Here is a 56444-nt window from a genome sequence, read left to right as displayed (position 1 = left end):
CAGGGAATGCGCCCGGCCGAGCGCGGAGATGCGGTCGCGCATGTCGGAGGCGAAGACGCCGATATCCTTATGGGTGCGCGAGCCCGCCGAGATCATCCCGCCGATGATGGCGAAGAGGTTCTTCACCCGGTGGTTCATCTCCCGCAGCATCAGGTCGCGGGTTTCGGCGAGCGCGTATTCGGGCGACACGTCGATGCATACGCCGACCACGCGCTTGCGGTCGCCGCTGCGGGTCAGGCGGCCATAGCTGCGGATGTGCCGGGAGGCGTGCTTGCCCGCCCGGACGCGCAACCGTGCCTCGAACTCGTCGAGCCCATGAGCAACCTCGCCCAGGGCCGTCTCGAGGGCCTCGCGATCCTCGGGAAAGACGCGGGAGACCAGAAGCTCGGTCGGGTGCGGCGTGTCGGCTGCGAGGCTGAACATCGCGCCCGCCGTGCTGTCGAACACCATGGTCGCGGAGTCGGGATTGTACTCCCACACGCCGATGCCGCCCGCCTTCACCGCGAGGTCGAGGCGTTCGCGCTCGGAGGCGAGCTGGCGCTCCAGGGCCAGGGCCTCGGTGATGTCGGTCAGCACCAGGGTGGCGCCGTCGATGCTGCCGTTCTGCAACCGGTACGGCAGGACGCGCAGCGACAGGGTCCGCCCGCCATCGCGGGTGAGGATGCGGCGCTGGATCACCGTCCCGCCCGCGCACACCTCCTCCGCGTCGTGCAGGTAATCCTGCCCCACGAGGCGACTCGACACGTCGGCGAGGGGACGCCCCCGGTCGCTCGGTTGGAGAGGAAAGATCGTTGTCGCCGCCGTGGTGAAGCTGCGCACGCGCAAGGCGCGGTCGAGGACGATGACGGCGAGGTCGGTGGATTCGAAGAAGTTGCGCAGGTCGGCATTGGCCGTGGTCAGCTGCTCGACCTTGGTCTTCAACTCGTCGTTGACCGTGGAGAGCTCCTCGTTCGTCGATTGAAGCTCCTCGTTCATCGACATCATTTCTTCGTTGGAGCTCTTCAGCTCCTCGTTCGTCGTCTCCAGTTCCTCGACGGTCGAGCGCAGCTTGTAGCGGGTGCGCAGCAACTCCTCTTCCAATGCCTCGACGTGGTCGCCGCCCGCATCCATCTCCATCAGGTCGAGGTCGTCGGACGGCCGGAAGGCGCCGACGTCGCGCAGGATGATCAGCATCGAGCCGTCGGGCAGCGGATCGCAGACCGCCTCGATCCTCTGGACGCCGTATTCCGACTGGACGTCGATGTTGCGCACGACGACGCGCTTGCGGGCGTCGCGGGTCTGCCGGAGAAGCGGGCCGAGCACGTCGCGCAGGCCCGGTCGGGCCAGGGTGATAGCGCTGGTGCCACCCGCCCGGCTCACGGGGAAGTCGAAGTAGCGGCTCAGGCGTCCGTAGGCAGCGATGATGCCGCCATCCTCGTTCAGCACCATGCTCGGCGGGGCGTAGCGCTCCACCACGCGCCGCACGGCGACGGTCTCATCAGCGATGGAGGCCTCGCCCCGCCGCTCGGGGCGCTCGCCGCGCGGGCTCTCGCCGCGACGGGCACCGCCGGGCAGGTCGATCGGGTATTTCGGGGCGCCGGGGGGGCGCTCGAACAGGCGGGCATGCTGGTCGATCGCCGGGAACAGCTGCTCGAAGCGGCTCACGCTCTCGGAAGGCCCGAGGAACAGGTAGCCGCCCGGCCGCACCGCGTAATGGAACAGCGGCACCACCGATTGCTGCAGGCGATCATCGAAATAGATCAGCAGGTTGCGGCAGGACAGGAGATCCACCCGCGAGAAGGGCGGATCCTTCACGAGGCTATGGCTGGAAAAGCGGATCAGGTCGCGGATCTCGGGCGCGATCGTGAACCGCTCGGCATGGGGCACCACGTAACGCTCGCGCAGATGCGCGGGGATGTCCGCGAGCGCGGCGGCCGGATAGGTCGCATCGCGGGCGATCTGAAGCATCCGCTCGTCGATGTCGGTGGCGAAGATCTGGACCGCCAGCGGCAGTTCGAAACGCCGGGCGGCGTCGGCGAACAGCATGGCGATGCTGTAGGCCTCCTCACCGCTGGAGCAGCCGGGAATCCAGACGCGGATATCCTCGTCGGGATTGCGGGTGCGCAGCAGCGGCTCGATCGCCCGCTCGCGCAGCACCTCGAACATCTCCGCGTCGCGGAAGAAGCGGGTGACGTTGATGAGGAGGTCGCGGAACAGCGCCTCGCACTCGTCCTTGTCGGCCCGGACGCGGGCGAGATAGGCCCGGCCGGAATCGAGGCCGAGCACATGCATCCGGCGCTCGACCCGGCGCACCAGGGTCGTCCGCTTGTAGCCCGCGAAATCGTGGCCGACCGCGTTGCGGATCACCCGGCAGAGGTCGTCCACGTGGTCGGCGACGAGGTCGGCGTGCCCGCTCGCGCCGTCGCTGGTGCGGCGGCGGAAGAAGGCGGCGAGGCAATCCACGATTTCGCCCGGCGGCTGGACGAAATCCACGAGTCCCGTGCCCACCGCCGAGAGCGGCATGCCGTCGTAACGGGCGGATTCCGGCTGCTGCACCACGCAGACGCCGCCATGCTCCTTGATGGCGCGCAGGCCCGTCGTTCCGTCCGCTCCGGTGCCGGAGAGGATCACGCAGGCGGCGTTTGCCTGCTGATCGACGGCGAGCGACAGGAAGAAGTCGTCGATCGGGCGGCGCAGGCCGCGCGGCTGTACGAATTGGGTGAGTTCGAGAACGCCGTTCTGGATGGCGAGACCCCGCCCCGGCGGGATGATGTAGACCTTGTCACCCGCGATGCGCTCGCCGCCCTCGCACTGGAGCACTTCGAGCTCCGTGTGCCGGTCGAGCAATTGAGCCAGCATGCTCTCGTGGTTCGGGTCCAGGTGCTGGACGATGACGAAGGCCATGCCCGTGGGGAAGCGGGCACGGGCAAGCATCTCGCGCAATGCCTCGAGGCCGCCCGCCGAAGCGCCGATCCCGACCACGGGCCCGGTGAACGGCGCGGGCGCGTCCTTCACCGGGCCGCCCAGGATTTCGGAGGCGCGCCCCCCGGCGTCGTCAAGGAAATCCTGGTGCATCGAGATCCGCGAGGGTGAGCTTCGCCTGCGCGACGGTGGCGACGGTGTTGGCGATGGTCATCAGAGAGCCTTCGATGACCATGCCGCTTTCGGCCAGCGTCGGGCCGAGCTTGGCAAGGGTCCGTCCCAATTCGGCATCGTACGCGGAAAGCAGTTCAGGTTGCGAGCGGCTGACGTCGAATTGGGATGCGAAAAGAAAGCGCACCTCTCCCGATAGGGACTTCAGCTTGGACATATAGAGCAGGTTGACGAAGGGCTTCCCGTCCTTGCGGAAATTGACGATCGACGTCCGCACCGAAGCCTGCCGCCCGCCTTCGAGGAAGCCGCGGATCTTGGCGCGGGGCTGCCGGTTTTCGGCATCGCGCTGGAGCAGGCGGCAATTACGGCCGATCACCTCTTCGTCCGTGTAGCCCGTCAGGGTGCGGAACGGCTCGTTGACCAGCAGGAGGGGGTTGTCCTCGGTCACGTCCGCCAGGGCGAGCGCGATATGCGAGTCCTGGAAATATTTGAGGAGTTCGCCCGGAATCTCTTGGCTGTGCACGGCCGCTCCTTCATCGCCTCCGCTCAAAGGCACTCCAGGCGTTCGGTTCCCATCTCCTCAAGGCGATGGTTGACCGGCTGGCCTTACAACCGGAACGTGCAGCTTGATGCCGGGAGCGTCATGCGGGCCATGGGGAGATATGGCAAGCACCGGCCGATCCGCCAGCCTCGCACGGTGATGCCGCGGCCCGATGGCTCAGGCCGAGAGGCGAAGGGGCGCCAGATCGGTCTGCCGCTTTGGGGGTGGGTCCTGGGCGAGCCATGCGAGGAGGTCGCGGAGCGGCATCGGCCGTCCGATGAGGTAACCCTGGATATAGCGGCAGCCCTGCCTTTGGACGGCCTCGCGTTGCGCGGCGGTCTCGACGCCCTCCACGATGCCGTCGAGGCCAAGGGTGCGGCACAGGCTGACGATCGTGGAAATCAGGCGGCCGCCGACCTCGGTGTCGAGGCCCGCCATGAAGCTCCGGTCGATCTTGATCTTGTCGAGGGGCAACCGGTGGACGTAGCTGAGGCTCGAATAGCCCGTGCCGAAATCGTCCAGGGCGATCGTGATGCCGAGCGCCCGGAGGGATGTGATCCCGGCCTTGGCCTGATCGAAGTCGCGCATCAACGCGGTCTCGGTGAGTTCGAGGGTGAGGCGGCGCGGATCGATCCCGCTCTCGCGCACCGTGGCAATGATTTCCTGCACGGCCTCGGGCGACACGAGGTCGTGGGCGGAGAGGTTGAACGACAGGCCGACCCAGTTCGGGAACTGCCTGCAATCGGTGAGCGCCTTGCTCAGGAGCAGCAGCGTGAGACCGTGCACGAGGCCGCACCGCTCGGCGGCCGCCACGAAGCGATCGGGGCCGACCTGACCGAGGACCGGGCTCGTCCACCGCGCGAGCGCCTCGACCAGGGTGATCGCGCCCGTGACGGTGTCGAGGATCGGCTGGTAGTGCAGTTCCATCTCGGCGGAGAGATCGGCCGTGCGCAGGGCGGTCTCCACCGCCCGCTCGGCGCGGATCGCATCCTCATGCTCCCGCGAGAACAGGGTCGTGGCGCCCCGGTGGTGCAGCTTCGAGTGGTAGAGCGCGTAATCGGCGCGGTCGAACAGGGCCGCCGCCTCGTGTCCGGCCCGGGGGAACTTGGCGAGTCCGCAGGAACAGCCGGTGACGACGCGGATGTCGTTCAGGCGGATCGGCTCCTGGAGCGCCGTACAGATGCGGTCGCAGAAGGCAATCGCTTCGTGGGCCGCACCGGGGTTGTGGAGGATCACGCCGAACTCGTCGCCGCCGAGCCGGGCCACCGTCACCTCGGGGCCCGCGAAGGCGGCGAGGCGGCGGCCGGTCTCGGCCAGCACCCGGTCGCCCACCGTGTGGCCGTAGGTGTCGTTGATCGGCTTGAACTGGTCGAGGTCGAAGACCGCTAGGCCAAAGCGCTTCTGCTCAGCCTCGCAGATGCGGGCCGTCTCCTCCAGGCAGGACAGGAAGTAGCGGCGGCTCGGCAGCCCGGTCAGGCTATCGGTCTGAGCGAGGCGGGCATTCTCGTCGGACAGGCGGCTCGCTTCGGCCTTCGAGGCCACCAGTTCCGCGAAGGACCGGTAATTGTTGACGAGGTTGCGCACCATCATCGCCGTGACGAAGGCCGTGTTCACGGTGATCGCCAGGAAGACCCGGTTGCCGCTGGCCATGAAGACCGCGAGGAACACGCTGAGCACGATGCCGGCGATCAGGAAGGCCGCCACCGGAAGATGCGTCAGGCAGAAGATGCAGGCCGTCATCGTCACCGCGACGAAGATCGCCACGTGGCCCTGCTCGTAGAAGCCTCCATACTGATGGAGGGTCATGGCCCAGGCCATGACGACGATCGAGAACGAACCCGCCACGATCGTCGTCCGCATCAGGAGGTCGTCCGCCTCCTCCTCCGTGAGCGTCTTGGGCCGGAGCCGCCACCACCAGACGATCCGCAGGATGCAAAGGAACAGCGCGACGACCGGAAAACCGATCGTGAGATAGACCGGTGCAAGAGTGACATGTGTAACGGCCAATCCGCCGACATTGACGCACAGCATCAGATAAAGTGTCGGGATCTGCTTCTGGAGTTCCGCGACTTGCCTCACCGCCGGGAGACTGGCGGAGGATTGCGTCAGCAGGGCGGTCAAAGACCTATGGAATCTCAACCGTCGCAACATTTATCCGCGCCCATGCAAGACATACTAATCTTTATCCACTTTATTAAGATCGCCTTGCATCGATCCAAAATACGCAGCGCTTAGCCCAACCCGATACTGTATTTTCTGTGCATGTCACGGCGATGTGATCTCTCGCATGGGTCCACTTCAAAGCCGTGCGGCGGAGATCGGCACGCGGCACGGTTCATCGGGGTGAGTGCGCCCCGATGAACGGGCAAGACGGCGATCAGAACTTGTAGGTGAGGCCGCCACCGACAATCCAGGGGTCGATATCGACCCGGCCGCGCACGGCTCCTGCGTTGAGCTTCACCTTCGTGTCGAGGAAGAGCTTCTTGACGTCGACGTTGAGGCCCCAATGGTCGTCGAGCATGTAGTCGAAGCCGACCTGTAGGGCAGGTGCGAAGGAGTTCGTCAGCCGGAAGCTCTGGAAAGGCGCGCGCTCCTTCTCGCCGAAGAAGATCGAATAGTTCACGCCCGCGCCGACATAAGGCTTGAACGCGCCGAGCCCGTCGACATGATATTGCAGCGTGAGGGTCGGAGGCAGGATCCACGTGGATCCGATCCGTGTGCCCGCGAGCGTGCCCGCGCCGTCGACGGTGTGGCGGGTGACGCCGAGGATGAGCTCGGCGGCGATGTTGCGGGTGAAGAAGTAGGAGATGTCGAGTTCGGGGATCACGGAATCGCTGATCGACACCTTCGCGCCGTTGAGGGGCACGCCGCCCGCACTGAGGCGCGCGGCCGGATCGGGCAGGACGCCGAGCACCCTGACGCGCACCATCCAGGGCGACCACTCGGCCGGAATGGGCGCCGGGGCAGGGGCGGCGGCGAAGCTCGGCAGATCGGCCGAGAAGGCCAGGCTGGGGACGAGGCCGAGGACGGCGGTCGCGGCGAGGGCGGCGATCCTTCTGGACATGGTGTCGTTCGTTCCGGAAATCGTGGAGGGTCGGCCGGTCTCGCCGGCCTCCCCTTGAAGCCCCCCTCCCCGCCCCCGTCCTTGACCGGAATCAAATCCATCACGCCGCGCGGCTATGGAGGGCCGCCGCTCGATCGGAATAGGCGTCGAAGACGGAGGCCACCGCGCGGACGAGGACGCGCGCCTCGCCGGGCACCGCGAGGCGGTCGCCCTCGCGCCGCACGAGGCCGTCGGCCAGCAGGGCGGGCAGGCGAGGCAGCGCGGCGAGGAATGCCCCGGCCTCGACGCCGTGCGACCGGCAGACCTCACCGACATCGACGGCGAGGTGGCACATGATCGCCTCGATCAGTTCCGCGCGCAGCCGGTCTTCGGCGGTGAGGGCATGACCTCGCGACGTGGCGAGTTCACCCCGCTCGATGCGCTCGGCATAGGCGCGCAGGCCGGGCTCGTTCTGGACGTAGCCCTGGTGCAGGCGGCCGATGGACGAGGCTCCGAGGCCGATCAGGAGGTCGCACGGGTCCGTCGTATAGCCCTGGAAGTTGCGGCGCAGACGCCCTCCCCCTTGCGCGAGGGCCATCTCGTCGTCGGGACGGGCGTAATGATCGAGGCCGATACGCCGGTAGCCCGCCGACTCGAGGAGACCGGCGATGGCTTCCGCCTGGGCGCGTCGCGCGTCTCCGTCGGGCAAGGCGGCGGGATCGATGAGCCGCTGGTGCTTCTTGAAGGCGGGCACATGGGCATAGCCGAACACGGCGAGCCGGTCGGGTTCCAGGGCGAGGCAGCGCCTCACCGTGTCGAGGCAGCTCTCCACGTCCTGATGCGGCAGACCGTAGATCAGATCGAGGTTGATGGCCCTGATCCCGGCCGCGCGCAGACCCGCAACGGCCGACTCGGTGACCGCGAAATCCTGGTGGCGGTTGATCGCCTCCTGCACCTTCGGGTCGAAGCTCTGCACACCGAGGCTCGCCCGCGTGACTCCGGCCCGGCCGAGGGCTCCGATCATGGCGGAGGTGAGGGTGCGCGGGTCGATCTCGACGGCGATCTCGGCCTCGGGGGCGACGGGAAAACGCGCGCGCAGGGCGGCGACGAGTTCTCCGAACGCATCGGGGGTCATCACGGTGGGTGTGCCGCCGCCGAAATGGATGTGCCGGACAGACGGGACCTGCGGCATGAGCCGCGACACGAGGTCGATCTCGCGCCGGAGCAAGCCGACATAGGCGGCGATGGGGCCGTCATGCCGGGTGATGACGGTGTGACAGCCGCAATACCAGCACAGGGAGCGGCAGAACGGCACGTGGAGATAGAGCGAGGCGAAGGATCGTGCGGGTTGCGCCCCGAGCCACGCGGCGTAGGTCCGGTCACCCACGCGGGGCGTGAAATGCGGGCTCGGCGGATAGCTGGTGTAGCGCGGCAGACGCTCGTCGGCGTAGCGGGCCCTCACATCGTCTTGCATGGCGTCCCTTCCGGTCCCGGCCGGGTTATGGACGTTGCAGGCTCTCGCCACCTTGACTTGCATCAACGGGTCTCGCCATCCGCAGGGGCGAAAGCGGGGCTGAAGCGCCCTACATGGGCGCGAGAACGACGGGGGTTAACGATGGCGGACACGAGGCGGGCGGAGAATCATCCTTTCGTTCGCAAGATCGAGAGCGTGGCGCTGTTCGACCTGTCGGCGTCCGAGCGGGCGGCCCTGTCCGGGCTGCCCATGCAGGTGGCGGATTTCGAGACCGATCAGGACATCGTGGTGGAGCACGAGCGGCCGAAGCGTTGCTTCGCCGTGCTGAGCGGGCTCGCCGCCACCTACAAGACCACCCAGGACGGGCGGCGGCAGGTGACGGCCTATCATGTTCCCGGCGACGTGCCGGACTTCCAGAGCCTGCACTTGGAAGTGCTGGATTTCAGCATCTGCGCGGTGTCGTCGCTGCGCGTCGGCTTCGTGACGCATGAGGCCCTGCGCGCCATGTTCGCCGCCGAGCCCCGGCTCGGGGACGCCTTCTGGCGCACCACGCTGATCGAGGGCTCGCTGGCCCGCGAGTGGATGCTGAACAACGGCCGCCGGGAATCCTATCCCCGCATGGCGCACCTGTTCTGCGAACTGATGCTGCGCCTGGAGACCGTCGGCCTCGCCGTCGATCACAGCTGCCAGCTGCCCCTGACGCAGTACGAACTCGGCGACGCCCTGGGGATCACCTCTGTCCACGTGAACCGGATCCTGCGCGAACTGCGCGAGAGCGGCCTCATCACCCTGAGCGGCGGGCGCCTGACGATCCACGATTGGGACGCTCTGGCCAAGGCCGCGGAGTTCGATCCCAGCTACCTGCACCTGCGCCGCCTGGACGAGTGAGAGCTGCTTCCAGAACTCCCGAGGGTCTAAGCCTCAGACGGCGGAGACGAGACGCGCGTGCCACCCTCGCCACCGGCACGCCGTCGTCGCCAAGCGGAAGCGCAAGCATGTTGCGGCCAAACCTCCGGACGAGCCTGGCCAGCGTCCGCTTAGGATCACCCGTAATATTTGAGTGATAGCCTTTCGATCAATCAACTATAGTAAGTCCAAAAAAATGCCGGCGCATTGCCCGAATAAATTTAATCGGGCCACAACCAAGCGTCGTATACTAATTGTCAACGACAATGTCGCATTGTGTTTTCCGAATTTGTCTGCGTGGCGTTGTTTGCCGCCGCTTCCCAGCGGGCACACGTCCTGCCAGGGGCTCAGAGGATGTTCGGAATGACAGGCCCGTCCGATGACAGCGCCCAGGCGGGGCGAATCGGGACGGTCGCATCCATCGACGGCATGAAGGTGAACCTCGCCCTGGAGGCGTGGAACGGGCGGCCGAACCAGCGGGTGACGGTTGGCCGGTTCGTCCGCGTGAGGGCCGGGGGCGCGATTCTCGTCGGCATCATCACCACCCTCGCCTCGACCGGAGACGGTCGGAGCATCACGGGCGCCGTCGCGGGGCTCGACCTCCTTGGTGAGATCCTGTCCGAAGGCGGGGCCGAGCGGTTCCGTCGCGGCGTCGCGCGCTATCCGGCCATCGGCGACGAGGTCGACCTGCTGCCGCCCGCCGACGTGCGCGTGGTCCACCGGGTCTCCGGCACCGGCTCGGTCGCGGTCGGCACGCTCTATCAGGATCCCGAGACACCGGCCTGCCTGAAGATCGACGACCTCCTCTCGAAGCATTTCGCGGTGCTGGGGGCGACCGGCGTCGGCAAGTCGAGCGGCGTCGCCGTGATCCTCGACCGGGTGCTGGCCGCACAGGATTCGGTGCGGGTCTTCCTCCTCGACGTACACAACGAATATGCGTCGTGCTTCGGGGATCGGGCGAATATCGTCACCCCGCGCAACCTCAAGCTGCCGTTCTGGCTGTTCAACCTCGAAGAGATCGCCGACGTCATCTATGGCGGGCGCCCGCCGATCGATGAGGAGATCGATATCCTGGCCGAGGTGATCCCGCTGGCCAAGACCAAGTACCTCCAATACCGGGAGGCGAGCGACCGGCAGCTCGTGAAGCGTGGCCTCGGCAAGAATGCCGGCTTCACCGTCGATACGCCCGTTCCGTACACGCTCCAGGACCTGACGCTGCTCATCGACGAGCGGATGGGCCGCCTGGAGAACCGCGCGTCGCGGATGCACTACCACCGGCTGATCTCGCGGATCGAGACGATCCGCAACGATCCGCGCTACGGCTTCATGTTCGAGAACGCCAATGTCGGCGGCGACATGATGGGCGAACTCCTGGCCCACCTGTTCCGGCTGGAGCCGGACGGGCGGCCGATGACGATCATGCAACTCGCGGGATTGCCGACCGAGGTGGTCGACGCGGTGGTCTGCGTGCTCTGCCGCCTCGCCTTCGAATTCGGGATCTGGAGCGAGGGCGCCGTGCCGCTGCTCCTCGTCTGCGAGGAGGCCCACCGCTACGCGTCGGCCGACCGGTCCGTGGGGTTCACCCCCACCCGCCGCGCCCTGTCGCGGATCGCCCGGGAGGGCCGCAAGCACGGCGTGTTCCTGGGTCTCGTGACCCAGCGTCCGGCCGAGCTCGACCCGGCGATCATCTCCCAATGCAGCACGCTCTTCGCCATGCGGATGACGAACGAGCGCGACCAAGCCTTCCTCGCCGCCGCCGTCTCGGATGCGGCGAACCTTCTGGCCTTCGTCCCCTCGCTGGGGACGGGCGAGGTGATCGCCTTCGGTGAGGGCGTGCCCCTGCCCGCGCGCATGACCTTCTCGCAACTGCCCCCGGCCCGCCAGCCGCGCAACGACGTGAGCGGCCGCGACGCCGACGAGGGCCGGATGACGGTCAACGGCCCGTCCGTCGGGGCGGTGGTGGAGCGCTGGCGCGCCGCCACCATGAGCAAGCCCGCTGGCCTCGAAGCGGACGGGATGATCGCCGCGCGCCTTTCCCGGGAGCCCGCCGCCGAGCCTCAGGGCAACGGCCCCGCCCTGGATCAGGCCCATCGCCGCCTGCTGCGCCGCCCCCTCGAAGCGGGCGACGTCCCTGCCCCCGCTCCGGCCGAGGGCGGCAACCGCCTTGTCCGAGCGCTCTGGCAGCAGGGCTGAGCGTGGCCCCCTCCGCCCCCCAGAGCCAGAGACGCAACCTCCTCGAGGCGGCCATCCAGGCCCTCCCCGTGGGGATGGTCGTTCACGATGCGCAGGGTCACTGCATCCTGGCCAACGCGCTCGCGCAGGACCTCGCGCCCGAGGCGACACTGGACATGCCCGCCGACCTCGCCGCCCCGCACGAGGCCAGGGTCGTGGCCGACCTGGGCGAGCGGGTCGTCGAGGCGCAGGCGCGCAAGCTGAGCGTCGACAGCGAGACCTTCACCCTCACCACCCTGCTCGACGTCACGCAGCATCACCGGATCCAGCGCGACCTGATCGGCCGCGCCTATATCGACGTCCTGACCGGGTTGCCGAACCGCCTGATGTTCGAGCAGAGCATCGAGGAGGTGATCGCGCAGGCCACCCCGGCGGACCGCTTCGCGCTGGCCTTCATCGACCTCGATAACTTCAAGCACATCAACGACTATTACAGCCACGCGGCGGGCGACTCGCTGCTGAGGAAGGTGGCCGAGCGGATCCGGGGATCCCTGCGCCCGAGCGACATGCTCGCCCGCCTCGGCGGCGACGAGTTCGTGCTGCTCCTGAACCCGGTGACCGACCGGGACGCGACGCTCGCCTGCGTCGCCGGGATCTCCGAGCGGCTGAAGCAGCCCTTCTTCATCGATGGGCACGAGATCTTCGCCTCGGCCTCCATCGGCCTCAGCCTCTATCCCGACCACGGCACCTGCTACGAGACCCTGCGTCGGCAGGCCGACAGCGCCATGTACCGGGTGAAGGGCAGCGTGAAGGGCGGCGTCAGCGTCTTCGAGGAGGCGATGAGCCAAGCCGCCACCGCCCGCATGGCGGTGGAGCAGCGCCTGAGGCTCGCCATCCGCGACCGCTGCTTCTGCTGCGCCTTCCAGCCCAAGGTCGACATGCGCACCCACGCGGTGAAGGGCGTAGAGGTGCTGCTGCGCTGGCGCGACGAGCTCGGGGTGATCCAGGCGCCGGGCGATTTCGTGGAACTCGCCATCGAGCTGGGGCTCATCAACGAGATCACCCTTCAGGTCCTCGCCGAGACGGTGCGTGCGATCCCCGACCTCGACGACATGTTCGGGCCCGACGTGACGGTCAGCCTCAACATCGCGGCCAAGCAGGCCTGCGACGTGCCGTTCATGACCGCCTTCTGTGAATCCCTCGGACGCACCGGCCTCGCCTCCCGCTTCATCCTCGAACTGACCGAAGAGGCCTTCTTCACCAAGGGCCGGTTCCAGCGCGAGGTTCTGCCGCGCATCCGCGAGATCGGAGCGCGGGTCTCGATCGATGATTTCGGGGTGGGCTATTCCTCCCTGGCGGCGCTCGCGGAGATCACGGCGGACGAGTTGAAGATCGACCGCTCGTTCATCATGGACATCCACAAGCGTCCGCGCAGCCAGATCGTGCTTAAGGCCATCGAGTCGCTCGGGCTGGCGCTCGGCATGGCGGTCATCGCCGAGGGTGTCGAGACCTACGACGAGGTCGCCTATCTGCTCGGCGCGACGCAGATTCGCTGCGCGCAGGGCTATTACTACGCGCGGCCGATGCTCCTCGAGCAGATCCGTCTGGAGGCGAAAAGCCCCGTCCAGGAGCGCAATGTGGATCGCCAGCGCCGCGTCGCCACGTTCCGGCAGTCGCCGATGCTCCGGCACGGGTGAGCGCCCACGCAGGAACGGCAGGCCGGGCGGGATTTCAGATCCCGGGCGTCCCTCTCCGGAATGCCCCGGCCCATGCGCGTCATGGGCCTGCCGATACCGGGATCGCGCGCGGCCGGACCGTACCTGCCTCCCGCGGATCCGAGATCCCGGAGGGCTTCAGGCCTTGATGTCGACGAGTTGGCCCTGGCCGGGAGGGGCCGGGGGGGAGGCCGTCGCGGCGGTCTGGGCCACGAGGGCGGCCACGGACTTCTGGGCGTCGATCTGCTGCCGGGCCACCGCCGTCCCGACGGACTGCGCGAAGGAGCCGGCCTGCATCTGAACGGCTTGGGTCGCGATGCTGGTCATGCCTCAAGGTTAGAGGACCATTCGTAAAGGTTCACCCAAGAATCAGGGCGACCGAATTCTTAAGATGACAAATCGAAAGCCCATCAGAGCCTGAGGCCGGCACCGGAACCAGTGCCGATCAGGGCCGGGGGCCGTTGAGCGCGCGGTAGGCCCGCACCACCTGGCTGTCATCGAGGGAGCCCTCCCCCCGGCCGGAGGTCGAGAGGAAGAGTTGATGGGAGAGGCTCGCCAGCGGCAGCGCGGCCTTGGCCCCACGTCCGGCCTCCAGCACGATGCCGAGATCCTTCACGAAGATGTCGACGGCGCTGGTGACGCGGGGCTCGTCCTCCAGCATCCGGGGTCCCCGGTCGCGCAGCATCCAGCTCGACGCGGAGGAGCCCGACAGGATCTCCAGCACCACGGCGAGGTCGACACCGACCCGCTCGGCGAGCGACAGGGCCTCGGCGGTGGCCGCGATGTGGACGCCGCAGAGCAGCTGGTTCACCGCCTTGACGGTAGCCCCCTGCCCCGGCTCCGTGCCGACGTGGAACACCTTGTCGCCGAGCCGGTCGAGGACCGGGCGCAGATGCGCCAGGACGTCGGCCGGGGCCGCCGCCATGATGGTGAGCGTGGCGGCCTCCGCCCCCACGACCCCGCCGGAGACGGGCGCGTCGATGAAGCGGCGGCCGGTCGCCGTCACGCGGGCGGCGATGTCGACGACCGCCTGCGGCGGGCAAGTCGCCATCAGCACCACGGTGGCGTCCGGGGTCAGGGCCTCCAGGGCGCCCTTCGCGAACAGCACGTCCTCGGCCTGGGAGGCGTTGACCACCATCAGAAGGATCGCGTCGGCGTCCGCAGCGGCCTGCCTGACGGTCTCGGCCTTCCCGCCCCCGGCGGCAGCGAGCGCCGCGCGGCTCTCCGCCCGGATGTCGTAGCCGCGCAGATCGAACCCGGCGGCGGCGAGGTGCCGGGCCATGGGCATGCCCATGGCGCCGAGACCCACGAAGGCGATGCGGCTCAGAGCCATTCCCGGATGCTCCGTGTCATGGCGCCAGTAGAGATGCCGTAGCGATCGTGGAGCGTCGGCAGGGCGCCCGCGTCGAGGAACTCGTCGGGAAGGCCGATCTGCCGGAAGCCGCGTTCCGGCATCACGCCATTCCGCATCAGGAGCCCGGCCACCGCCTCGCCGAGACCGCCGATCACCGTGTGGTTCTCGGCCACCACCACGAGACGCCCGCCCTTGCGCGCCTCGGCCAGGATGGTCGCCGCATCGAGCGGCTTGATCGTCGGGACGTGGAGAACGGCGACGTCGATCCGGTCGTCACCCAGCGCCTGCGCCACCTCCAACGCCCGCATGGTCATCAGGCCGGAGGAGATGACGAGCACGTCCCGCCCGTCGCGGATCGTCTTCGCCTTGCCCCACTCGAAGGTGTAGCCGTATTCATCGAGCACCAGCGGAACGTTGCCGCGCAGGAGCCGCAGGTAGACCGGCCCCTGATGGGCGACCATCGCGGGCACGGCCTGCCCGATCTCGTGCGCGTCGCACGGGTCGATGATCGTCATGTTCGGCATGCCGCGGAAGATCGCGACATCCTCCGTCGCCTGATGGCTCGGGCCGTAGCCGGTGGTCAGCCCCGGCAGGGCGCAGGCGATCTTGACGTTGAGGTTCTCCTCCGCGATCGCGAGGCAGATGAAGTCGTAGGCCCGGCGCGCCGCGAACACCGCGTAGGTGGTGGCGATGGGCGTGAAGCCCTCCCGCGCCAGCCCCGCCGCCGCGCTCATCAGCAGCTGCTCGGCCATGCCCATCTGGTAGAACCGGTCGGGATGGGCTTCAGCGAAGATGTGCAGGTCCGTGTACTTGGCGAGGTCCGCCGAGAGGCCGACGAGATCGGGGCGGGACTTCGCCAGCTCCACCAGGGCATGGCCGAAGGGTGCCGCCTGGGTGCGCTGGCCGGGCCCGGCGAGGGATGCGATCATCGCCGAGGTCTTCAGGCCGCCGCCCTGACGCGGCGCGGGCTTCTCGTATTTCGAGCGCCTCATTGGCCCCTCCCCTCGTCCAGGATCGTCAGCGCCTGCTGCCACTCGTCCGGCTCGACGCGCAGGAAGTGATTGCGTTCGCGCTGCTCGAGGAACGGCACGCCCTTGCCCATCCTCGTGTCGCAGATGACGATCCGGGGCTGCGGCCCCTTGTGGTTCCGGGCGGCATCGAAGGCCGCGACCACGGCCTCGATGTCATTGCCGTCGACCCGTTGGACGAACCAGTTGAAGGCTTCGAACTTCGGCGCCAGCGGCTCGAAATCGAGGACGCCGCGCGAGGCGCCGTCGGCCTGCATCCCGTTCACGTCGACGATGCCGATGAGGTTGTCGAGCCTGTGCGAGCCCGCCGACATCGCGGCTTCCCATGTCGAGCCCTCGTTGAGCTCGCCGTCGGAGAACAGGTTGTAGACGAAGCTGCCGGATTGCTTCCGCTTCAGCCCGAGCGCCATGCCGACCGCGATGCCGAGCCCGTGGCCGAGCGATCCGCCGGTGATCTCCATGCCCGGCGTGTAGGCGGCCATGCCCGACATCGGCAGGCGGCTGTCGTCGCCGCCGTAGCTCGTCAATTCGTCCTCGGGGAGAATGCCCGCCTCGATCAGCGCCGCGTAGAGGGCGATGGCGTAGTGACCGATGGAGAGACAGAACCGGTCGCGGCCCTCCCATTCCGGGTCCTCCGGCTTGTACCGGAGGGCGTGGAAGTAGCTCACCGCCAGCACGTCGGAGATGCCCAGCGCCTGGGCGATGTAGCCCTGGCCCTGGACCTCGCCCATGAGCACGGCGTTGCGGCGGATGCGATAGGCCCGCTCCCTCAGGGAGACGTTGGAGCCCGCATGGGATGGTTCGGCCGACATCGATGCCTTCCAGTCAGTGGATGAGCATGCCGCCGTTCACGTCGATCACCGCGCCGGTGATGTACGAGGACAGGTCGGAGGCGAGAAACAGGCAGGTCTTGGCGACGTCATCGGCGACGCCGAGGCGCCCCAGCGGGATGCCCTTGGCGATCTCGGCCTTCAGCTCGGGGGTGAGCTTGTCGCCGGTGATGTCGGTCTGGATCAGGCCGGGGGTGACGGAGTTCACCCGGACGTTGTCGGGGCCGAGTTCGCGGGCCATGGCCTTCTGCAGGCCGAGCACGCCGCCCTTGGCGGCCGAATAATGCGGCCCTCCGAAGATGCCGCCACCGCGCTGGGCCGAGACCGAGGACAGGCACACGATCGAGCCGGATCGCTGCGCCCGCATGGCGGGAATCACCGCCTGGCTCATGTAGAGGGTGCCGCGCAGGTTCACGTCGGTGACCGCGTCGTAGTTCTCCGGCCCGATCTCCATGATCTTCAACGGCTGGGTGATGCCCGCATTGTTGACCAGCACGTCGATCCGGCCGAACCGGGCCAGAGCCTCGTCGGCGGCCGCCTGACAGGCGGCCTTGTCGGTGACGTTGCAGGCGAGGCCCAGATGCCCGGCGCCGATATCGCGGGCAGCATCCTCGGCGAGACCTTCATCGAGGTCGAGGATCACGATCCGCGCGCCCTGCGCCGCGAAGAGCTTGGCCGTCGCCTTGCCGATCCCGCGTGCGGACGCCGCGCCGGTGATCACACAGACCATGCCGTCGAGCAGTCCCACCCTGTCCTCCCGGATGTTTCGTCGTGCTTGTGTTGCACGAAGACTGCGCCGGCCCGCCGGGGCCTGACAAACGCGAAATCAGCAATCGCAGATGAATCCGGCTCAACCGCGACTCACGCCAGGGCCGGATCGAGCGGGATCTCGAGTTCCCCCGCGAGCCAGCGCGCGAAGACGCGCAGGGGCGCCCGGCCGCGGGAGGCGGCCGGAAAGACGAGGTGATGGCCGACATAGCGCAGGTCCGTCGCCCGGCCCGCGAGGGGCGCGACAAGGCGCCCGGAGGCGAGCTCTCGCTCGGCGAGGCGGGTCGATTCGAGGGCGATGCCGAGCCCGTCGGCGGCGGCGACCAGCGCCAGGAAGCTCCGGTCGAAACGCAGACCCGCCGTGGCGGGCACGGCGAGGCCATTCGCCTCGAACCAATGCGGCCAGCGCCATTGCTTGTTGTCGCTCTGGATCAGCGTTCGGCCCACGAGGTCTGTGGCGCTGGCGATGGTGGCCGCGCGGGCCGGATCGCAGAGGGGGGTGAGGATCTCCTCGCCCAGCGGCATGCGCACCACCCCCTCGCCGCGGGGCGGCCCGTAGACGATGTCCGCATCGAAATCGTCGTTGGTGAAGCGGGCATAGTCCATGCCCGCCGCGAGCCGCACCTCGATGCCGGGATGCTCGCGCAGGAACCGGGCGAGGCGCGGGGTCAGCCATTGCGCGGCGAAGCTCGGGGCGCAGTGCAGACGGAGCAGTTGCGAGCCCCGGCTGGTGACGAGATCAAGCCCCCGGTCCAGCACCTCGAAGGCGCGTCCGGCATGATCGAGCAGGGTCTCGCCGGATGGCGTGAGATCGACGCCCTGGCCGGTGCGCGCGAACAGGGCGATGCCCAGCCCCTCCTCCAGCTTGCGGATGGCGTGGCTGATGGCGCTGGTCGAGAGCCCGAGTTCCTCGGCCGCCGCCTTGAACGAGCGGCGCCGGGCGGCGGCCTCGAAGATGCGGATCGCGGAGAGGGGGATGACCGGGCGCATGCGACCAGTGTTCGCCGCCGGATGGCCCGGCGGCAAGGTGCCCCGCTCGCGCCCCCTTACGCCGCGCGCACCGTGGCCAGGAAGCGGCTCATCTCGTGCGCGAGCTGCTCGGACTGGCGCGACAATTCGGAGGCCGCGCCCAGCACCTGGGTCGCCGCCGCGCCGGTCTCCTCCGCCGCGCTCGCCACGCCCGCGATGTTGTCGGTCACCTCGCCCGTGCCGGTGGCGGCCTGGGTCACGTTGCGCACGATCTCCTGGGTGGCCGCGCCCTGCTGTTCGACGGCGGCCGCGATCGAGGTCGAGGTGGCGCTGATCTCGCGGATCCGCTGCGTGATGCTGCCGATGGCCGCGACCGCCTGACCGGTCGAGCCCTGGATCCGCCCGATCTGGACCGAGATATCCTGGGTCGCCCGCGCCGTCTGCCCGGCCAGTTCCTTCACCTCGGCGGCGACGACGGCGAAGCCCTTGCCCGCCTCCCCGGCGCGGGCCGCCTCGATGGTGGCGTTCAGCGCCAGCAGGTTGGTCTGCCCGGCGATCGAGGAGATCAGCCCCACCACATCGCCGATGCGCTCGACGGTGCCGCTCAGTTCGTGGACCAGCGCGCCGGTCTGGTCGGCATCGGCCACGGCCTGCCGGGCGATGGCCGCCGAGCCATCGACCTGGCGGCCGATCTCGTGAACGGACGAGCCCAGTTGCTCGGCCGCCGCCGCGACGGTGGTGACGTTGCTGGCGGCGATTTCGGCCGCCGCCGCGACCGCCGAGGATTGCGCGGCCGTCTCGGCGGCGGTGCCGCTCATCGCGCCTGCCGTCGCCTGAAGTTCAGTGGCGGAGGACGAGACCGTGCCGATGATGCCGCCCATCGCGGCCTCGAAGCTGTCCGCCAGCTGCCGCATGCCGATCTTGCGCTGCTCCTCGGCGGCGAGCCGGGCTTGCGCCGTCTCGGCTTCGAGGGCACGCATCCGGAGCAATCCATCCTTGAAGACCTGGATGGCGGCGGCGATCGTCCCGATTTCGGTCCTGCGGCGATGCTGCGGGACCTGCGCGTCGAGGTCGCCGGCCGCGAGCGCCGTCATCGGGCGCACCACCGAAGCGATGCCGCGGGTGACGCCGCGGACGATCACGAAGGCCAGGGCGGCGCACATCAGCAAGCCCAAGGCCAGGACGGCGACGACAAGCTGCCTCACCCAGGCGTAATCCTCACCCGCCTGGACGCGCGACGCCTCCGCGCCACGCGCGTTGAGCGTCACGAGGTCCTGGATGGCCTGGGTCGCCGCGATCTGCAATTCGTTCAGCTTGCCGCCCAGGATCTCCAGCGCCTTGGCCTGATCGCCGTCGCGGGCCAGGGCCATGACGGGCTCCACCTCGGCGTGATAGGCCGCCCAGGCCGCCTTCAGCTTGTCGAAGGCCTGCCGCTCCTCGTCCGAAGAGATGAGTCCGTCATACTGGCCGAGCAGCTTCTTGATCTTGGCGCCGAGGTTGCCGACCAGGGCATCCATGCGCAAGCGACCGCCTATGCTGTCGGCCGTGACCTGCCGGAAGCTCGCGACGGTGTAGCGGGCGAGCGTCGTGTTGATCTCCCCCGCCCGCTGCTGGCTCGGCAACCACTCGGTATGAACCTGCTCGAGGCGAGCATTGACGGAGGCGGTCGCCGTCAGGGCGACACAGCCGAGGCCCAGCAGGAGCAGGGCCGCGACGCTGAACGCCGCGATCAACTGCGTCCGGATCGAGAAGCGATGCATGCGCTGACGTTTCCTAGAGGCACTGGCCTTGTTGTTGGCTTGAACCCGCCGTCTCACAGCATCGTGATAAATGATTAAAATATGATCGCCCCGACGGCAGCCTATCGACTGCGATCGTTCCATCGTTCGACAATGAACGCACCGCGCTGATCAAGTAAGACAGTACAACGTCCGCGGGAATTTTTGCGGCCGACCTCGCACTCGCTCAAGCCACCCCATATGGATGTCAAACAATAATCCGGAGGCCAAATACAGTCGTTTTCAAATGTTTAAGCCTTCCATTGTACACCCCATCGCATCAGGGGCCAAATGATCAAAGCCTATGCTTAACAGACGCGCAAAAGAAAGGGCACAAATCGCCCTCCCGATGACGGCCGCATTCTCCAGCTCGGGCGAGTGGCCCTGCGTCGCGCTCAATCTGTCGGCGGCCGGTGCGTGCGTCGCCTTCGCGCCGGGCACGCATGTCCCTCAGTTCTTCGAGCTTCGCGTCAGTGCGAAGGCCAAGCCGCAAACGGTCCGCGTGGTCTGGAGACGCGGCCACACGGTCGGGGTCGGCTTCATGAAGGAACGGCCGTCGCCAGACGTCTATCCCGGCTGAGTCCCTACGGGCGGCGAGCAGGCCGGGGCGATGATCGGGACAGTCTAGCTGGCAGAGGGAGCGTCCGCCGTGCCGAAGTCTGAGGCGGTCAGAGCGGGTCCGACGCCGTTCGAAAAACCCTCTTGCCACACCGACACTGGCCAGCCGATTTAGGCGGATCGGTCCGAACGGGTCCGATGTGATCCGGCCCGATCTTGGTGGGGTTGGTGGTGGGGTAGATGGCACGGGCGATCAACCGACTCTCGGCGCGGACCGTCCAAACGCTCACCGAGCCCGGCCGACACGCCGACGGGGACGGCCTCTACCTCGTGGTCGATGAGGGGGGCGGAAGGCGCTGGGTCTACCTCTACCGCCTCGCGGGTCGCCGTCGAGAGATGGGGCTCGGCCCGCTGCGCACGGTCTCGCTGGCGCAGGCTCGCGACCTCGCTGCGAAGGCGCGGGCCCTGGCGTCCCAAGGGCTGGACCCGGTCGAGGCCCGGCAAGCCTGTCGTAGCAGCGCGGATCAACGCCGTCGTAGCAGCCGCAGCGGCCGAACTCGTCAGAGCCGCAGCGCAGATTTCCGCAGGGACAGCACATCAACGGGCGGACCTCTCGTCGGTGATGGAGGTGGATCCGGGGAAGTCATCGTCGGCCGCGTCGGCGTAGGAGGTCGCCCGGTCCAGTTCGGAGAGGATCGGCGCCAGGGCTTCGTCCGCGCGCGGGTCCAGCCCGTCGCGGAAGGCGCTCAGCGCGGCGTTGCCCCTACCGGCCGCCTCGCGCGCGGCGGCGTAAAGCCGGTCGCGAGCGCTGGGCTGCTGACGCTGTTCCGTCGGGCGGTTGTCCGCGTCGGTGAAGGCCGGCTCGGAGCAGGCGAGCGCTCCTCGGCCAGCGGCTTCACCGTGTAGGGCACGCGCCGGGCCTTCGTGGCCGTGAGCGCCATCGTGACCGCAGAAGAGATCCCCGACATGTGGCTGATCCGGATGCCGCCGACGGCCACGCCGCCGAACTGCACGCCGTCGTCGCGGAAGAGCGTCATCCGGCGACCGGCATAGGCCGAGCCGTCGGCGCCCCAGATCCGGAGCATGACGCGCCGCATCACTTGCCGGGCTTGTACGGCTTTCCCCTGTCGCCCTCGAAGTAGATCGCGATCGGCTGATCCGGCTCGCTCATCTTCGACCCCTTGGGTCCGTAGATATAATCGTCGCCTCTATGGACCTCAGGAACGGACCTCTAGTCTCAATGCCGTCAGCACGTCTTCGGAGGAAGTATCGCAGCCTGCTGGCACAATTATCTTGACGGCCAGCTCGTCAGTGGTGAGAGCGTTTTGCGTTGTAAGCCTATAATAAGCTCGGCGAGCGAAGTAGATCGCGTTCATACTGATGGTGGCGTAGCGGCGCCCGAGGTTCCAGCCGCGATAGACATAGAAGACACGATCGTCGGGCCGTGGCGCTCCCACGAGTGAGGGATCAGCCCCGTAAGGGCTCACCATGACGAAATAGATGGAAGCCGGAGTTAAGCAAGTGGCGACCTGCACGGTGCGATGCTGGGCAGCTGAGCGCGGTAACAGGACGCCGTCACCGAGATCAGCGGGGACGTCAGTATCATTTCTAACTACCGTGCCACTCTCCGACTGCTGCCGGTACGCGTAGATCCGCATCGCTACCGAGGCCGAGAGTAGGATGCATAGTAGAATCAGACCGCTGCGCGCCCAGAGCGTCAAGTTTGCGGGCTCAGCCGCCATTTTCGTTTTTCCACATAAAGCAGGATCGGGACGATGGCGGCCGAGACGGAGGCAAACGCCACCAACGACGAGCCAGGACCCTCATGCCAGAATTCATAGGCTTCTCGGGAGGGCAGCATCGCCAAGATGCGCGCGACGTTGATCACGACAACCAAGCAGGCGCTCATTCCAAGTGCGCGGAAGGCCCCCTGATCTGCTGCCTGCTCGGCGATCTTCAGGATGGCAAGCCAAATCAGCACAGTGAGCGAGAGGTTGTGAAAGGACGAGCAGCCTTCGAGGATCACGATCGACCAATCGCCTCCGACACTGAGGCTGGCGCCATTCAGACCGAGACCACTATGGAAGAGACGTCCGACCCTGTAGATCAAGCCCACCTCTACGACCTCGATCGTTTGGTAGGCCACCTTGAAGAGAAGCTTGCCCCAGAGTTCGTAAATAGAGAGGGCGATCCAGATCTGGCCCACGCTGGCCATTTGCGGATCAGAGCATCTACGCAGGACGATCCAAGCACCGGCAAGCGTCATGGCGAGATAGACGCTGTGCTGCTCTGGCAAGAACCAAGCGAGCGCAGCGAGTAGCATGACTGCAATGTCAAAGCATGCCAGCGACACTCGCTTGTACGGCCGGCTCAGCACCAGTGATACGATTGCTGCGGCGGCGAACATCTCGCCCACATTGAACTCAACGAGGTGCTGACTTGTCTGCGCTTCTTCGAGTAGGTGGCGCTGCAGGACGGCCGATAGGATCGTGCCGATAGAGAAGATCAGCACCGCCCAACTCGCAGCGTGTGCCGGCAGCCAAGTTCGAAGATCGGCGACACGGACCCAAAGGGATCTGAGCTCGCCGACTTGACCCGTGTAAGCCATATCGGCGCTCACAAATATTGTTAGGCGGTTATTACCTTGCGCGCGCTACCGCGCTTGCGGCGAAGGAAGGCCACGGTGGCACCGGCTAACAGGACGCCGAGCCCCGCATTAACCTCTGGCGAGGGAGCACCGCCGGAGTTGCCGCCGCCGCTGAAGAAATGACCGACGCCACCATTGCCACCGCCGATGCCGTTGGAATGCCCTGGGGTAGTACCCTTACCGTTATTTCCGCCAGAATTACTGTTTCCTGGAGCAGCAACAGCAGCAGAAACGCTGAATATTACTGCAGATGCGAGCAGAAACCCGCGGAATGGATCGGCATTCACAACTGACCCTCAATAAGCATCGCTATTTTACGATATCTATCGATACTTGAGTTAAAAATCAATAACTTGCGATGGTCAAGGTTAATTAAGTAGAATACCGTAATCGGGCGTTCGACAAACGGCTGCTCCATGAGAGGCCCAATTCACGTTGCAGCGGAATTTGGTGATTAGCGACAGCATGTGTCGCCATCCAAACGAGGGTCCGCGTTTTCAGTACCTGTGCTCGAAAGCGGACCCGCTGCAATCCACCCTACCCAGCCATTCAGAGGCGCCTACTCCCTCGACCGGACTTGGCCGAAAGCAGAATGACTGCTTCGGAGAAGGTAGCTCCGAAAAGCGGAAGACCCTCTATCGACCCATGCCGGACTATCCGCACAGGCACTTGGCCTTCCTCAAAGTGGTCGTCCGCCACTTGGCAATCGAAAGCTCGGACCAGAGGTCGAAGCGAATGACGCGGTAGGATCAGCTATCGCGCCCGCCATAGCGCTACGACGAGGCCGAGGTTGGCGAGGCTGAGGGCGAGCAACAGCCACCACAGGGTACCCGGGCTGGCGTGAGTCAGCGCGAACGCCCCAGCTGGCGGGGCGAGCGCCTGGGCGATCAGACCCGGCCGGGCCAAGCGGCCGACCATCAGCGGGTAGCGCGCCGAGCCGAACAGGGCCAAAGGTACCGTCCCCCGCGCGATCGAATAGATCCCGTTGCCGCTGCCGTAGAGTACCAGCCAGATCCCTACGCCAGGCAGCCCGAGGGCAAGCAGAGCCAAGCCGAGGGCGACCAGACCCAGGGCGGCGGTCAGCGTCCACAATGGATGGTGCCGGCCCTTGAACGACATCTCCACGATGCGGGCGCCGACCTGAGCCGGGCCGATCAGCGCCCCGTAGGAGACGGCCGACGCCAGCGCGACGCCCCGCACCTGCAGGAGCGTCAGCAGGTGCACCGACACCAGCGACATGATCGCGCCGCCGAGGATCAGCACCCCGGCGAACAGGAGGAACGCCTGCCTTTCCGCGTCGGACAGCGGTCCGGTGTCGGCCGGGTGGTGACCCGTCGCCGCTGGCAGCGTTGGGGCCTTCGGGATCAACAGCAGCACCAGCGGCAGGGTGACCGTGAGGTGCAGGCCTGCGTAGGTCAGGCATGCTCCTCGCCAGCCGACATGCGCGACCAGGAAGGCCGAGAGGGGCCAGCACACGGTGCTCGCGAACCCGCCCCACAGGGTCAGCGACGTGATCGCCGGCCGCGCTTCCGCGCCGTAGAGCCGGCCGAGAGTGGCGAACGCCGGATCGTACAGCCCGCAGCCCATACCGAGGCCGAGCAGCAGCCAGCCGGCGAGGTAGACCGGCAGGACCGGGGCGAGGGCTAGCATGGTCAGCCCGGCCGCGAGCAGGAGTGCCGCCAGCGCCAGCACCGGGCGGCCGCCGTGACGGTGGATCGCGGCGCCGACATGCGGCGAGGCGAACGCGGCGACCAGCAGGCCCAGGGACAGGCCGCCGACCACCCCGGCAAGCGGCCAGCTTGTGCTTTCCGCGACAGGGCCGGCGACGACCGCCGGCAGATAGAAGGACGATCCCCAGGTAAGGATCTGCACCATGCCGAGGGCGGAGATCACCGGCCAGCGCCGGGCCTCGGACACGGGCCGCCTACCGGGTTCCGAGCAGCGGCAGCCAAGCTGCGAGCGCCAGCAGCGTGACCAGCAGCACCGGCGGGGTGATGACCAGCCCGACCTTCATGTACTGGCCCCAGGTGATCCTTTGGCCCTTGCTGTCGAGGACGTGCAACCAGAGCAGCGTGGCGAGGCTGCCGATCGGCGTGAACTTCGGCCCGAGGTCGCAGCCGATCACGTTGGCGTAGACCATCAGCTCGTGGGTCAGCGGCGACAGGTCCGGCGCCTGCTGGATCGAGAGCGCCCCGATCAGGACGCTCGGCATGTTGTTCATGACGGACGAGAGGATCGCGGCGGCGAAGCCGGTGCCGACGGTGGCGACCCACGGACCGTGCAAGGCGAGCCAGTTCAGACCCTTCGCCAGCTCGTCGGTCAGGCCGGCGTTCCGGAGGCCGTAGACCACCAGGTACATGCCGAGGCTGAACAGCACGATCTGCCAGGGGGCTCCGGTCAGCACCTTGCGGATCGGGATGGTCTCACCCCGGTTGGCGAGCAGCAGGAGCACCGCCGCGCCGGCACAGGTGACGGCCGACACCGGCACCCCGAACGGCGCGGTCACGAAGTAGGCGAGCAGGAGCACGCCCAGGAGTGGGAACGCCGCCTTGAACACCAGTGGATCGCGGATTGCCTCGGTCGGGCGTTCCAGGGCGTCCACGGGGTAGGCAGAAGGCACGTCACGCCGGAAGTAAGCCCACAGCACCACGAGCGTCGCTGCCAGGGACACGAGGTCGACTGGCACCATCACGGCCGCGTGCCGGCCGAACGACACGTCGAAGAAGTTGGCGGAGACGATGTTGACCAGGTTGGAGATCACGAGCGGCAGGGAGGTCGAGTCCGCCACGAACCCGCAGGCGACGATGAAGGCGAGGGCCGCCGCCGGCTTGAAGTCGAGGCGGAGCAGGATCGCCAGCACGATCGGGGTAAGGAGCAGGGCGGCGCCGTCATTGGCGAACACGGCCGCGATGGCCGCGCCGAGGAGCACGACCAGGGGGAACAGCCGCCGGCCCTGGCCGCCGCCCCACCGGGCGATGTGAAGGGCCGCCCAATGGAAGAACCCGGCCTCGTCCAGCAGCAGCGAGATGATGATGAGCGCCACGAACGTGAAGGTCGCGTCCCAAACGATGTGCCACACCACAGGGATGTCACCCGGATGGATCACGCCCGTGGCGAGGGCAACGCCCGCGCCGGCCAGGGCGCTCCACCCGATCCCCAGACCCTTGGGCTGCCAGATGACGAATACGAGGGTGACGAGGAAGATGGCGAGCGCGAGCATTCGGGTGTTTTCTTGTTGGTGGACGTGAGGCTCAGGCGGCGGCGACGCGGCGGCCGCGCTCGTCCACGACACGCTCGCCGTCTTCCTCGACGAACTCGCCCTGCTGGACCGGAAGGAGATCCAACACGGCCTCGGACGGCCGGCACAGGCGCACGCCGTTGGGCGTGACGACGAGCGGGCGGTTGAGGAGGATCGGGTGCGCCTCGATCGCATCGAGCAGCTGCGCGTCGGTCAGTACCGGATTGCTTAAGTTCAGCTCTGCGAACGGGGTGCCCTTCTCCCGCAGCACGTCGCGGACCCTTAGTCCCGCTCTGTCGAGCAGCTGCACGAGCAACGCGCGCGCGGGCGGGGTTTTCAGGTACTCGATCACATGCGGCTCGATGCCGGCATTGCGGATCATCGCCAGCGTGTTGCGGGACGTGCCGCACTCCGGGTTGTGGTAGATGATGACGTCCATCACGCGACTTCCGGCCGGGGTGACGTCGCGCCGTCCTGCTGGCCGATTTCGCGGACCTTGGCGGACAAGGCGACCTGATCGAGGCTGCCGAGCGGCAGGGCGACAAAGGCCGTGATGCGGTTCTTCAGGTAGCGCTGTGCGGTCACGAACGCCCGCTCGCGCTCGATCTCCGGCCCTTCCGCAGCGGCGGGGTCCTCGATGCCCCAATGGGCCGTGACCGGCTGGCCCGGCCAGTAGGGGCAGGCCTCGCCGGCCGCGTTGTCACAGACCGTGAACACGAAATCCATCACCGCGGCACCGGGCGCGGCGAACTCGTCCCATGATTTCGAGCGCAGGCCGTCTGCGGGATAGTCGCTCTCCCGCAGGGTTTGCAGCGCCAGCGGATGCGGCTCACCCTTGGGCTGGCTGCCGGCGGAATACGCGCGGAAACGGCCCTGCCCGTCCTTATTCAACATGGCCTCAGCAAGGATCGAGCGTGCGGAGTTGCCGGTGCAGAGAAACAGGACGTTGTAGACGCGATCAGGCATGGGCAGTGTCTCCGGGCGGGCAGTTGCAGGCGGCGAGGGCCGCGACGGCCGGGGTGCAGACCTCGGGGTGCCCCTGGCAGCAGTCGCGCATGAGAAAGGCGATCAGCTCGGACATCGCCGGATAGGCGGCGCTGTAGATGATCGAACGGCCGTCGCGTCGTGAGGCGACCAGGCCGGCGTGGCTCAGTTCCTTGAGGTGATGGGAGACGGTCGCGGCGGAGACGCCGACCGCTTCGGCCAGCACGCCCGAGGCCATGCCGTCCGGGCCGGCGGTTACGAGCAGCCGCACCAGGCGCAGGCGGTGTTCCTGTGCAAGGGCCGCGAACGCGACCAGGGCTTGCGGTTCGTCCATTTTCGTTACAATCTTCAAATGACATTTTGAACGTACAAGAAAGTCGATCCTTGGACAAGCCCGCACAGCCCTTCACCGATGGTCTACCGAACCTGAGCCAGACGCATTTCGTGGTGCCAACCCGCGAGAGCGTGGAGGCAGCGACACCGTTCACGCACGCACCGCGCTTCCTGATCCTCTACGGCTCGCTACGCGATCGGTCGTTCAGCCGCTTCCTCGCTTTCGAGGCCGCCCGTCTTCTTGAAGCCATGGGCGGTGAGGTGAAGATTTACCACGCGGACGGTCTGCCCCTACCGGACGACGCGACCGCCGATCATCCCAAGGTGCAGGAGCTGCGCAAGCTCTCGATCTGGTCTGAGGGCCAGGTCTGGGTCAGCCCCGAGCGGCACGGCACCCTGACAGGGGTCATGAAAAGCCAGATCGACTGGTTGCCTTTGTCCGAAGGCAGCGTGCGGCCGACCCAGGGGCGCACGCTGGCCGTGATGCAGGTGTCGGGCGGCTCTCAGAGCTTCAACGCCGTGAACGCCTTGCGCGTGCTCGGTCGATGGATGCGGATGATCACCATCCCGAACCAGTCGTCCGTGCCGATGGCCTACACGGAGTTCGATGACACCGGCCGGATGAAGCCGGGTCCGCTCTACGAGCGCGTCGTGGACGTGTGCGAGGAACTGATGAAGTTCACGCTGCTGACCCGCGAGCGGGCCGATTATCTGGTCGATCGCTACAGCGAGCGGAAGGAGCGCGAGCCGGAGCGGCTAAGCGCGGTGGCCGCCGACATCGGCTTCGTGAAGCGCTGAGAGGGGACATGGCAAGAGAGCTAGCGCGAGGTCCGCTTGCATGCGCCTACTGTCCAGAAGCAGAACGACAGGAAACCACCCTAAGCGGTCCTCCCGCCTGCGACCCGTGCCGGTCATACGGAGGGCCAGCAACGCAATGCGAAGGCAGTCACCTTCGAGCCATCCGCAGAGCCGTGCCGAAGTGAAGGCGAGTACCATTCAGGCCAGGGGAGACGGTCCCTGTGGAAGCGCGATGGTCGAAGTTGCCTCGGCGATCTGCTCCGGGCCTCCCTTGGGCGGCCAGACGCCCGCTCCATAGGCACGGGCGCGCAACTCGGTCCGTTCCTCCAAACTCGTGAAGCCCCAGATGTGCGTGATCCGTGGCGCTCCATCGAGAGCGTACAGGTTCGCGACCAGATGCTCGGTATATTGTCGTGCCGGTGTGATAGCCGCCTCCCAACCCGCGAGCGTTGGCGGCAGCCCGCCGGGCTTCAGGTAGTAAGTCCGGAACTCGTACACCCCGCCACGGTCCCCGGGTTGGATCGGCGGCAGAAAAGGAAACGGCGCGTAGCTGTCCATTTCCAGCGCCGTCACCACGCTACCCGCATTGAACGGGTTAGCGCTCAAAAGCGCCCGGCGGCGCTCGGCAGTCATATCTTCCGGTGCCTCGAACCCGCGCAGCACGATCAGGCGACCGAGTGTTCCTATCTCGGTCCGCCAGCAGCCAAACAGTTCACCCTTGGCGCCCGCGTCGTTCACCCAGTCGTAGACGCCCTCGGATGCTCGACCGACCGCCAGCAACGGGCACGAAAGGGTCGTGAGTTCGTAGAGCATGGGTACCTCGGCACTGCACCTTCAAACCGAAAAAACGCCGTTCGTTTCAAGGGGCCTGATCTGCATCAGCCATGGGTCTGAGGCGGTGGATGGCACCACGTCCGCTTCCGTCGCAATCTGTATGAAAGCGGACCAGCCGCTGTACACCCAAAGCGGTCTTTCCGACCGCGACCCAACGCAGCCGCCCGAACCGTAATCGATGTCTCAAAAGCGGTCGTTCGCTAGTCCTCAAGCAACTCAGCTTGAGGCTCTACCAAGGCAGTGTCTCCCCCCGGTAGTCGATATAGTGAGCGCCGGGCTCGCCGAGCCGGGTCGAGATCACATCGGCAAGGCCCATGACGCTGGTGGCCACGTCAATATCAGCCTCCTCCCCGCCCATCTCGGTACGGACCCAACCCGGATGCAGGACTAACACGGAGACGGCTTCCGCCCGGTGGCGGATCTCGAAGCTGCGCGCGAGTGTGTTCAGCGCCGCCTTGCTGGCCCGGTAGGTCTCCCAACCGCCCGCCTCGTTCAGGCTGACGCTGCCGAGGATCGAGCTCATCAGGGCGAGGCTGCCGCCGGGCTTGAGGCGATCGAGGAATGTCTCGATGAAGCGGATCGGACTCACCGCATTGGTGAGATAGACCTGCGCAGCGACGGCGCGGGGCACCGCGTGCAGCGGATCATGCGCCTGCGTGGCGACGCCCGCCACCACGAAGATCAGGTCGAAGCGCTCGGAGACCAAGCGGGTGTGGAGGGCGGCGACACTGGCATCGTCGTCGATCTCGACGGTCTCGACGCGCAGGGTGTCCGCCTTCAGGCGAGCGAGATCAGGCGACGGTTTGCGTTGGGTCGCAGTGACGCGCCAGCCGCGCTTGAGGAAGGCCTCGACGAGGCCGAGCCCGAGGCCGCGGGAAGCCCCGACGATGAGGGCGTTCTTTTCGAATGGGGCCACAGTGGGTCTCCGGGATCGGTCGACCGGATTAAGGCTCGACGGGGCCCGGCGGTTTCACGACCGCGAGAGGGAGCGGGTGGGGGAATGTCCGCGAGCCCGCTTCGGGGCCGCGATGCAGGGAGCGGATAGCGTCGCCGCAACCGCGTGCGACCCGATGCGGCTGCCCGATCTGCCGTCGACGCTTCTCCCAAGCGGTCGCTCGCTGGACCCCTGTTGACATCCGACAGGGTAGCAAGCGGTTCCCCGCCCGACGCCATCAGAGATCTCAGATGGACGCTGGCGGCTGCATGAACTCGATCGTCGCGCCGTCGGGACCAACAGCGTAGATCACCCGCGTTCCGGCGCGCGCGCCGCTCGCGATCGCCTGCGGAATGCCTTGCGCCTTCCAGCCGTAGGGGGCGATCCGCACCAGGAGCGCGTCGATGTCATCGACGACAAGGGCCAGATGCGCGAACCCAGGGTCGAACGGCTTGGCTGGCGCGCTTGGTCGGTCGGGCCCCTGATACTCCAGGAGTTCGATCGTCTGGTTCGCCAGCGAAACAATTGCCATGCGCACCTTCGCCCCGTGTGCCCCGGTCACCTGACCGAGGAACTCTCCCCCCATCTCGCCCGTCCGCACAAGCCGCGCGCCAAGCCCGTCGACCCAGAACTCAAGCGCCTCGTCGAGGGACGCGACCGCGAAGCCGACATGATCGGCGCGCCGTACGTGGATACCTGTGTGTTCTGTCATGAGGGATGATCTAGCGGCAACCGGCCATTCGTCCGCAACGGATCGTGGCCGGTCCTTCGGCTATGTCCGCTTCGATGCTGGCGCTGCTCGAAGTCGGATCGACGGAAATCCACCCTAAACGGCCCTCCTGCTTGCGACCCGACCCAGCCGCCAGGGCCGCAGTTGGCGCTTCTCCAAAGCGCCCTTCAGTCTTCGACCCGGATAGGCTCACCAAGGATCCACCGCGCAGGGGTGCAGCTACGGGTCTGGCGCAACTTTGATGCTGATTGGCTCATGACGCGCCGATCAGCCGAGCTTCGAGTAGGTCGAGCTTGGCCCGACCGAACATCTGCCGCTTTACAAGCTTCAGTCGGGTGATCTGCCCCTCGGTCTGGCCGTTCGACCACGGTTGCATGAGGGACGCAGCGACGGCCGCCTTGTCCTTGAGTAAGCCGCGCGCGAACGGCGATAGAAGGCTGCGGGCTGCAGCTTCGATCCAGATGTCGAGATCAGATCGCCTTCTTTCGCGGATCATAGCTTGGAAGCGCGACAGCAGGGACCATCAACTCGCCTGCACCGAGATTGAGTCAGACCCAAAGTTCAACGCCGAAACACATCTGAGACGGTCTGCGCACCGATCCAGTCCCAGAGCAGCGCCAGCGCGACCCAGCGTCGTTCGCGGGCAGCGGTCTCGCTGTCGGTGTCGAGGGCTCTGACGAGATGCTGCTGGCCGACCTTAGCGGTGAGGTGGGCCGGAACCCTGAGCCGCACGTACCAACGGCCAAGACGGCATTGCAGGTACTCTGGGCGGCGCACCGCTGGCCTCGCTCCTCAACGGCCACGGTGACACTGTGGCACCATGTGGGTTCGAGGCGAGAGCTAAAAACTGTTTATTAACAGTGGTTTAGAGGTGATTGGCGGAGGGAGCGGGATTCGAACCCGCGATACGGTTTCCCGTATACACACTTTCCAGGCGTGCGCCTTCAACCACTCGGCCACCCCTCCGTCCGGGGCCAGGCGCACGGTGCAGGACCGTGCGCGGCAAGCCTCGCGGGCCGGTGCTGTATCCTGCGCGGGGGGCATTGCGCAAGGCACGCGCCGGGAGAAAAGGCCCGCACCCCGGGAAAAAGCCGGGGTGCGAGGCCGGAGAAGGCGTCAGCCCTCCTCGTCGAGGTGGAAGCGGACTCGCTCGACATTGGCCCGCTCGAAGGCCTGCATGACATGCTGATACGACCGCTCCATGTCGGTCGCCGCGTCGCCCGGCGTGTCCTCGGGCTTCAGCACGAACATCAGGAGCGAGCGGCCGGTCACGTCGTAGGGCTGGCCAAAGCCGAAGCTCTCCGCGTCCTGGCTGTCGGGCAGGTTGGTGTCGAGCAGCCGCGTCCAAGCCTCGCCCCCCACCGTCTCCGGCAGCGTGAAGGTCACGAGGTCGTGGTAGGCATTGAACAGCAGGAGCAGCGTCGCGTCGCCGCCCTTGCGATGCAGGCCCGTCGGCTGGGCGCGGCCGTCGAGGCGCACGGCGAAGGATCGCGCCTCCCCGTCGCTCCAGTTCTCCGGGGCCATCTCGCCCCCATCCGGGCGCAACCACGTCACGTCCTTGACGCCGAATTCCTCATCGTACTGGCCGTTCAGGAACCGGCCCCGGTTGAGGATTGGCAGGGCGTTGCGCAGGATGATCAGGCGCTGCGTGAACTCGGCAAGGTCCCTCTCCTCATCCTCGATCGCACCCCAATCGAGCCAGGAAATCCGGTTGTCCTGACAATAGGCGTTGTTGTTGCCCTTCTGGGTGCGGGCGAATTCGTCGCCCGCGAGCAGCATCGGCGTGCCGCGGGAAAAGAACAGCGTCGCCAGCATGTTGCGCATCTGGCGCAGCCGCACCGCACGGATGTTCGGATCGTCGGTCGGGCCCTCGACCCCGTAATTGTACGACAGGTTATGCGAGTGCCCGTCGCGGTTGCCCTCGCCATTCGCCTCATTGTGCTTGTCGTTGTAGGCGACGGTGTCGTGCAGGGTGAATCCGTCATGGGCGGTGAGGAAGTTGACGCTCGCCCAGGGCTTGCGCCCGCGCTTGTCGAACTTGTCCGCAGAGCCTGTGATGCGCGCGGCCATGTCCGGCAGGAGGCCACCGTCGCCCTTCCAATAGCCGCGTACGTCGTCGCGGAAGCGGTCGTTCCACTCGGCCCAGCCCGGCGGGAAGCCGCCGACCTGATAGCCGCCCGGCCCGCAATCCCACGGCTCGGCGATGAGCTTCACCGAGTTGAGCACCGGATCCTGGCGGCAGGTGTCGAGGAAGCCGCCGCCCTCATCGAAGCCGTAGGGCTCGCGGCCGAGAATCGTGGCGAGGTCGAAGCGGAAGCCGTCGACCCGCATCTCGGTCGCCCAGTAGCGGAGCGAATCGGTGACGAGTTGCAGCACCCGCGGGTGGGACAGGTTGAACGTGTTCCCGGTGCCCGTATCGTTGATGTAGTAGCGCTTCTCGTTCGGCAGGAGCCGGTAATACGAGGCGTTGTCAATGCCCTTGAACGAAAGGGTCGGGCCCTTCTCATTGCCCTCCGCCGTGTGGTTGTAGACCACGTCGAGGATCACCTCGAGACCGGCCCCGTGCAGACGGGAGACCATCTCCTTGAACTCGGAGAAGGCGAAATCCGGCACCGCCGCGTAGCGCCGCGCGGGCGTGAAGAACGAGATCGTGTTGTAGCCCCAGTAATTCACGAGATCCTTCTGCTGCAGGTAATCGTCCTGCACGAAGGAATGGACCGGCAGCAATTCCACCGAGGTCACGCCAAGGCTCTTGATGTAGTCGAGCACCTCCGGCGTGCCGAGCCCGGCATAGGTGCCGCGCAGCTTCTCCGGCACCTTCGGGTGCAGCTTGGTGAGGCCCTTCACATGGGCCTCGTAGAAGATCGTCCGCTCCCACGGCACGTTCGGCTTCTGGTGGCGGCCCCAGGTGAAAGCGGGGTCGATCACCCGCGAGCGGCGGGTGAACGGGGAGGAATCACGGTCATCGAAGCTCGTGTCGTCGCCGGATTCCATCTTGTAGCCGAAAAGGGCCGGGTTCCATGTGATGGAGCCGACGAGGCCCTTGGCGTAGGGGTCGATCAGCAGCTTGTTCGGGTTGAAGCGGTGTCCGGCGGTGGGCTCGTAGGGGCCGTGCACGCGGTAGCCGTAGATCGTCCCCGGCCGGGCATCCGGCAGGTAGCCGTGCCAGATCTCGTCCGTGTACTCCGGCAGCTCGATGCGCTCGATCTCGCGCTCGCCCTGGTCGTCGAACAAGCACAGCTCGACCTTGGTGGCGTGGGCCGAGAACAGGGCGAAGTTGACCCCCAGACCATCCCAGGTAGCCCCGAGCGGATAGGGCAGACCTTCCAGGATACGCGAGCGCGACGCGCGGGCCTGGAGGTTCGAACGTGGGGAATCGGACATAGGGTCTCCGGTGCTCCGCCCATCGACGCCGCGACGGGGGCCTTCCAGGAACGTGCCTGACACGGCGAAGCTCCCATGGCAGGGCGAAAAATTGGAGCACCCTGCTCCGGGGTGAGCCGGGCTCAGCGCCCCTCCCCGAACGCCTCCGCCAGATAGACTCGCGCGAAGCCCGGCATCCGGGCGGGGTCGATGTCGGCGGGCCCGCGCAGGATGCGAAGGGAGGCGAGTTCCGGCTCGTCCTCGGCCTGCCGGTGGGCCTCGGCCCGCGCGCGGATCGCCTCGGCAGGGTCGGGGAAGCGCACCGGGCGCAGGAAGGCGAGCTGCCCCTCCCCTTCGAGGAAGATCCAGTCTCCGGCCGCGCCCTCGGGCAGGGGCAATCCGGTCTCCTCGGTGAATTCCCGCTCGGCACTGCCCGCGAGATCGACGACAGTACCGCGCACGTCGTCCCGGTCCGGGGTGCCGCAGGGGAAGTAGAGTTGCCCGGCATTGGCGGTATGGACGCCCATCTCGCCGACCAGCACCGCCCCGTCCGCCCCCCAGGGTACGATGGCCGCGAAGGCGTTGGCGACGCCACCCCCGAACTCGCCCCCATCGCGATAGGCGATGAACTGCGAGTAGCGCGCCTCGAATAGATCGACCCGGGCGATCCCGTCACGGACCTCCCACGCGCAGGCCAGGAGGACGATGCCGTCGAACATCGCCGGCCGCGACGCGCGGCGGCGTTCCCAATGGGCGGCGATGGCATCCGCGTTCTCCCGCGCCCAGGGCCAGTCGTAGGGCACGAGGCGGGCCTCGAGGCCCGTGAGCTGCGTGGTGCGAAAGCCTTCAGGCACGCAGGGTCCCCTCCGACACCAAGACCGCCGCGCCACCGATTTCCACCGAGCGCAGGGCACCGGATTCGATATCGATCTGGAGGGCAATGGTGCTCGGGCGGCCCATTGCCTGCCCCTGGGCGATGGCGACGTCGTGGGTGCCCTCGCCCAGCGCCTCGAACTGCATCAGCACCCCGGCGAAGGCCGCGGCCGCCGCGCCAGTGGCGGGGTCCTCCGCAATGCCCATCGCGGGGGCGAACATCCGGGTGCGGAAGGACAAGCCCGTCCCCTCCGGGTCGGGAGCATAGAGGTAAAGCCCGTCGCCGGCCTCCGGCGCATCGGCGGGGCGTGCCGCGTCGAGGCGCGCTGCCGAGGCAACCGGCACGCAGGTGAAGCGCGGTCCCGTCCCGTGCCGGCTCGGGCGGTGGCGGCCGAAGCCGATCTCCCCCGGCTCCAACCCGAGCAGGGACGCCAGAACCTCCGGCTCCGGCCCCGGCCCGAGAGAGTCGGGCAGGGCGGGCAGCTTGAACCGGGCGCGCCCGCCCGAGCCATCGGGCAGGGTCTCGACGACACAGGGGACGATGCCGGCCTCCTCCTCCAGGCCGAAGGCGCGGGCATCGGCCACGGACGGATCCCGGAGGGCGAGCAGCACGGCGGTCCCGACCGTGGGATGGCCGGCGAAGGGCAGCTCCCGGGCGGGGGTGAAGATCCGCAGCCGCGCCCGGTGGCGGGGCTCGTCCGGCGGGAATACGAACACCGTCTCCGACAGGTTGAACTCCCTCGCGATGGCCTGCATCGCCGCCCCGTCGAGCCCACCGGAATCGAGGACCACCGCCAGGGGATTGCCGGCGAGCGGCTGCGTGGTGAACACGTCCAGGGTGGCGAAGCGGCGCGTCATGGCATCACCTCTGTCGAGTGGGGAGGGCTGTTTCAGACCGCCTCGGCGGGGAAGACCTCGGAGGGGGCGACGAACTCGTCCTGTGCCGCGACGGTCAGGATCTCCCGCGAGCCCGCCTCGGCGGTGCGCCGCAGCAGGCCGTAGACGGAGGCCGCCGCCTGCTCCAGCGCGGCGGCGGCCGAGCGGGTGCGGGCGTAGTGGACGAGGAACAGGGCGGCGATGCAATCGCCCGCGCCGTTGATCGCGAGCTCGAGGCGCGGGGTGCGCACCCGGAACAGCCGCCCGCCCTCCCCGGCCAGCAGATCGATGTGCCCCTCGGGCGTCTCGGCGATGGCCGCCGAGGTCACGAGCACCACCCGCGGCCCCCGCGCCTGGAGCGCGGCGATGGCGCCCTTTGCCTCGGCCAGGGTGCGGGTCGGCAGGCCGGTGAGGAGGTTCAGTTCGAACAGGTTGGGGGTGAGGATGTCGGCGGCGGGCACGGCCCGCTCGCGCATGAACTCGGTGATGCCGGGGCGGACATAGACGCCCTCCTCCGTGTCGCCGATCACCGGATCACAGCAATAGAGCGCATCGCGGTTCTCGGCCCGCACGGCGGCGACCGCCTCCAGGATCGCCTCGCCGATCGCGGCCGAGCCCATATAGCCCGAGAGCACCGCGTCGCAGCGGGCGAGCGCCCCGCGTTCGGCCACGCCCTTCACCACCTCGCGCACACTGTCGGCGGCGAAGACCTCGCCGCGCCACGCGCCGTAGCCGGTATGGTTTGAGAACTGCACGGTGTGGACGGGCCACACCTCGACCCCGAGCCGCTGCATCGGGAACACCGCCGAGGCATTGCCGACATGGCCGTAGGCGACGTGGGACTGGATGGAGAGGACGTTCACGCTCAGGGCTCCTCGACCGGTCGTGGTTAGCCCGTTCCTCGACCCTCCGCATCCCCGGCGTCACGCATGCCGGACTTGCCGGGGTGCCATGCGCGCAACAGATGGGGCTGGCACAGGAGAGTTTTCCCGCCCCATGGATATCGAAGCCCTCAAGGACTCGACAATGGCCTTCGTGGAGACCCACAGGGCCTGGACGCCGCTGATCGCGGGGGTTCTCGCCTTCTGCGAGTCGATCGCCGTGCTGTCGATCTTCGTCCCCGCGACGGTGATCCTCGTGGCGATCGGCGCGCTGGTCGGCGGGGCGGGGCTCGAATTCTGGCCGGTGGTGGCCGCCGCGGCCGTGGGTGCCGCCCTGGGGGATTGGGTGTCCTACGAGTTCGGCCATTGGCTCGGGCCGGGCGCCAAGGAGAAATGGCCGCTCAACCGCTACCCCGAGATGACCGCCAAGGCCGAGGGATTCATCCAACGCTGGGGCATCGCCGCCGTGGCGCTCGGGCGCTTCTTCGGCCCGGCACGGGCGCTGGTGCCGCTGCTCGCCGGAGTGCTCGGCATGAGCCGCCTGCCCTTCCAACTCGCCAACGTCGCCTCGGCGGCGGTCTGGGCCTTCGTGCTGCTCGCGCCCGGAGCGGGGCTTCTCACGTGGTTCGACAAGTGAGGCGCGTGGTGGCGCGCCGCAGGTGACGCCACCGGCCCGAGCCATCAGGATGTCCCGATTCGGCACGATACCGATTCGGATATGACAGCCACCGCCTCGCCCGAGCCCGCACTCGTCCTTCCCCCGGACCGGCGCCAATCCCCCACGGCCTTGCGCATCCAGCGCGGGGTGCGGAGACTGTTCTCCGAGATGGGTTGCGTGACCCTGCCGGAATTCTCCCTGGTGAACGGCCGCCGGGCCGACGTCATCGCCCTGTGCGGGGCGGGGCGGCTCACCATCGTCGAGATCAAGTCGAGCGTGGCGGATTTCCGGGCCGACCGGAAATGGCCCGATTACCGCGATTTCTGCGACCGCTTCTTCTTCGCGATCCCCGACGACGTGCCGGAAAGCCTGATCCCGGAGGAATGCGGCCTGATCGTCGCCGATGCCTATGGCGCCGCGATCCTGCGTGAGGCGCCGGAGCACGCCCTCAGCGGCGCGCGCCGCAAGGCGGTCACGCTTCGCTTCGCCCACAGCGCCGCGCGTCTGCTGCACGCGCTGGCCGACCCCGGCGCGATCCGCGAAGGCGCGCTGTAAGGCCCTCTCCGGGCGCCGCTTTCGGCTTGCCCCGTGGACCCGTTGCGGTCCACAGCTTGGGCATGACACCCGTCGCGCTGTTCGAACTGGTGCTCGCGCTTCTGGCTGCGGCGCTGGTCCTGTCCCTCGTCGCAGGCCGCCTGGGCCTGCCCCCGGCCGTGGCCCTGGTGATCGGCGGCATGGCGCTGGCCTTCGCGCCGGGCCTGCCCGCCTTCGACCTCGACCCGGACCTGATCATGGTCCTGTTTCTGCCCCCGCTCCTGCTCGAATCGGCCTACTTCACCGTCTGGCGCGATTTCCGCGCGTCGATCGGGCCGATCCTGTCCCTGTCGCTCGGAGCGGTGCTGTTCACGACGCTGGTCGTGGGTCTCGTAGCGCATGGGGTCGCGCCCGGCCTGCCCTGGGCGGCCTGCTTCGCGCTGGGCGCCATCGTCTCCCCGCCCGATGCCGTCTCGGCCAAGGCGGTGCTGAGCCGGGTGAGCCTGCCGCGCAAGACCGTCACCGTGCTCGAAGGCGAAAGCCTCGTGAACGACGCGTCCGGCCTCGTCCTCTACCGCTTCGCCGTGGCGGCCGCCCTGACGGGGGCGTTCAGCGCCTGGGGCGCCCTGGGCAGCTTCGCGTGGCTCGCCGTGGCGGGCGTGGCGGTAGGCGTCGCCATCGGCTTCGTCGCCAACAGGGTGATGATGCGTCTGCACGATGCGAACGCGGCCACGATCGTCACCTTCCTCGTCGCCTATCTCGCCTATCTCGCGGCGGAAGAGATCCACGCCTCCGGCGTCCTCGCCGTGGTGGCCTGCGGGCTGATGCTCGGAGGCCGCGAGCACGTCACCTTCGATGCCCGCACCCGGACCCATGCCGTCGCCGTCTGGGCCTTCGTGGTGTTCGTGCTGGAAGCGCTGGTCTTCGTGCTGATCGGGCTGGCGCTTCGCGGCGTGCTCGTCCGCATGGGCGGCAGCGAGGACGCACTGATGGCGGGCCTGCCCCTGGCGGTCGCGGCGACGGTGACCTGTGTCGCCGCCCGCCTCGCCTGGGTGTTCGCCGCCGTCTCCCTGCCGCGCCTGCTGCCCCGGCGCTGGCGCGATGCCTCGCCGCCCCTCCGCCCGGCTATCCCGCTGGTGATCGGCTGGGCGGGAATGCGCGGAGTCGTGACCCTCGCGGCGGCCCTCGCCCTGCCGCTGGGCTTCCCCGGGCGCGACCCGATCCTGCTCGCCGCCTTCGCGGTGATCCTGTTCACGGTGCTGGTGCAGGGCACGACCCTGGGTCCGCTGATCCGGCGCCTCGCCCTCGATGCGAAGACGCGTCTGCCCGACGGGCACCTCGATGCGAATATGGCCCGAGTGGCGGTCAACGAGGCTGGACTCGCCTCCCTGGAGACGATGCTGGAACCCGAGACCGGTACGCACCGGCATCCGGTCCTCGTGGAGCAGTATCGCCGTCGGGTTTGGGCGACCTCACGCCTGCGCGACGATCGCTCCGTGGCCGAAGTCGAGCGGGACGCCCACATGACGGCGGCGCTCGGTGCCATCCGGGCCGGGCGCTCGGCCCTCATCGGCCTGCACCGCGAGGGGCGCATCCACAGCTCGGTGCTCAGGACCATCGAGGCCGAACTCGACCTCGAGGAACTGCATCTGCGCCGGCTCGCGGGCGAACCGGCGGGTCATGGTTGAGGATCAGCGGGCGGCGCAGCCCTCCGGCGTGCCGTAGCTTCCGTAGACGACACGCACCTTGCGGGCGCAATCGGGCTTGGCCACCGGGGCGATGGGCGTGACCTCCACCGGCTCGACCCGCAGGGTGGCACCCGCCACCGGGTCGTCCGAGGTCGCCAGGGCCCGGCTCGCGCTCATGACGACGGGCGTGGCGGCCATGGCGGACAGGGCGAGGGTGGCGACGAGGGCAAGGTTACGACGGGCGAAAGACTGGGTCGAGAACTTGGTCATGGTCCATGATCCGCAACATTCGGCAGCACATCGGGCGCCGAATAACCCCTGGTTGCAGCAATAACTTGGCTGTGGGCTTGGCGGTTCCCTGGCGCCGCAGCGCCTTGACGCGACGCGCCCACGCCATAGCGCCCTGCCCTTCGGCCGCCCGCCTTGCGTCCCCGGCCCCGCTCTCCTAGACCCCGCTCGATTCAGACAAGCACCGACCGATCATGCCGAGCGCCGCGCCCACTCCGAAAAAATCCTTCCAGGGGCTGATCCTGGCGCTCCAGACCTACTGGGCGGAGAAGGGCTGCGTGATCCTGCAGCCCTACGACATGGAGGTCGGCGCGGGCACGTTCCATCCGGCCACGACCCTGCGCGCGCTCGGGCCGAAGCCGTGGAAGGCGGCCTATGTCCAGCCCTCCCGCCGCCCGAAGGACGGGCGCTACGGCGAGAACCCCAACCGGCTCCAGCACTATTACCAGTTCCAGGTGATCCTGAAGCCGAACCCGCCGAACCTGCAGGAGCTCTACCTCGCCTCGCTGGAGGCCATCGGGGTCGACCTGAAGCTCCACGACATCCGCTTCGTCGAAGACGATTGGGAAAGCCCGACGCTGGGCGCCTGGGGCCTCGGCTGGGAATGCTGGTGCGATGGGATGGAGGTGAGCCAATTCACCTATTTCCAGCAGGTCGCGGGCTTCGAATGCGCCCCCGTGGCGGGCGAGCTGACCTACGGCCTGGAACGGCTCGCCATGTACGTGCAGGGCGTCGAGAACGTCTACGATCTCGACTTCAACGGCGCCGAGGGCGAGGACCGGGTCACCTACGGCGACGTGTTCCTTCAGGCCGAGCAGGAATATTCACGGCACAATTTCGAGGCGGCCGACACGGCCATGCTGTTTAGGCAATTCACCGACGCCGAGGCCGCCTGCCGCGCCTATCTCGAGGCGGGTGCGCCGAAGGAGGGCGAGCGCCACCGCATCGTCCAGCCCGCCTACGATCAGTGCATCAAGGCGAGCCACGTCTTCAACCTGCTCGACGCGCGGGGGGTGATCTCCGTCACCGAGCGCCAGAGCTACATCCTGCGGGTGCGCGAGCTGGCCAAGGCCTGCGGCGCGGCGTGGCTGAAGACGGAAGCGGGCGGAGCCCCTTGAGCCGTCGCGCGTTGCCGCCCCGCCAACCGGCGCGCCTCGGCGCGTCCGCAGACGCGGGAACCATGCCATGAAGAAACAGACCGTCTTCGCCCTCGGCTTCGTCGCCTGGGGCCTCGCCCCGGCGCTCGCCGCCGAGGCCGGCCCGGAGGCCGTGGTGAAGAAGCTCTATGCCGAGCCGCACCCGAATCACTCGGCCGTCTACACGAAGCGCCTTCAGGGCCTGTTCGACGCGGATGCGAAGCAGGCCAACGGTGCCACCGGCAACCTCGATTTCGATTACCGCCTCAACGGCGAGCCCCTGAAGCCGGACACGGTGAAGAACCTGACCTTCAAGGAGGCCACCGAGGGTAAGGATCAGGCGAAGGTCACGGTGGAGCGCAAGGGCGGCAACGGTGCCCAAGCGATCGTCTACGACCTCGTGCGTGAGGATGGCGGCTGGCGCGTCTCGGATGCCCATGCCATCGGCGACCGCAAGTGGCAGCTGACAGCAATCCTGAAGGGCGAGGCGCACTGAGCGGCCTCTGAACCCTCGACAGGTGTGCGGCGCGGCGATATGGCCGCGCCATGCCCGACCTCCTGCTCGAACTCCGCTCGGAAGAGATCCCCGCCCGCATGCAGCGGCGCGCGGCCGAGGATCTCCGGAAGCTCGTCACCGACGCCCTCGTGGCGCGCGGCTTCCTCTACGAGGGCGCCAAGGCCTTCGCGACGCCGCGCCGTCTCGCCCTTCACATCGCCGGGCTCCCGGCCCGCGGCGAGGCCGTGCGCGAGGAGCGCCGCGGCCCCCGCGTCGGGGCGCCGGACGCCGCCGTCCAGGGCTTCCTGAAGGGCGCCGGGCTCACCAGCCTCGATCAGGCGACCACCATCACCGATCCGAAGAAGGGCGAGTTCTACCTCGCGGTGATCGAGAAGCCCGGCCGCGAGACGCTGGACGTCCTGGCCGAGATCCTGCCCGAGATCATCAAGGGCTTCCCCTGGCCGAAGGCGATGCGCTGGGGCGCGGCCTCGGCTCAGCCGGGATCCTTGCGCTGGGTGCGCCCGCTGCAATCCATCGTCGCGACCTTCGGCCCCGAAACCGAATCGCCCGAGGTGGTGCCCTTCGAGATCGGCGGCATCCGCGCGGGCACGACCACCTACGGCCACCGCTTCCTCGCGCCCGGCCCGATCGAGGTGCGCCGCTTCGACGACTACATCCAGGCGCTGGAGAAGGCGAAGGTCATCCTCGACGCCGACCGCCGCAAGGACGTGATCCTGCACGATGCCCGCGACCTCGCCTTCGCGCGCGGCCTCGACCTCGTGGAGGATGACGGCCTGCTGGAAGAGGTGGCCGGGCTGGTCGAATGGCCGGTCGTGCTGCTCGGCTCCTTCGACGAAGCCTTCCTCGATATCCCCGCCGAGGCGATCCGCGCCACGATCCGCGCGAACCAGAAGTGCTTCGTGCTGCGGAAATCCGGCTCCGAGGATCTGGCCCCGGCCTTCATCCTGGTCTCGAACCTGGTCGCCAGCGACGGCGGCCTCGCCATCACGGCAGGCAACGAACGGGTGGTGCGGGCACGGCTCTCCGACGCCAAGTTCTTCTGGGAGACGGACAAGGCGATCAAGCTTGAGGATCGCCTGCCGAAGCTCGATGCCATCGTCTTCCACGAGAAGCTCGGGACGCAGGGACAGCGCATCGCGCGCATCGCGGCGCTGGCCAAGGAACTGGCCCCGCTGGTCGGCGCCGATCCCACCTTGGCAGAGCAAGCGGCGCGCCTCGCCAAGGCCGATCTCGTCACCGAGATGGTCGGCGAGTTCCCCGAATTGCAGGGCTTGATGGGCGCGAAATACGCCGCCCTCGAAGGTCTGCCGGAGAGCGTCGCCACGGCGATCGAGGATCATTACAAGCCGCTCGGCCCCTCGGACCGGGTGCCGCGCGATCCTGTCGCCATCGCGGTGGCGTTGGCCGACAAGCTCGACACGCTGGTCGGGTTCTGGGCCATCGATGAAAAGCCGACGGGCAGCAAGGACCCTTACGCCCTGCGCCGGGCGGCTTTGGGCGTCGTCCGCCTGATCCTGGACCGGGGCCTGCGCCTACGCCTGCTCGACCGGTTCGGCGCGGCGGATCGCGGCCTCGGGGCGCGGGCCGGGGCCGATCCGGCGGATCTCCTCGCCTTCTTCGCCGACCGCCTGAAGATCACCCTGCGGGACATGGGCGCCCGGCACGACCTCGTGGATGCGGTCTTCGCCCTGCCCGGTCAGGACGACCTGCTGCTGATCGCCCGCCGTGTCGAGGCTCTCCAAAAGTTCCTGGAGACCGAGGACGGCAAGAACCTGCTCGCAGGCTACAAGCGCGCGGCCAACATCCTGCGCATCGAGGAGAAGAAGGACGGCCGCGCCTACGATGCCGAGCCCGATGCGGCCCTGGCCGCCCAGGGCGAACCCGCCGAGCGGGCGCTGGCCGAAGCGCTCAAGACCGCCCGCGCCGAAGCCTCGAAGGCCGTCGCGGCGGAGGATTTCGCCGGAGCGATGCGGGCGCTCTCGACGTTGCGCGCTCCGGTCGACGCGTTCTTCACGGACGTCACCGTGAACGCAGACGATCCGAAGCTCCGCGAGAACCGCCTCGCCCTCCTCAACGCGCTGCGCGCCGCGACGCGGGAGGTCGCGGACTTCTCGAAGATCGAAGGGTAGACCCCGCTTTTCTCATTCTCGCCGTCATTGCGAGCGCTGGCGAAGCCATCCAGGTCGCGGGACACTTCCAGGGGTGGCGCATCCCTGGATTGCTTCGCTCCGCTCGCAAGGACGGAGAGGTCGACCCTCACCCGTGATCGTGCCCGTCATGCTCCGGCAGGGTGAGCCCAAAATGGCTCACGAGGTCCTGCACCTGACCCGGTGACAGGTGGCGCGGATTGAGGTTGCGCAGCAGGAGGTAGAGCTTGGCCGTCTCCTCAAGCTCCTCCGTCGCGAAGACCGCCGCCTCCAGGCTGTCGCCCGCCACCACCGGTCCGTGATTGGCGAGCAGCACGGACGAATATCGTCCGGCCAAGCCCCGGATCGCATCGGCTACCGCCGGGTCGCCAGGGCGGAAATAGGGGACGAGCGCCGTCCCCCCGGTGCGCATCACGTAATAGGGCGTCATCGGCGGCAGGACTGCCTTCGGATCGATCTCCGGCAGCATCGACACGGCGACCGCATGGGTCGAATGCAGGTGCACGATCGCCCGCGCGCTGTCGCGGCTCTCGTAGAGGGCGCTGTGGAGCGGGATCTCCTTGGTCGGCTTGTCGCCGGAGACGAGCCGCCCCTCCCCATCGAGGCGTGAGATCCGGGCCGGGTCGAGAAAGCCGAGCGACGCGTTGGTCGGGGTCACGAGCCACCCGCCGTCGGGCAGGCGCAAGGAGATGTTGCCCGACGAACCCGGCGTCAGGCCGCGCTCGAACAGTGACCGGCCGTAGCGGCAAATCTCCTCGCGCAGGCGGGCTTCTTCGCTCATGCGGTGGCTCCTTCGATCAGCGTGAAGCCGAGATCGATGCGTGTGGGGTCACGCCCGGTGAGGCAGGCGGCGGCGGCGCGGCCGATCTCCAGGCGCGGCGTGCGCACCGTCGAGAGCGGTTGAGGCATGGCATCGGCGAAGTCGAGGCCGTTGAAGCCGAACAGGGCGATCCGCCCCGGCACGGAGATTCCCGCCGCGAGGCAGGCGAACCAACCGCCCAGCGCCATGTCGTCGTTGGAGAAATATACCGCGTCGAGATCCGGAGCCCTGGCGATCAGCGCCTCGAACCCGGCTCGCCCCGAGGCTGCCGAGGACCGGCCGGGCCGGATCTCCCGCGCGGCGAACGCCATGCCCGCCTGGGCCAGCGCCGCTTCGAAGCCGGTGAGCCGCTTGCCCGCCCGCAGATCCGCCTCGGGATCGTGTCCGCAATAGCCGATCCGCCGGTAGCCGCGGGCGAGGAGGTGCCTCGCGCTCGCCGCGCCCGCTTCCCGGTTCGAGAAGCCGACCACCGTGTCGATCCCCTCCCCGTCCGTGTCGATCATCTCCACCACGCGCACGCCCGAGGCGCGGGCGAGCGTCACGGTTCCGGGATTGTGCTCCAACCCCGTCAGCAACAGCGCCTCCGGCCGCCAGGACAGGAGCGCGGCGACCAGGGCCTCCTCCCGGTCGGGATCGTATTCGCTGACGCCGACGACGCTCTGCATCCCCGTGCCGTCCAGCGCCGCCGTGAGGCCGCGCAACAGGTCCGGGAACACGATGTTGGCCAGTGAGGGAATCACCACGCCGACGAGCCCCGTGCCCGTCCCGCCCCCGGCGAGATGCCCCGCCAGCCGGTTCGGCACGTAGCCGAGGCGCGCCACCGCCTCCGCGACACGCTCGCCCGCCCGCTTCGAATAGGAGCCGTGGTTGCGCAGCACCCGCGAGACGGTGCTCTCGCCGACACCCGCCGCCCGGGCGACGTCGGCCAGCGTCACGAGCCGTCCCGGCGGCTGGAATTCGGTCATCCCCTGTCCCGGCTCTTCGCGCACCACCTGCTCCGTCATGGCGACGGAGCGACGCCCTACAACCCGACATAAACGTCTGCACTTTGTTTCACAACCGGAATTGGCAGCGCTGCCAAACGGCGATATAGGCCCGTCAACGCCGCCAGCGAGCGGCCGGACCATCCCTCGCCATGCTGGGGGAAAGGGAGGAGACAAGCCATGTCCATCCAGGCCGCCGCGGCGCCGGGAAGCGCCGTGAATACCGACAAGAGCTTCATCGACAGGACCTATGCCAAGGTCTTCTGGCGGCTCGTGCCGTTCCTGATGCTCTGCTACGTCGTCGCCTATCTCGACCGGGTGAATGTTGGCTTCGCCAAGCTCCAGATGTCGAAGGAGCTCGGCTTCTCCGAGACCGCCTACGGCCTCGGCGCAGGCATCTTCTTCCTCGGCTACTTCCTGTTCGAGGTGCCCTCGAACGTGATCCTGCACCGGGTGGGCGCGCGGGTCTGGATCGCGCGGATCATGATCACCTGGGGCGTCATCTCCGGCGCGTTCCTGTTCGTGAACTCGGAGGCGACCTTCTACGCGATGCGCTTCCTCCTCGGCATCGCCGAGGCCGGGTTCTATCCGGGCGTGATCCTCTACGTGACGAACTGGTTCCCATCGCATCGCCGGGCGCGGGTCATCACCGTGTTCATGGCGGCGATCCCGATCTCGGGCGTGTTCGGCAACCCGCTCTCCGGCTGGATCATGGACTCGTTCCACGAGACGCACGGCCTATCCGGCTGGCAGTGGATGTTCCTGCTCGAAGCCATCCCCGCCGTCCTCATCGGCATCGCGGTGTTCTTCTACCTCGACAACCGCCCCTCCGAGGCCAAGTGGCTCGACGCGGCCGAGAAGCAGGTTCTGGAGCGCGACCTCGCCGCCGAGGAGCGGACCAAGTCCGACAGCCCACACTCCATCGCCACCGTGTTCCGCAACGGCCGCGTGTGGTTCATGAGCCTGATCTACTTCCTGTTCGTGGCCGGCCAGTACGGGCTGACCTTCTGGGTGCCGACCATCGTCAAGGCGTCCGGCATCCAGGGCAACTTCACCATCGGTCTCGTCAGCGCGATCCCGTTCCTCGTGGCGACGGTGACGATGGTCTGCCTCGGCCGCAGCGCCGACCATTTCCGCGAGCGCCGCTGGCACCTGATCGTCCCGGCGCTCATCGGCGCGATGGGCTTCGTGGTCTCGGCCTCGACCGGGGACACCGTGATCGCCATCGCGGCGCTCTCGGTCGCGGCGGGCGGCGTGCTGGCCTGCTCGCCCCTGTTCTGGTCGCTGCCGACCGCCTTCCTCAGCGGCGCTGGTGCCGCTGCGGGCATCGCCTTGATCAACTCGGTGGGCAACCTCGCGGGCTTCGCCGGCCCCTACGCCATCGGCGCGCTCCGCGACGCCACCGGCAGCACGGCGGCGGGCATGTACGTTCTGGCGGTGACCCTGGTGCTCGGCGCGCTCTGCGTGCTGATCGTCCCGGCCCGTCTCGTGAACCGGTAAGGGAGGAGGACCATGACCGAACCGGCACAGAAGGGCCGCGTGGCCCTGATCGGCCTGGGCTCGATGGGCTCAGGCATGGCGGCCTCGCTCCTGCGGGCGGGCTTCTCCGTCGCCGCCTGCGACGTGAACCCGGAGGCGGTCGCCCGCTTCCGTGAGACCGGCGGCGAGGGGGCGGCGAACCCCGCCGAGGCGGCCAAGGGCGCCGCCGTGGTGGTCGCGGTGGTGGTGAACGCCGCCCAGACGGAAGCGGTGCTGTTCGGCGAGAACGGCGCAGCCTCCGTCATGCCGGAGGGAGCGGTGTTCGTCTCCTCCGCCACCATGGACCCGGCCATCGCCCGCCGCCTCGCGGCGCGCTTGGAGGGGACCGGCCGCCACTATCTCGACGCGCCGATGAGCGGGGGCGCCGTGCGCGCCGCCGAGGGCGGGCTGACCTTCCTGGCCTCGGGCTCGAAGGCCGCTTTCGCGGGAGCCCGCGCCGCCCTCGATGCCATGGCGGGCACCGTCTACGAGCTGGGTGACGAGCCCGGCCAGGGCGCGGCCTTCAAGATGATCAACCAGTTGCTCGCGGGCGTGCACATCGCCGCCGCCTGCGAGGCGATGAGCTTCGCGGCCAAGCAGGGCCTCGACCTCGCCAAGGTCTACGAGGTGATCACGAAGTCGGCGGGCAATTCGTGGATGTTCGAGAACCGCGTGCCGCACATCCTCGACGCGGACTACTCCCCTCGCAGCGCGGTCGACATCTTCGTGAAGGATCTCGGCATCGTGCAGGACATGGCGCGGGCGGAGAAGTACCCGGTGCCGGTGGCGGCGGCCGCCCTGCAGATGTTCCTGATGGCCTCCGGCGCCGGGATGGGCCGGGACGACGACGCTTCCGTGGCCCGCCTCTACGCGCAGGTCTCGGGGGCGAAGCTGCCGGAGAAGGCATAGACACCGCGCCCGTCATCGCGAGCGACAGCGAAGCGACCCAGGGCAGCGGGTCGCTTCCAGCCCTCGTGCTGCCCTGGATTGCTTCGCTCCGCTCGCAAGGACGGAAGCGGTTGAGAGAAAGTCCGAAGAAATGCCCCGCTTCGCCGCCAACCTCACCCTGATGTTCAACGAGGTGCCGTTCCTCGACCGGTTCGAGGCCGCCGCGCGGGCGGGCTTCGAGGCGGTGGAGTTCCTGTTCCCCTATGAGCATCCGCCGGAGGCCATCGCCGAGCGCCTGCGTGCGAACGGTCTGACCCAGGCGCTGTTCAACATGCCGCCGGGCGACTTCGCGGGGGGCGAGCGGGGGCTCGCCGCCCTCGCCGACCGGTTCGAGGAGGTGAAGGCGGGCGTCGACACGGCTTTGCGCTATGCCGAGGCCACGGGCGTGAGACGTTTGCACCTGATGGCTGGGCTCGCCGACCCGGCCGATCCCACGGCGAAGGAGGCCTATCGCCGGTCCGTGACCTACGCCGCCGAAACGCTGGCCCCGGCCGGGCTCGACCTCGTGCTGGAGCCGATCAACGGTCGCAACATGCCGGGTTATTTCCTCAACGATTTCGGGGCGGCGGCCGAGCTGATCCGGGAGTTGTCGCTCCCGAACCTGAAGCTCCAGTTCGACCTCTACCACTGCCAGATCATGCACGGCGACGTGACCATGCGCCTGCGGGCGCTGATGCCGATGGTCGGCCATGTCCAGACGGCGAGCGTGCCCGACCGGCACGAACCCGGCACCGGCGAGATGAACGACGCGTTTCTCTTCGCGGAGCTCGACCGGCTCGGCTACGAGGGCTTCGTCGGCTGCGAATACATCCCGGCGGGAAACACCGAGGCGGGCCTCGGCTGGTTCACCCCCTACAGGAAGGGCTGATCCCGATGACGACCGCCAAGCCGCTCGCACTCGGCTGCGTCGCCGACGACTATACCGGGGCGTCGGACCTCGCCAACACGCTCACCAAGGCCGGCCTGCGCACGGTCCAGACCATCGGCGTGCCCGCCCCCGATCTCTCCCTGCCGGAGGTGGACGCGGTGGTGGTGGCCCTGAAAAGCCGCTCGATTCCCGCCGACGAAGCCGTCGCCCGCTCGCGGGAGGCGGACGCTTGGCTGCGTGAGCGCGGCGCGTCGCACGTGATGTTCAAGGTCTGCTCGACCTTCGACTCGACGGATGCGGGCAATATCGGCCCCGTCGCCGACGCCCTGCGCGAGGCGGCGGGCGAGGCCATCGCCCTGGTCACCCCCGCGTTCCCGGAAACGGGCCGCAGCGTCTACCAGGGCAACCTGTTCGTGGGCGCCCTGCCCTTGAACGAGAGCCCGCTGAAGGACCATCCCCTCAACCCGATGCGGGACGCCAACCTCGTGCGGGTGCTGGCGCGCCAGAGCCGCCACGGGGTCGGGCTCATCGACATGGCGACGGTGACGAAGGGACCGGAGGCGGTGTCCGCGCGGCTCGATGCGCTGGCCGCCGAGGGTCAGGGCGCGGCCATCGCCGACGCGATCTTCGACCACGACCTCGAAACGCTCGGCCGCGCCATCGTCTCGAAGGCGTTCTCGGTCGGCGCGTCGGGCCTTGGCCTCGGTCTCGCCCGCGCCCTGGTGGCGGATGGGCGCGGCACCCGGGACGCAGCCGGGGCGGCGATCGGCGATCCCGTCGGCGGCCATGCCGCCTGCCTCGCGGGAAGCTGCTCGCAGGCGACCCTCGGTCAGGTCGCGGCGGCGGAGGCCCTGATGCCGGTGCTCCGGCTCGATGCCGGGCGGCTCCTGTCCGAGCCGGATGCGGTGGTGGCCGAGGCGCTGGCCTTCGCCCGCGAGCGGATCGCGCAAGGTCCGGTGCTGATCGCCTCCTCCGCCGAGCCCGAGGCCGTGCGCGCGCTCCAGTCCCGGCACGGCTCCGAGGCGGCGGGCCATGCCGTCGAGTCGGCCCTGTCGGCCATCGCCGAGGGATTGGTCGCGGCGGGTGTCCGGCGCCTCGTCATCGCGGGAGGCGAGACCTCCGGCGCCTGCGTCGACCGTCTGGGCTTGCGCGCCTTCCTCGTTGGCCCGGAGATCGCGGCGGGCGTACCCGTGTTGCGCACCGCCGGGCGGCCCGAACCGCTGTTGCTGGCCTTGAAGTCGGGCAATTTCGGTGGGCCGGACTTCTTCGCCCGCGCCCTCGACATGATGCAGTGAGGTTCCGATGCACGCTTTGATTCTCGGCGCCGCCGGCATGATCGGCCGACGCCTCGTCGATGTTCTCGTGGCCGAGGGCACCGTGGGCGGGCAGCCGCTGACCGGGCTGACGCTCCTCGACGTCGTGGCCCCCGCCACGCCGGAAGGCGTTCCGGGACCGGTGCGGGCGGAGGCCGCCGACCTGAGCGTGCCCGGCGCTGCAGAGGCCGCGATCCGTGACCGGCCGGAGGTGATCTTCCATCTCGCGGCGGTGGTTTCCGGCGAGGCGGAGGCGAATTTCGACCTCGGCTACCGGGTGAACCTGGACGCGACGCGCTTCCTGTTCGAGGCGATCCGCGCCGCCGAGGGATACCGGCCGAAGGTGGTGTTCACCTCGTCGCTCGCCGTGTTCGGACCGCCCCTGCCGGACGTGATCCCCGACGATTACGCCCTCCGGCCCGCCACCTCCTACGGCACGCAGAAGGCGATGGGCGAGATGCTGCTCGCCGACTATGCCCGCCGGGGCATCTTCGATGGGATCGGCCTGCGCCTGCCGACGATCTGCGTGCGGCCGGGCAAGCCGAACAAGGCGGCCTCCGGCTTCTTCTCCGGCATCATCCGCGAGCCGCTGGCGGGACAAGAGGCCCGTCTGCCGGTGCCGGATACCGTGCGCCACTGGTTCGCGAGCCCGGCGGCGGCGGTCGGCTTCCTCACCCATGCGGCGACGCTCGACCTCGCGCGGCTGGGCACCCGCCGCAGCCTGACCATGCCGGGCGTCTCCGCCACGGTGGCCGAGGAGATCGAGGCCCTGCGCCGGGCGGCCGGCGATAAGGCGGTCGCCCTCATCCGGCGCGAACCGGACGAGGCGGTGTTACGCATCGTGGAAACGTGGCCCGCCGCCTTCGACACCACCACCGCGACGGAACTCGGCTTCAAGGCAGACGCCTCGTTCGACGCCATTGTGGCCCAGCATATCGCCGAGTTCCACGGGGGGTGAGGTGGCTCAGAGCGCGGGGGCGATGTCGGTCTGCGGGAAATCGTCGCCGACGAACAGCAACCGCGCTCCATGCGCCTTGGCACAGGCATAGGCGAAACAGTCGCCGAGGTTCAGGCGTGCCGGATGGCGCCCCTTGCCGAAACGGGCATGGGCCGCGAGGGCCAGATCCGTTTCTCTTTCTCCGATCGGTACGGTCCACATGCCGCTGATACGGACGAATTCGTCGACCTCTGCTTGAGCCTCGGCGACGGTCATCGTCTTCTTGCGCGCAACTGCGGTGACGGTCTCGAAGATGGCAAGCCCGGAAGTCAGGGGGATCCTGGCGGCGTCGATGCGTTTAAGGAGGGCGGATCGCTGCGGCTCTCCGGTCAGGATTGCCACAAGGGCTGAGGCGTCGACGAACGTCATTCGTCGTTCAGGCCGTCATAGAAAGCCTTGTCGGCCTCGAGGCCGGTGCGAGGAACGGCATCGAGCCGGTCGAGCAACGGTCGCAGCCGCTCCGCCAGCGGCACCGCCTTGTCCCAACGGTCGATCTCGTTCACCAAGGCGACCCGCACCGCCTCGGCCTTGCTCACGCCGGTCCGCGATGCCAATTTCTCGGCGAGCTGATCGACCTCGTCGCTGGCGATGGTAAGCGGCATGGCGGCCTCCGTGGTGAGCGAAAAAACGTAAGCCTGCTCGGCCCTTGCCGCAAGCACACCAGAAATTGAGAGAACACCGGATGACCCGCCTCGACGAGGCCCGTGCCGCGCTGAAGGAGACCTTCGGCTACGAGGATTTCCGGCCCGGCCAGGACGAGGTGATCGGCGCGGTCCTCGACGGACAGGACGTCTTCGCCGTGATGCCCACCGGCTCCGGCAAGTCGATGACCTACCAGCTGCCGGCGCTCGTCGATGCCGGGCTGACCGTGGTGGTCTCGCCGCTCATCGCGCTGATGCACGATCAGGTTCAGCAGATGCGCAGCGTCGGCATCGCGGCGGCGACCTTGAACTCCACCGTGCCGGAAGCGGAATCCCGCGAGGCGTGGCGGGCAATCCGCAACGGGACGATGCGGCTCCTGTTCGTCTCGCCCGAGCGGCTGCTGATGGACGGCTGCATGGAGGCCCTGCGCGGCTCCGGCGTGCGCCGCCTCGCGGTGGACGAGGCCCATTGCGTCTCGCAATGGGGGCACGATTTCCGTCCCGAATACCGGGAGATCGCCCGCGCCCGAGAGGCGCTCGGCAACGTCCAGACGGTCGCGCTCACCGCCACCGCCGACGCCGCGACCCGCGCCGAGATCGCCGAGCGCCTGTTTCCCGAGGGGCGGCACCCGAAGATCTTCGTCCATTCCTTCGACCGGCCGAACATCCGCCTCGTCTTCCAGCCGAAGGACAACCCGGCCCGGCAGATCGAGCGCTTCCTGAAGCACCGCCGCTCCGAGAGCGGGATCATCTACTGCTCGTCGCGCAAGCGCACGGAGCAGCTGGCCGAGACCCTGAGCAAGGACGGGTTCAACGCCCTGCCCTATCACGCCGGCCTCGACCAAGGGACGCGGGCCCGCAACCAGGACCGCTTCCTGCAGGAAGATGGGGTGGTGATGACCGCTACCGTCGCCTTCGGCATGGGGATCAACAAGCCGGACGTGCGCTTCGTCATCCACGCCGACATGCCGACCAATGTCGAGGGCTACTACCAGGAGATCGGCCGCGCCGGGCGCGACGGCCTGCCCGCCGACACTCTCACCCTCTACGGCCTCGACGACATGGCTTTGCGCCGCCGCCAGATCGACGAGAAGGAGATTTCCGACGAGCGCCGCCGGGTCGAGCGGCGCAAGCTCGAGGCGATGATCTCCCTCTGCGAGGGCGCTTCCTGCCGCCGCCAGTCGCTGCTCGCCTATTTCGGCGAGACCAGCGGGCGCTGCGGCCGCTGCGACCTGTGTCGCGACGGGGTCGAGCTCGTGGACGGCACCGTGCCCGCGCAGAAGCTGCTCTCGGCCATCGTGCGCACAGGCCAGCGCTTCGGCGCGGCCTATGTCTGCGACGTCGTCCACGGCAAGGAGAGCGACCAGATCCGCCGCAACGGCCATGACGGGCTCAAGACCTTCGGGGTCGGCTCCGACAAGCCGGTCGCGGCGTGGCGGGCGATCCTGCGTCAGCTCTTCGCCGCCGGGGCGGTGGCCGAGAATGCCGATGGCTATGGCGGCCTCGGCCTCACGGAGAAGGGCACGGAGATCCTCTATGGACGCGAGCCCATTACCCTGAGGCCCGACCCCGAGCCGCGCCCCGAATCGCGCGAGCGGCGGCGGACGGCGCCGAGGGCGGCCGAGGAGATGGGCCTGTCCGAGTCGGACGAGGCGCTGTTCCAGCATCTGCGTGGTCTTCGCGCGACGATCGCGCGGGCCGAGGGAATCGCCGCCTTCATGGTCTTCCCGGACCGCACGCTGATCGAGATGGCCCGGCAGAAACCCGTGGATCTCTGGGCGATGCGCAGTGTCCATGGTGTGGGCGAGCGCAAGCGCGAGGCCTATGGTGACCGCTTCGCGGAGGCGATCAAGGAGTTCCTGAACCACTCGTCGGCTGCCTGATCCCCCGTTCCATTCAGGCGATCGTCACCCCAGATGTTGCATCGCAGGTCAGGAAAGCACTAATCCGTCGCGGCCAACACAGCGCCCGGTCCGGGTCCGCCGCCGTAGGCCTGTTCGTCGAGACCGCCGCATGTTCCGCAACGATGTCCCGATCACGCCCGAGCTTGTGGCCCAGCACGGCCTCAAACCGGACGAGTACGACCGCTTCCGGGCGCTCATCGGCCGCGACCCGACTCTGACCGAGCTCGGCATCGTCTCGGCGATGTGGAACGAGCACTGCTCGTACAAATCCTCGCGCAAGCACCTGCGCGGCCTGCCGACCTCGGGTCCGCACGTCATTCAGGGCCCGGGCGAGAACGCGGGCGTCATCGATATCGGCGACGGTCTGGCCTGCGTCTTCAAGATGGAGAGCCACAACCATCCGAGCTTCATCGAGCCCTACCAGGGCGCGGCGACCGGCGTCGGCGGCATCCTGCGCGACGTGTTCACCATGGGCGCGCGGCCCATCGCGGCGCTGAACGCGCTCCGCTTCGGCGATCCCGAACATCCCCGCACCCGCGGCCTCGTCTCCGGCGTGGTGGCGGGCGTGGGCGGCTACGGGAATTCCTTCGGCGTGCCGACCGTCGGCGGGCAGGTCGGCTTCCACAGGCGCTATGACGGCAACATCCTCGTCAATGCCATGGCGGTCGGCCTCGCCAAGCAGGACGGCATCTTCTACGCGGCCGCCGCCGGCGTCGGGAACCCGATCGTCTATCTCGGCTCCAAGACCGGCCGCGACGGTATCCACGGCGCCACCATGGCCTCGGCCGAGTTCGACGAGGGCACGGAGGCCAAGCGTCCGACCGTGCAGGTCGGCGATCCCTTCGCCGAGAAGCTGCTGCTGGAAGCCTGCCTCGAGTTGATGGCGTCCGGTGCCGTCATCGCCATCCAGGACATGGGCGCGGCGGGGCTCACCTGTTCGGCGGTCGAGATGGGCGCCAAGGGCGACCTCGGCGTCGAACTCGACATCGAGAAGGTGCCCGCCCGCGAAGAGGGCATGACCCCCTACGAGATGATGCTCTCCGAGAGCCAGGAGCGGATGCTCATGGTGCTCAAGCCCGGCATGGAAGCCGAGGCCGAGGCCATCTTCGTGAAGTGGGGCTTGGACTTCGCGGTGATCGGCAAAACCACCGATACGCTGCGCTTCGTCATCAAGTGGCACGGCGAGACGGTGGCCGACCTGCCGATCAAGGAACTCGGCGACGAGGCGCCGCTCTACGACCGGCCGCATATCGCCAACACGCACCAGCCGGTCATCGCCGCCGCTGACGTGGGCGCGCCCGCGTCCCTCGCCGACGCGCTGAAGCGCCTCGTCGCCTCGCCGGACCTGTCTTCCAAGCGCTGGGTCTACGAGCAGTATGACCACTTCATCCTCGGCAACACCGTGCAGAAGCCCGGTGGCGACGCGGCCATCGTGCGTGTCGAGGATGGGCCGAAGGGCCTCGCGATCACCTGCGACGTCACTCCCCGCTATTGCGAGGCGGACCCGGTCGAGGGCGGCAAACAGGCCGTGGCCGAGGCATGGCGCAACATCACGGCGGTCGGCGGCAAGCCGCTCGCGATCACCGACAACCTGAACTTCGGCAACCCGGAGAAGCCCGAGGTGATGGGCCAACTCGTCGGCTGCCTCCAGGGCATCGGCGAGGCCTGCCGGGCGCTCGACTTCCCCGTCGTGTCCGGCAACGTCTCGCTCTACAACGAGACCAACGGCGTCGGCATCCTGCCCACCCCGACCATCGGTGGCGTCGGCGTGCTCGATGACGTGACCCGGCACGCGACCATCGCCCTCAAGCGCGAGGGCGACGCCCTGGTGCTGATCGGTGCGGGCGAGGGCTGGCTCGGCCAGTCGGCCTATCTCGCGGTCGTCGAGGGCCGCGAGGAAGGCGCCCCGCCCCCGGTCGATCTCGGCCTGGAGCGCCGCAACGGCGATTTCGTGCGCAATCTCATCACCTCGGGTATTGTGGACACGGTCCACGACCTGTCCGATGGCGGCCTCGCGGTGGCGCTGGCCGAGATGGCCATGGCCGGTGGCATCGGTGCGGCCCTGCCGGAAGTGCCGGTGGACCTGCCCGCCCACGCCTACCTGTTCGGCGAGGACCAGGCCCGCTACCTCATCGCGGTGGAGCCCGAGGCGGCGACCGACCTGCTCTATTCCGCTTCGGCCCAGGGCATCGCGGCGGCCGTCGTCGGCATCACCGGTTCCGACCGCCTCACCCTGCCGGGCGGCGAGACCATCGCCATCGCCGACCTGCGCGAGGCCCACGAGGGCTGGATGCCGACCTACATGGCGAGCCAGCCCGCCGCCCCCGCTGCCTGAACGGAGCCGAACCCATGCCGATGGATGCCCGCGAGATCGAGCGCATGATCGTCGAGGCCCTGCCCGACGCGAAGGTCGAGATCCGCGACCTCGCCGGAGACGGCGACCACTACGCCGCCACGGTGCTGAGCCACGCCTTCAAGGGCAAGACCCGGGTCGCCCAGCATCAGATGGTCTACGGCGCCCTTCAGGGCCGCATGGGCGGGGTTCTCCACGCTCTTGCACTGACGACGGGCGTCCCGCAGGATTGACCGCAGCATTGAAATCCACGCCCGACCGTCACTAGATCACGGGTCAGGAACGAGGACGCGAAACACCATGACCGACGTCAACACGACCATCCAGAACGAGATCGCCTCCCAGGACGTGGTGGTGTTCATGAAGGGCACGCCCCAGATGCCGCAATGCGGCTTCTCCGGCCAGGTGGTGCAGATCCTCAATTACCTCGGC

General features: G+C 68.2%; 53 protein-coding genes, 1 tRNA gene and 1 pseudogene (2 of these 55 running past the window's edge). 22 read left to right on the top strand and 33 right to left on the bottom strand.

The window, feature by feature from the left end; translation table 11 throughout:
- From J4O73_RS19665 to hemN, 5 genes are all read right to left on the bottom strand, one after another.
- On the bottom strand, positions 1–3054 hold the 5' portion of the coding sequence (locus J4O73_RS19665; protein WP_426220108.1) for a CheR family methyltransferase. It extends 423 nt beyond the left edge of the window; only the first 3054 of its 3477 coding nucleotides appear in the window; its start codon is at positions 3052–3054; its stop codon lies off the left edge, out of view.
- On the bottom strand, positions 3035–3595 hold the full coding sequence (locus J4O73_RS19660) for a PAS domain-containing protein (RefSeq protein ID WP_426220106.1): 561 nt from the start codon (positions 3593–3595) through the stop codon (positions 3035–3037). Before J4O73_RS19660 ends, J4O73_RS19665 begins: the two co-directional genes overlap by 20 nt.
- 195 nt (positions 3596–3790) lie before the next feature.
- Entirely contained in the window at positions 3791–5644 is a 1854-nt protein-coding gene (locus tag J4O73_RS19655; protein WP_426220143.1) for a putative bifunctional diguanylate cyclase/phosphodiesterase, read from the bottom strand.
- Positions 5645–5990: 346 nt separating this feature from the next.
- Positions 5991–6677 (bottom strand): OmpW/AlkL family protein, encoded by a 687-nt coding sequence (locus J4O73_RS19650; protein ID WP_426220104.1) that lies wholly within the window; start codon positions 6675–6677, stop codon positions 5991–5993.
- Positions 6678–6777: 100 nt separating this feature from the next.
- Positions 6778–8130 (bottom strand): oxygen-independent coproporphyrinogen III oxidase, encoded by a 1353-nt coding sequence (gene hemN, locus J4O73_RS19645; RefSeq protein WP_426220102.1) that lies wholly within the window; start codon positions 8128–8130, stop codon positions 6778–6780.
- A 141-nt stretch (positions 8131–8271) separates the two neighbouring features.
- Between hemN and J4O73_RS19640 the strand changes: the two genes are divergently transcribed.
- The 3 genes from J4O73_RS19640 (at position 8272) to J4O73_RS19630 (ending at position 12905) form a co-directional block, all read left to right on the top strand.
- Complete coding sequence (locus J4O73_RS19640) at positions 8272–9018, top strand: Crp/Fnr family transcriptional regulator (protein ID WP_426220100.1); 747 nt, start codon at positions 8272–8274, stop codon at positions 9016–9018.
- Positions 9019–9399: 381 nt separating this feature from the next.
- A complete protein-coding gene (locus J4O73_RS19635) occupies positions 9400–11229 on the top strand; it encodes an ATP-binding protein (protein WP_426220098.1) in 1830 nt (609 codons plus the stop codon).
- A 2-nt stretch (positions 11230–11231) separates the two neighbouring features.
- Positions 11232–12905, top strand: a complete 1674-nt coding sequence (locus J4O73_RS19630; protein ID WP_426220096.1) for a putative bifunctional diguanylate cyclase/phosphodiesterase — start codon at positions 11232–11234, stop codon at positions 12903–12905.
- A 156-nt stretch (positions 12906–13061) separates the two neighbouring features.
- Here J4O73_RS19630 and J4O73_RS19625 read toward each other — a convergent pair whose 3' ends face one another.
- The 7 genes from J4O73_RS19625 to J4O73_RS19595 form a co-directional block, all read right to left on the bottom strand.
- Positions 13062–13250: a putative motility protein gene (locus tag J4O73_RS19625; protein WP_426220094.1), complete on the bottom strand. Its 189-nt coding sequence runs from the start codon at positions 13248–13250 to the stop codon at positions 13062–13064.
- 118 nt (positions 13251–13368) lie between these two features.
- Positions 13369–14256, bottom strand: a complete 888-nt coding sequence (locus tag J4O73_RS19620; protein ID WP_426220092.1) for an NAD(P)-dependent oxidoreductase — start codon at positions 14254–14256, stop codon at positions 13369–13371.
- The gene (locus tag J4O73_RS19615; protein ID WP_426220090.1) at positions 14247–15269 is read right to left on the bottom strand and encodes a transketolase family protein; all 1023 of its coding nucleotides are present in this window, start codon (positions 15267–15269) and stop codon (positions 14247–14249) included. The genes J4O73_RS19620 and J4O73_RS19615 overlap by 10 nt, the downstream gene beginning before the upstream one ends.
- Entirely contained in the window at positions 15266–16117 is an 852-nt protein-coding gene (locus J4O73_RS19610; protein WP_426220088.1) for a transketolase, read from the bottom strand. The genes J4O73_RS19615 and J4O73_RS19610 overlap by 4 nt, the downstream gene beginning before the upstream one ends.
- Before the next feature lie 13 nt (positions 16118–16130).
- Positions 16131–16865 carry an SDR family NAD(P)-dependent oxidoreductase gene (locus J4O73_RS19605; RefSeq protein ID WP_426220141.1) on the bottom strand — a complete coding sequence of 245 codons (735 nt, stop codon included), beginning with the start codon at positions 16863–16865 and terminating at the stop codon, positions 16131–16133.
- A gap of 131 nt (positions 16866–16996) precedes the next feature.
- Positions 16997–17893 carry a LysR substrate-binding domain-containing protein gene (locus J4O73_RS19600; RefSeq protein ID WP_426220086.1) on the bottom strand — a complete coding sequence of 299 codons (897 nt, stop codon included), beginning with the start codon at positions 17891–17893 and terminating at the stop codon, positions 16997–16999.
- A 56-nt stretch (positions 17894–17949) separates the two neighbouring features.
- A complete protein-coding gene (locus J4O73_RS19595) occupies positions 17950–19632 on the bottom strand; it encodes a methyl-accepting chemotaxis protein (protein ID WP_426220084.1) in 1683 nt (560 codons plus the stop codon).
- A gap of 322 nt (positions 19633–19954) precedes the next feature.
- Between J4O73_RS19595 and J4O73_RS19590 the strand changes: the two genes are divergently transcribed.
- The 3 genes from J4O73_RS19590 to J4O73_RS19580 all read left to right on the top strand — a co-directional run bounded on the left by J4O73_RS19590 (position 19955) and on the right by J4O73_RS19580 (position 21350).
- On the top strand, positions 19955–20230 hold the full coding sequence (locus tag J4O73_RS19590; protein ID WP_426220082.1) for a PilZ domain-containing protein: 276 nt from the start codon (positions 19955–19957) through the stop codon (positions 20228–20230).
- Positions 20231–20448: 218 nt separating this feature from the next.
- Positions 20449–21114: an Arm DNA-binding domain-containing protein gene (locus J4O73_RS19585; RefSeq protein ID WP_426220080.1), complete on the top strand. Its 666-nt coding sequence runs from the start codon at positions 20449–20451 to the stop codon at positions 21112–21114.
- Between the two features lie 62 nt (positions 21115–21176).
- On the top strand, positions 21177–21350 hold the full coding sequence (locus J4O73_RS19580) for a hypothetical protein (protein ID WP_426220078.1): 174 nt from the start codon (positions 21177–21179) through the stop codon (positions 21348–21350).
- Between the two features lie 575 nt (positions 21351–21925).
- On the opposite strand, the gene J4O73_RS19575 is transcribed toward J4O73_RS19580, so the two are convergent.
- The 6 genes from J4O73_RS19575 to J4O73_RS19550 form a co-directional block, all read right to left on the bottom strand.
- Positions 21926–22720, bottom strand: coding sequence for a hypothetical protein (locus J4O73_RS19575; RefSeq protein WP_426220076.1), 795 nt, complete (start codon positions 22718–22720; stop codon positions 21926–21928).
- An 888-nt stretch (positions 22721–23608) separates the two neighbouring features.
- A complete protein-coding gene (locus J4O73_RS19570) occupies positions 23609–24730 on the bottom strand; it encodes an MFS transporter (protein WP_426220139.1) in 1122 nt (373 codons plus the stop codon).
- A gap of 49 nt (positions 24731–24779) precedes the next feature.
- The gene (locus J4O73_RS19565) at positions 24780–26075 is read right to left on the bottom strand and encodes an arsenic transporter (protein WP_426220074.1); all 1296 of its coding nucleotides are present in this window, start codon (positions 26073–26075) and stop codon (positions 24780–24782) included.
- Positions 26076–26106: 31 nt separating this feature from the next.
- Complete coding sequence (gene arsC, locus J4O73_RS19560; protein ID WP_426220072.1) at positions 26107–26532, bottom strand: arsenate reductase (glutaredoxin); 426 nt, start codon at positions 26530–26532, stop codon at positions 26107–26109.
- Positions 26532–27059: an arsenate reductase ArsC gene (locus tag J4O73_RS19555; RefSeq protein WP_426220070.1), complete on the bottom strand. Its 528-nt coding sequence runs from the start codon at positions 27057–27059 to the stop codon at positions 26532–26534. The genes arsC and J4O73_RS19555 overlap by 1 nt, the downstream gene beginning before the upstream one ends.
- The gene (locus J4O73_RS19550; RefSeq protein WP_426220068.1) at positions 27052–27411 is read right to left on the bottom strand and encodes an ArsR/SmtB family transcription factor; all 360 of its coding nucleotides are present in this window, start codon (positions 27409–27411) and stop codon (positions 27052–27054) included. Before J4O73_RS19550 ends, J4O73_RS19555 begins: the two co-directional genes overlap by 8 nt.
- Positions 27412–27461: 50 nt before the next feature.
- On the opposite strand from J4O73_RS19550, the gene arsH reads away from it, so the two are divergent.
- Positions 27462–28208, top strand: a complete 747-nt coding sequence (arsH, locus tag J4O73_RS19545; protein WP_426220066.1) for an arsenical resistance protein ArsH — start codon at positions 27462–27464, stop codon at positions 28206–28208.
- 198 nt (positions 28209–28406) lie between these two features.
- On the opposite strand, the gene J4O73_RS19540 is transcribed toward arsH, so the two are convergent.
- The 10 genes and pseudogenes from J4O73_RS19540 to pdxY all read right to left on the bottom strand — a co-directional run bounded on the left by J4O73_RS19540 (position 28407) and on the right by pdxY (position 36681).
- Positions 28407–29021, bottom strand: coding sequence for an NIPSNAP family protein (locus J4O73_RS19540; RefSeq protein WP_426220064.1), 615 nt, complete (start codon positions 29019–29021; stop codon positions 28407–28409).
- Positions 29022–29271: 250 nt separating this feature from the next.
- Positions 29272–29958, bottom strand: coding sequence for an SDR family oxidoreductase (locus tag J4O73_RS19535; RefSeq protein ID WP_426220062.1), 687 nt, complete (start codon positions 29956–29958; stop codon positions 29272–29274).
- Positions 29959–30223: 265 nt separating this feature from the next.
- Positions 30224–30688, bottom strand: coding sequence for a VOC family protein (locus J4O73_RS19530; protein ID WP_426220061.1), 465 nt, complete (start codon positions 30686–30688; stop codon positions 30224–30226).
- 271 nt (positions 30689–30959) lie between these two features.
- Positions 30960–31226 (bottom strand): annotated as a pseudogene (locus J4O73_RS19525) (transposase); the annotation flags it as partial.
- A 41-nt stretch (positions 31227–31267) separates the two neighbouring features.
- Complete coding sequence (locus tag J4O73_RS19520) at positions 31268–31483, bottom strand: DUF6538 domain-containing protein (RefSeq protein WP_426220059.1); 216 nt, start codon at positions 31481–31483, stop codon at positions 31268–31270.
- A 99-nt stretch (positions 31484–31582) separates the two neighbouring features.
- Positions 31583–31672: transfer RNA gene (locus J4O73_RS19515), tRNA-Ser, on the bottom strand.
- 150 nt (positions 31673–31822) lie between these two features.
- Positions 31823–34090, bottom strand: a complete 2268-nt coding sequence (gene glgX, locus J4O73_RS19510; RefSeq protein ID WP_426220057.1) for a glycogen debranching protein GlgX — start codon at positions 34088–34090, stop codon at positions 31823–31825.
- Positions 34091–34212: 122 nt separating this feature from the next.
- Positions 34213–34923 carry an NUDIX hydrolase gene (locus J4O73_RS19505; protein ID WP_426220056.1) on the bottom strand — a complete coding sequence of 237 codons (711 nt, stop codon included), beginning with the start codon at positions 34921–34923 and terminating at the stop codon, positions 34213–34215.
- Positions 34916–35800, bottom strand: coding sequence for a PhzF family phenazine biosynthesis protein (locus J4O73_RS19500; RefSeq protein WP_426220054.1), 885 nt, complete (start codon positions 35798–35800; stop codon positions 34916–34918). Before J4O73_RS19500 ends, J4O73_RS19505 begins: the two co-directional genes overlap by 8 nt.
- Positions 35801–35832: 32 nt before the next feature.
- Complete coding sequence (gene pdxY, locus J4O73_RS19495; protein ID WP_426220052.1) at positions 35833–36681, bottom strand: pyridoxal kinase PdxY; 849 nt, start codon at positions 36679–36681, stop codon at positions 35833–35835.
- A gap of 133 nt (positions 36682–36814) precedes the next feature.
- Between pdxY and J4O73_RS19490 the strand changes: the two genes are divergently transcribed.
- From J4O73_RS19490 to J4O73_RS19480, 3 genes are all read left to right on the top strand, one after another.
- On the top strand, positions 36815–37336 hold the full coding sequence (locus tag J4O73_RS19490; RefSeq protein ID WP_426220050.1) for a DedA family protein: 522 nt from the start codon (positions 36815–36817) through the stop codon (positions 37334–37336).
- Between the two features lie 81 nt (positions 37337–37417).
- Positions 37418–37912, top strand: a complete 495-nt coding sequence (locus J4O73_RS19485; protein ID WP_426220048.1) for an MmcB family DNA repair protein — start codon at positions 37418–37420, stop codon at positions 37910–37912.
- Between the two features lie 62 nt (positions 37913–37974).
- On the top strand, positions 37975–39579 hold the full coding sequence (locus tag J4O73_RS19480) for a Na+/H+ antiporter (protein WP_426220046.1): 1605 nt from the start codon (positions 37975–37977) through the stop codon (positions 39577–39579).
- 3 nt (positions 39580–39582) lie between these two features.
- Here the strand turns inward: J4O73_RS19480 and J4O73_RS19475 are convergent, their stop codons facing one another.
- Complete coding sequence (locus tag J4O73_RS19475; protein WP_426220044.1) at positions 39583–39849, bottom strand: hypothetical protein; 267 nt, start codon at positions 39847–39849, stop codon at positions 39583–39585.
- Between the two features lie 212 nt (positions 39850–40061).
- Between J4O73_RS19475 and J4O73_RS19470 the strand changes: the two genes are divergently transcribed.
- The 3 genes from J4O73_RS19470 to glyS all read left to right on the top strand — a co-directional run bounded on the left by J4O73_RS19470 (position 40062) and on the right by glyS (position 43649).
- On the top strand, positions 40062–40985 hold the full coding sequence (locus tag J4O73_RS19470) for a glycine--tRNA ligase subunit alpha (RefSeq protein WP_426220042.1): 924 nt from the start codon (positions 40062–40064) through the stop codon (positions 40983–40985).
- A 67-nt stretch (positions 40986–41052) separates the two neighbouring features.
- Positions 41053–41499, top strand: coding sequence for a hypothetical protein (locus J4O73_RS19465; RefSeq protein ID WP_426220040.1), 447 nt, complete (start codon positions 41053–41055; stop codon positions 41497–41499).
- Positions 41500–41549: 50 nt separating this feature from the next.
- Positions 41550–43649 (top strand): glycine--tRNA ligase subunit beta, encoded by a 2100-nt coding sequence (gene glyS / locus J4O73_RS19460; protein ID WP_426220038.1) that lies wholly within the window; start codon positions 41550–41552, stop codon positions 43647–43649.
- A 127-nt stretch (positions 43650–43776) separates the two neighbouring features.
- Here glyS and J4O73_RS19455 read toward each other — a convergent pair whose 3' ends face one another.
- Together J4O73_RS19455 and J4O73_RS19450 are read right to left on the bottom strand one after the other, a co-directional pair.
- The gene (locus tag J4O73_RS19455; protein WP_426220036.1) at positions 43777–44448 is read right to left on the bottom strand and encodes an aldolase; all 672 of its coding nucleotides are present in this window, start codon (positions 44446–44448) and stop codon (positions 43777–43779) included.
- Entirely contained in the window at positions 44445–45452 is a 1008-nt protein-coding gene (locus J4O73_RS19450; RefSeq protein WP_426220137.1) for a LacI family DNA-binding transcriptional regulator, read from the bottom strand. The genes J4O73_RS19455 and J4O73_RS19450 overlap by 4 nt, the downstream gene beginning before the upstream one ends.
- Positions 45453–45650: 198 nt before the next feature.
- On the opposite strand from J4O73_RS19450, the gene J4O73_RS19445 reads away from it, so the two are divergent.
- From J4O73_RS19445 to denD, 5 genes are all read left to right on the top strand, one after another.
- Positions 45651–46970 (top strand): MFS transporter, encoded by a 1320-nt coding sequence (locus J4O73_RS19445; protein ID WP_426220034.1) that lies wholly within the window; start codon positions 45651–45653, stop codon positions 46968–46970.
- Positions 46971–46982: 12 nt separating this feature from the next.
- On the top strand, positions 46983–47897 hold the full coding sequence (gene ltnD / locus J4O73_RS19440; protein ID WP_426220032.1) for an L-threonate dehydrogenase: 915 nt from the start codon (positions 46983–46985) through the stop codon (positions 47895–47897).
- Between the two features lie 130 nt (positions 47898–48027).
- Positions 48028–48804 carry a 2-oxo-tetronate isomerase gene (gene otnI, locus J4O73_RS19435; protein ID WP_426220030.1) on the top strand — a complete coding sequence of 259 codons (777 nt, stop codon included), beginning with the start codon at positions 48028–48030 and terminating at the stop codon, positions 48802–48804.
- Between the two features lie 5 nt (positions 48805–48809).
- Positions 48810–50099, top strand: coding sequence for a 3-oxo-tetronate kinase (gene otnK, locus J4O73_RS19430; RefSeq protein WP_426220028.1), 1290 nt, complete (start codon positions 48810–48812; stop codon positions 50097–50099).
- 7 nt (positions 50100–50106) lie between these two features.
- Positions 50107–51075, top strand: coding sequence for a D-erythronate dehydrogenase (denD, locus tag J4O73_RS19425; RefSeq protein WP_426220026.1), 969 nt, complete (start codon positions 50107–50109; stop codon positions 51073–51075).
- A 6-nt stretch (positions 51076–51081) separates the two neighbouring features.
- On the opposite strand, the gene J4O73_RS19420 is transcribed toward denD, so the two are convergent.
- A complete protein-coding gene (locus J4O73_RS19420; RefSeq protein ID WP_426220024.1) occupies positions 51082–51483 on the bottom strand; it encodes a type II toxin-antitoxin system VapC family toxin in 402 nt (133 codons plus the stop codon).
- On the bottom strand, positions 51480–51716 hold the full coding sequence (locus J4O73_RS19415) for a type II toxin-antitoxin system VapB family antitoxin (protein WP_426220022.1): 237 nt from the start codon (positions 51714–51716) through the stop codon (positions 51480–51482). The genes J4O73_RS19420 and J4O73_RS19415 overlap by 4 nt, the downstream gene beginning before the upstream one ends.
- A gap of 80 nt (positions 51717–51796) precedes the next feature.
- Here J4O73_RS19415 and recQ point away from each other — a divergent pair, with 80 nt between their 5' ends.
- From recQ to grxD, 4 genes are all read left to right on the top strand, one after another.
- Complete coding sequence (gene recQ / locus J4O73_RS19410) at positions 51797–53638, top strand: DNA helicase RecQ (RefSeq protein WP_426220020.1); 1842 nt, start codon at positions 51797–51799, stop codon at positions 53636–53638.
- A 130-nt stretch (positions 53639–53768) separates the two neighbouring features.
- A complete protein-coding gene (purL, locus tag J4O73_RS19405; protein ID WP_426220018.1) occupies positions 53769–55994 on the top strand; it encodes a phosphoribosylformylglycinamidine synthase subunit PurL in 2226 nt (741 codons plus the stop codon).
- Positions 55995–56008: 14 nt separating this feature from the next.
- On the top strand, positions 56009–56245 hold the full coding sequence (locus tag J4O73_RS19400) for a BolA/IbaG family iron-sulfur metabolism protein (protein WP_238206256.1): 237 nt from the start codon (positions 56009–56011) through the stop codon (positions 56243–56245).
- Between the two features lie 67 nt (positions 56246–56312).
- Positions 56313–56444, top strand: the 5' end (the start) of a protein-coding gene (gene grxD / locus J4O73_RS19395) for a Grx4 family monothiol glutaredoxin (protein ID WP_378973214.1). It continues 207 nt past the right edge of the window; 132 of the gene's 339 nt are visible here — the first part of the coding sequence; the start codon lies at positions 56313–56315; its stop codon lies beyond the right edge, outside the window.

The sequence above is a fragment of the Methylobacterium sp. NFXW15 genome (genome assembly GCF_049887755.1).
In the GTDB taxonomy this organism is placed as follows: domain Bacteria; phylum Pseudomonadota; class Alphaproteobacteria; order Rhizobiales; family Beijerinckiaceae; genus Methylobacterium.
Note: the sequence above shows the minus strand (reverse complement) of the source record. Positions and strands in the feature narration are given on the sequence as shown.

Bases quoted from the DNA above. Each gene is read 5' to 3' on its own strand.
- J4O73_RS19550 (WP_426220068.1), bottom strand. From the start codon at position 27,411: ATGGACGAACCGCAAGCCCTGGTCGCGTTCGCGGCCCTTGCACAGGAA.
- J4O73_RS19415 (WP_426220022.1), bottom strand. From the start codon at position 51,716: ATGCCGCTTACCATCGCCAGCGACGAGGTCGATCAGCTCGCCGAGAAA.
- glyS (WP_426220038.1), top strand. From the start codon at position 41,550: ATGCCCGACCTCCTGCTCGAACTCCGCTCGGAAGAGATCCCCGCCCGC.
- J4O73_RS19620 (WP_426220092.1), bottom strand. From the start codon at position 14,256: ATGGCTCTGAGCCGCATCGCCTTCGTGGGTCTCGGCGCCATGGGCATG.
- J4O73_RS19530 (WP_426220061.1), bottom strand. From the start codon at position 30,688: ATGACAGAACACACAGGTATCCACGTACGGCGCGCCGATCATGTCGGC.
- J4O73_RS19605 (WP_426220141.1), bottom strand. From the start codon at position 16,865: ATGGTCTGTGTGATCACCGGCGCGGCGTCCGCACGCGGGATCGGCAAG.
- otnK (WP_426220028.1), top strand. From the start codon at position 48,810: ATGACGACCGCCAAGCCGCTCGCACTCGGCTGCGTCGCCGACGACTAT.
- J4O73_RS19585 (WP_426220080.1), top strand. From the start codon at position 20,449: ATGGCACGGGCGATCAACCGACTCTCGGCGCGGACCGTCCAAACGCTC.
- J4O73_RS19485 (WP_426220048.1), top strand. From the start codon at position 37,418: ATGACAGCCACCGCCTCGCCCGAGCCCGCACTCGTCCTTCCCCCGGAC.
- denD (WP_426220026.1), top strand. From the start codon at position 50,107: ATGCACGCTTTGATTCTCGGCGCCGCCGGCATGATCGGCCGACGCCTC.
- J4O73_RS19590 (WP_426220082.1), top strand. From the start codon at position 19,955: ATGCTTAACAGACGCGCAAAAGAAAGGGCACAAATCGCCCTCCCGATG.
- J4O73_RS19595 (WP_426220084.1), bottom strand. From the start codon at position 19,632: ATGCATCGCTTCTCGATCCGGACGCAGTTGATCGCGGCGTTCAGCGTC.
- J4O73_RS19455 (WP_426220036.1), bottom strand. From the start codon at position 44,448: ATGAGCGAAGAAGCCCGCCTGCGCGAGGAGATTTGCCGCTACGGCCGG.
- J4O73_RS19500 (WP_426220054.1), bottom strand. From the start codon at position 35,800: ATGACGCGCCGCTTCGCCACCCTGGACGTGTTCACCACGCAGCCGCTC.
- J4O73_RS19475 (WP_426220044.1), bottom strand. From the start codon at position 39,849: ATGACCAAGTTCTCGACCCAGTCTTTCGCCCGTCGTAACCTTGCCCTC.
- J4O73_RS19600 (WP_426220086.1), bottom strand. From the start codon at position 17,893: ATGCGCCCGGTCATCCCCCTCTCCGCGATCCGCATCTTCGAGGCCGCC.
- hemN (WP_426220102.1), bottom strand. From the start codon at position 8,130: ATGCAAGACGATGTGAGGGCCCGCTACGCCGACGAGCGTCTGCCGCGC.
- arsC (WP_426220072.1), bottom strand. From the start codon at position 26,532: ATGGACGTCATCATCTACCACAACCCGGAGTGCGGCACGTCCCGCAAC.
- J4O73_RS19420 (WP_426220024.1), bottom strand. From the start codon at position 51,483: ATGACGTTCGTCGACGCCTCAGCCCTTGTGGCAATCCTGACCGGAGAG.
- J4O73_RS19465 (WP_426220040.1), top strand. From the start codon at position 41,053: ATGAAGAAACAGACCGTCTTCGCCCTCGGCTTCGTCGCCTGGGGCCTC.
- J4O73_RS19635 (WP_426220098.1), top strand. From the start codon at position 9,400: ATGACAGGCCCGTCCGATGACAGCGCCCAGGCGGGGCGAATCGGGACG.
- J4O73_RS19540 (WP_426220064.1), bottom strand. From the start codon at position 29,021: ATGCTCTACGAACTCACGACCCTTTCGTGCCCGTTGCTGGCGGTCGGT.
- J4O73_RS19490 (WP_426220050.1), top strand. From the start codon at position 36,815: ATGGATATCGAAGCCCTCAAGGACTCGACAATGGCCTTCGTGGAGACC.
- J4O73_RS19570 (WP_426220139.1), bottom strand. From the start codon at position 24,730: ATGGTGCAGATCCTTACCTGGGGATCGTCCTTCTATCTGCCGGCGGTC.
- ltnD (WP_426220032.1), top strand. From the start codon at position 46,983: ATGACCGAACCGGCACAGAAGGGCCGCGTGGCCCTGATCGGCCTGGGC.
- J4O73_RS19470 (WP_426220042.1), top strand. From the start codon at position 40,062: ATGCCGAGCGCCGCGCCCACTCCGAAAAAATCCTTCCAGGGGCTGATC.
- purL (WP_426220018.1), top strand. From the start codon at position 53,769: ATGTTCCGCAACGATGTCCCGATCACGCCCGAGCTTGTGGCCCAGCAC.
- J4O73_RS19640 (WP_426220100.1), top strand. From the start codon at position 8,272: ATGGCGGACACGAGGCGGGCGGAGAATCATCCTTTCGTTCGCAAGATC.
- otnI (WP_426220030.1), top strand. From the start codon at position 48,028: ATGCCCCGCTTCGCCGCCAACCTCACCCTGATGTTCAACGAGGTGCCG.
- J4O73_RS19555 (WP_426220070.1), bottom strand. From the start codon at position 27,059: ATGCCTGATCGCGTCTACAACGTCCTGTTTCTCTGCACCGGCAACTCC.
- J4O73_RS19480 (WP_426220046.1), top strand. From the start codon at position 37,975: ATGACACCCGTCGCGCTGTTCGAACTGGTGCTCGCGCTTCTGGCTGCG.
- J4O73_RS19655 (WP_426220143.1), bottom strand. From the start codon at position 5,644: ATGCTGTGCGTCAATGTCGGCGGATTGGCCGTTACACATGTCACTCTT.
- J4O73_RS19565 (WP_426220074.1), bottom strand. From the start codon at position 26,075: ATGCTCGCGCTCGCCATCTTCCTCGTCACCCTCGTATTCGTCATCTGG.
- J4O73_RS19450 (WP_426220137.1), bottom strand. From the start codon at position 45,452: ATGACCGAATTCCAGCCGCCGGGACGGCTCGTGACGCTGGCCGACGTC.
- J4O73_RS19625 (WP_426220094.1), bottom strand. From the start codon at position 13,250: ATGACCAGCATCGCGACCCAAGCCGTTCAGATGCAGGCCGGCTCCTTC.
- J4O73_RS19400 (WP_238206256.1), top strand. From the start codon at position 56,009: ATGCCGATGGATGCCCGCGAGATCGAGCGCATGATCGTCGAGGCCCTG.
- glgX (WP_426220057.1), bottom strand. From the start codon at position 34,090: ATGTCCGATTCCCCACGTTCGAACCTCCAGGCCCGCGCGTCGCGCTCG.
- J4O73_RS19615 (WP_426220090.1), bottom strand. From the start codon at position 15,269: ATGAGGCGCTCGAAATACGAGAAGCCCGCGCCGCGTCAGGGCGGCGGC.
- J4O73_RS19610 (WP_426220088.1), bottom strand. From the start codon at position 16,117: ATGTCGGCCGAACCATCCCATGCGGGCTCCAACGTCTCCCTGAGGGAG.
- recQ (WP_426220020.1), top strand. From the start codon at position 51,797: ATGACCCGCCTCGACGAGGCCCGTGCCGCGCTGAAGGAGACCTTCGGC.
- J4O73_RS19445 (WP_426220034.1), top strand. From the start codon at position 45,651: ATGTCCATCCAGGCCGCCGCGGCGCCGGGAAGCGCCGTGAATACCGAC.
- J4O73_RS19650 (WP_426220104.1), bottom strand. From the start codon at position 6,677: ATGTCCAGAAGGATCGCCGCCCTCGCCGCGACCGCCGTCCTCGGCCTC.